General features: G+C 61.0%; 59 protein-coding genes and 3 pseudogenes. 27 read left to right on the forward strand and 35 right to left on the reverse strand.

Annotated features, from left to right (window positions below; translation table 11 throughout):
• Positions 1-74: 74 nt before the first annotated feature.
• On the reverse strand, positions 75-278 hold the full coding sequence (locus F3H96_RS31600; RefSeq protein WP_348530047.1) for a LysR family transcriptional regulator: 204 nt from the start codon (positions 276-278) through the stop codon (positions 75-77).
• A gap of 45 nt (positions 279-323) precedes the next feature.
• Here F3H96_RS31600 and F3H96_RS04060 point away from each other — a divergent pair, with 45 nt between their 5' ends.
• Positions 324-563 carry a helix-turn-helix transcriptional regulator gene (locus F3H96_RS04060; RefSeq protein ID WP_149790672.1) on the forward strand — a complete coding sequence of 80 codons (240 nt, stop codon included), beginning with the start codon at positions 324-326 and terminating at the stop codon, positions 561-563.
• 643 nt (positions 564-1,206) lie between these two features.
• Here F3H96_RS04060 and F3H96_RS04065 read toward each other — a convergent pair.
• On the reverse strand, positions 1,207-1,491 hold the full coding sequence (locus tag F3H96_RS04065; protein WP_149790673.1) for a hypothetical protein: 285 nt from the start codon (positions 1,489-1,491) through the stop codon (positions 1,207-1,209).
• A 232-nt stretch (positions 1,492-1,723) separates the two neighbouring features.
• On the opposite strand from F3H96_RS04065, the gene F3H96_RS04070 reads away from it, so the two are divergent.
• From F3H96_RS04070 to F3H96_RS04110, 9 genes and pseudogenes are all read left to right on the forward strand, one after another.
• A complete protein-coding gene (locus F3H96_RS04070; protein ID WP_149790674.1) occupies positions 1,724-2,860 on the forward strand; it encodes a helix-turn-helix domain-containing protein in 1,137 nt (378 codons plus the stop codon).
• 418 nt (positions 2,861-3,278) lie between these two features.
• The gene (locus F3H96_RS04075; protein ID WP_149790675.1) at positions 3,279-4,928 is read left to right on the forward strand and encodes an EAL domain-containing protein; all 1,650 of its coding nucleotides are present in this window, start codon (positions 3,279-3,281) and stop codon (positions 4,926-4,928) included.
• A 273-nt stretch (positions 4,929-5,201) separates the two neighbouring features.
• Positions 5,202-5,723: a ubiquinone biosynthesis methyltransferase UbiE gene (locus F3H96_RS04080; protein ID WP_149790676.1), complete on the forward strand. Its 522-nt coding sequence runs from the start codon at positions 5,202-5,204 to the stop codon at positions 5,721-5,723.
• Positions 5,720-6,898 carry a class I SAM-dependent methyltransferase gene (locus F3H96_RS04085; RefSeq protein WP_149790677.1) on the forward strand — a complete coding sequence of 393 codons (1,179 nt, stop codon included), beginning with the start codon at positions 5,720-5,722 and terminating at the stop codon, positions 6,896-6,898. Before F3H96_RS04080 ends, F3H96_RS04085 begins: the two co-directional genes overlap by 4 nt.
• Complete coding sequence (locus F3H96_RS04090) at positions 6,895-9,261, forward strand: SpoIIE family protein phosphatase (protein ID WP_149791148.1); 2,367 nt, start codon at positions 6,895-6,897, stop codon at positions 9,259-9,261. The genes F3H96_RS04085 and F3H96_RS04090 overlap by 4 nt, the downstream gene beginning before the upstream one ends.
• Positions 9,262-9,263: 2 nt before the next feature.
• Complete coding sequence (locus F3H96_RS04095) at positions 9,264-9,824, forward strand: ATP-binding protein (RefSeq protein ID WP_188131294.1); 561 nt, start codon at positions 9,264-9,266, stop codon at positions 9,822-9,824.
• Between the two features lie 18 nt (positions 9,825-9,842).
• Positions 9,843-10,181, forward strand: a complete 339-nt coding sequence (locus tag F3H96_RS04100) for a hypothetical protein (RefSeq protein ID WP_149790678.1) — start codon at positions 9,843-9,845, stop codon at positions 10,179-10,181.
• 290 nt (positions 10,182-10,471) lie between these two features.
• On the forward strand, positions 10,472-11,125 hold the full coding sequence (locus F3H96_RS04105; RefSeq protein ID WP_244619900.1) for an RNA ligase family protein: 654 nt from the start codon (positions 10,472-10,474) through the stop codon (positions 11,123-11,125).
• Between the two features lie 286 nt (positions 11,126-11,411).
• Positions 11,412-11,970, forward strand: a pseudogene (locus F3H96_RS04110) (transposase); the annotation flags it as partial.
• Positions 11,971-12,018: 48 nt separating this feature from the next.
• Here the strand turns inward: F3H96_RS04110 and F3H96_RS04115 are convergent.
• Positions 12,019-13,362, reverse strand: coding sequence for a mechanosensitive ion channel domain-containing protein (locus F3H96_RS04115; protein ID WP_244619901.1), 1,344 nt, complete (start codon positions 13,360-13,362; stop codon positions 12,019-12,021).
• Between the two features lie 1,161 nt (positions 13,363-14,523).
• On the opposite strand from F3H96_RS04115, the gene F3H96_RS04130 reads away from it, so the two are divergent.
• From F3H96_RS04130 to F3H96_RS31480, 5 genes and pseudogenes are all read left to right on the forward strand, one after another.
• Positions 14,524-14,727 carry a hypothetical protein gene (locus tag F3H96_RS04130; RefSeq protein WP_149790680.1) on the forward strand — a complete coding sequence of 68 codons (204 nt, stop codon included), beginning with the start codon at positions 14,524-14,526 and terminating at the stop codon, positions 14,725-14,727.
• 11 nt (positions 14,728-14,738) lie between these two features.
• Positions 14,739-14,942: a hypothetical protein gene (locus F3H96_RS04135; protein WP_149790681.1), complete on the forward strand. Its 204-nt coding sequence runs from the start codon at positions 14,739-14,741 to the stop codon at positions 14,940-14,942.
• A 373-nt stretch (positions 14,943-15,315) separates the two neighbouring features.
• On the forward strand, positions 15,316-16,164 hold the full coding sequence (locus tag F3H96_RS04140) for a class I SAM-dependent methyltransferase (RefSeq protein WP_149790682.1): 849 nt from the start codon (positions 15,316-15,318) through the stop codon (positions 16,162-16,164).
• Positions 16,165-16,245: 81 nt separating this feature from the next.
• Positions 16,246-16,464 (forward strand): hypothetical protein, encoded by a 219-nt coding sequence (locus F3H96_RS04145; protein ID WP_149790683.1) that lies wholly within the window; start codon positions 16,246-16,248, stop codon positions 16,462-16,464.
• Between the two features lie 505 nt (positions 16,465-16,969).
• Positions 16,970-17,163 (forward strand): annotated as a pseudogene (locus F3H96_RS31480) (MucR family transcriptional regulator); the annotation flags it as partial.
• Positions 17,164-17,695: 532 nt separating this feature from the next.
• Here the strand turns inward: F3H96_RS31480 and F3H96_RS04155 are convergent.
• Both F3H96_RS04155 and F3H96_RS04160 read right to left on the reverse strand, forming a co-directional pair.
• Positions 17,696-18,049 (reverse strand): hypothetical protein, encoded by a 354-nt coding sequence (locus F3H96_RS04155; RefSeq protein ID WP_149790684.1) that lies wholly within the window; start codon positions 18,047-18,049, stop codon positions 17,696-17,698.
• 150 nt (positions 18,050-18,199) lie between these two features.
• On the reverse strand, positions 18,200-19,168 hold the full coding sequence (locus F3H96_RS04160; RefSeq protein WP_149790685.1) for a LysR family transcriptional regulator: 969 nt from the start codon (positions 19,166-19,168) through the stop codon (positions 18,200-18,202).
• 181 nt (positions 19,169-19,349) lie between these two features.
• Here F3H96_RS04160 and F3H96_RS04165 point away from each other — a divergent pair, with 181 nt between their 5' ends.
• From F3H96_RS04165 to F3H96_RS04185, 5 genes are all read left to right on the forward strand, one after another.
• The gene (locus tag F3H96_RS04165; RefSeq protein WP_149790686.1) at positions 19,350-19,571 is read left to right on the forward strand and encodes a helix-turn-helix transcriptional regulator; all 222 of its coding nucleotides are present in this window, start codon (positions 19,350-19,352) and stop codon (positions 19,569-19,571) included.
• 350 nt (positions 19,572-19,921) lie between these two features.
• Positions 19,922-20,581: an ABC transporter permease subunit gene (locus F3H96_RS04170; protein WP_149790687.1), complete on the forward strand. Its 660-nt coding sequence runs from the start codon at positions 19,922-19,924 to the stop codon at positions 20,579-20,581.
• An 11-nt stretch (positions 20,582-20,592) separates the two neighbouring features.
• Entirely contained in the window at positions 20,593-21,342 is a 750-nt protein-coding gene (locus F3H96_RS04175; RefSeq protein WP_149790688.1) for an ABC transporter permease subunit, read from the forward strand.
• A 53-nt stretch (positions 21,343-21,395) separates the two neighbouring features.
• Complete coding sequence (locus tag F3H96_RS04180; RefSeq protein WP_149790689.1) at positions 21,396-22,244, forward strand: transporter substrate-binding domain-containing protein; 849 nt, start codon at positions 21,396-21,398, stop codon at positions 22,242-22,244.
• An 80-nt stretch (positions 22,245-22,324) separates the two neighbouring features.
• On the forward strand, positions 22,325-23,578 hold the full coding sequence (locus tag F3H96_RS04185; protein WP_149790690.1) for a CapA family protein: 1,254 nt from the start codon (positions 22,325-22,327) through the stop codon (positions 23,576-23,578).
• A gap of 74 nt (positions 23,579-23,652) precedes the next feature.
• Here the strand turns inward: F3H96_RS04185 and F3H96_RS04190 are convergent, their stop codons facing one another.
• Positions 23,653-24,126: a helix-turn-helix transcriptional regulator gene (locus tag F3H96_RS04190; RefSeq protein WP_149790691.1), complete on the reverse strand. Its 474-nt coding sequence runs from the start codon at positions 24,124-24,126 to the stop codon at positions 23,653-23,655.
• Positions 24,127-24,275: 149 nt separating this feature from the next.
• Between F3H96_RS04190 and F3H96_RS04195 the strand changes: the two genes are divergently transcribed.
• Positions 24,276-24,512 carry a helix-turn-helix domain-containing protein gene (locus tag F3H96_RS04195; RefSeq protein ID WP_149790692.1) on the forward strand — a complete coding sequence of 79 codons (237 nt, stop codon included), beginning with the start codon at positions 24,276-24,278 and terminating at the stop codon, positions 24,510-24,512.
• Positions 24,513-24,943: 431 nt separating this feature from the next.
• Here the strand turns inward: F3H96_RS04195 and F3H96_RS04200 are convergent.
• Positions 24,944-25,529: pseudogene (locus F3H96_RS04200) on the reverse strand (IS481 family transposase); the annotation flags it as partial.
• Positions 25,530-25,646: 117 nt separating this feature from the next.
• Between F3H96_RS04200 and F3H96_RS04205 the strand changes: the two are divergent.
• The 4 genes from F3H96_RS04205 to F3H96_RS04220 all read left to right on the forward strand — a co-directional run bounded on the left by F3H96_RS04205 (position 25,647) and on the right by F3H96_RS04220 (position 27,475).
• Entirely contained in the window at positions 25,647-25,907 is a 261-nt protein-coding gene (locus tag F3H96_RS04205) for a type II toxin-antitoxin system HicB family antitoxin (protein ID WP_149790693.1), read from the forward strand.
• Between the two features lie 184 nt (positions 25,908-26,091).
• Positions 26,092-26,409, forward strand: coding sequence for a YMGG-like glycine zipper-containing protein (locus F3H96_RS04210; RefSeq protein ID WP_149790694.1), 318 nt, complete (start codon positions 26,092-26,094; stop codon positions 26,407-26,409).
• 115 nt (positions 26,410-26,524) lie between these two features.
• Positions 26,525-27,136, forward strand: coding sequence for a methyltransferase domain-containing protein (locus F3H96_RS04215; protein WP_149790695.1), 612 nt, complete (start codon positions 26,525-26,527; stop codon positions 27,134-27,136).
• Positions 27,137-27,214: 78 nt separating this feature from the next.
• Positions 27,215-27,475, forward strand: coding sequence for a hypothetical protein (locus tag F3H96_RS04220; RefSeq protein ID WP_244619903.1), 261 nt, complete (start codon positions 27,215-27,217; stop codon positions 27,473-27,475).
• Between the two features lie 60 nt (positions 27,476-27,535).
• On the opposite strand, the gene F3H96_RS04225 is transcribed toward F3H96_RS04220, so the two are convergent.
• The 4 genes from F3H96_RS04225 to F3H96_RS04240 all read right to left on the reverse strand — a co-directional run bounded on the left by F3H96_RS04225 (position 27,536) and on the right by F3H96_RS04240 (position 31,867).
• Entirely contained in the window at positions 27,536-27,997 is a 462-nt protein-coding gene (locus F3H96_RS04225) for a MucR family transcriptional regulator (protein ID WP_149790697.1), read from the reverse strand.
• A 266-nt stretch (positions 27,998-28,263) separates the two neighbouring features.
• Positions 28,264-29,520, reverse strand: a complete 1,257-nt coding sequence (locus tag F3H96_RS04230; protein WP_149790698.1) for a hypothetical protein — start codon at positions 29,518-29,520, stop codon at positions 28,264-28,266.
• Positions 29,521-29,665: 145 nt separating this feature from the next.
• Positions 29,666-30,904: an MFS transporter gene (locus F3H96_RS04235; protein ID WP_149790699.1), complete on the reverse strand. Its 1,239-nt coding sequence runs from the start codon at positions 30,902-30,904 to the stop codon at positions 29,666-29,668.
• Positions 30,905-30,979: 75 nt separating this feature from the next.
• Positions 30,980-31,867 (reverse strand): AraC family transcriptional regulator, encoded by an 888-nt coding sequence (locus tag F3H96_RS04240; RefSeq protein WP_149791151.1) that lies wholly within the window; start codon positions 31,865-31,867, stop codon positions 30,980-30,982.
• A 281-nt stretch (positions 31,868-32,148) separates the two neighbouring features.
• On the opposite strand from F3H96_RS04240, the gene F3H96_RS04245 reads away from it, so the two are divergent.
• The gene (locus F3H96_RS04245; protein WP_149790700.1) at positions 32,149-33,141 is read left to right on the forward strand and encodes a class I SAM-dependent methyltransferase; all 993 of its coding nucleotides are present in this window, start codon (positions 32,149-32,151) and stop codon (positions 33,139-33,141) included.
• A gap of 135 nt (positions 33,142-33,276) precedes the next feature.
• Complete coding sequence (locus F3H96_RS04250) at positions 33,277-34,257, forward strand: LysR family transcriptional regulator (protein ID WP_149790701.1); 981 nt, start codon at positions 33,277-33,279, stop codon at positions 34,255-34,257.
• A gap of 51 nt (positions 34,258-34,308) precedes the next feature.
• Here F3H96_RS04250 and F3H96_RS04255 read toward each other — a convergent pair whose 3' ends face one another.
• From F3H96_RS04255 to F3H96_RS04365, 24 genes are all read right to left on the reverse strand, one after another.
• Positions 34,309-34,596, reverse strand: coding sequence for a DUF2274 domain-containing protein (locus F3H96_RS04255; protein ID WP_149790702.1), 288 nt, complete (start codon positions 34,594-34,596; stop codon positions 34,309-34,311).
• A gap of 136 nt (positions 34,597-34,732) precedes the next feature.
• The gene (locus tag F3H96_RS04260) at positions 34,733-35,887 is read right to left on the reverse strand and encodes a TrbI/VirB10 family protein (protein ID WP_149790703.1); all 1,155 of its coding nucleotides are present in this window, start codon (positions 35,885-35,887) and stop codon (positions 34,733-34,735) included.
• The gene (trbG, locus tag F3H96_RS04265; RefSeq protein WP_149790704.1) at positions 35,884-36,870 is read right to left on the reverse strand and encodes a P-type conjugative transfer protein TrbG; all 987 of its coding nucleotides are present in this window, start codon (positions 36,868-36,870) and stop codon (positions 35,884-35,886) included. The genes F3H96_RS04260 and trbG overlap by 4 nt, the downstream gene beginning before the upstream one ends.
• The gene (gene trbF, locus F3H96_RS04270) at positions 36,867-37,556 is read right to left on the reverse strand and encodes a conjugal transfer protein TrbF (protein WP_149790705.1); all 690 of its coding nucleotides are present in this window, start codon (positions 37,554-37,556) and stop codon (positions 36,867-36,869) included. Before trbF ends, trbG begins: the two co-directional genes overlap by 4 nt.
• A complete protein-coding gene (gene trbL / locus F3H96_RS04275) occupies positions 37,553-38,914 on the reverse strand; it encodes a P-type conjugative transfer protein TrbL (protein WP_149790706.1) in 1,362 nt (453 codons plus the stop codon). The genes trbF and trbL overlap by 4 nt, the downstream gene beginning before the upstream one ends.
• A 3-nt stretch (positions 38,915-38,917) precedes the next feature.
• The gene (gene trbK-alt / locus F3H96_RS04280; protein ID WP_149790707.1) at positions 38,918-39,199 is read right to left on the reverse strand and encodes a putative entry exclusion protein TrbK-alt; all 282 of its coding nucleotides are present in this window, start codon (positions 39,197-39,199) and stop codon (positions 38,918-38,920) included.
• 9 nt (positions 39,200-39,208) lie between these two features.
• The gene (gene trbJ / locus F3H96_RS04285; RefSeq protein ID WP_149790708.1) at positions 39,209-39,973 is read right to left on the reverse strand and encodes a P-type conjugative transfer protein TrbJ; all 765 of its coding nucleotides are present in this window, start codon (positions 39,971-39,973) and stop codon (positions 39,209-39,211) included.
• Entirely contained in the window at positions 39,970-42,426 is a 2,457-nt protein-coding gene (trbE, locus tag F3H96_RS04290; RefSeq protein WP_149790709.1) for a conjugal transfer protein TrbE, read from the reverse strand. Before trbE ends, trbJ begins: the two co-directional genes overlap by 4 nt.
• A 13-nt stretch (positions 42,427-42,439) precedes the next feature.
• A complete protein-coding gene (locus tag F3H96_RS04295) occupies positions 42,440-42,721 on the reverse strand; it encodes a VirB3 family type IV secretion system protein (protein ID WP_149790710.1) in 282 nt (93 codons plus the stop codon).
• Positions 42,721-43,053 (reverse strand): TrbC/VirB2 family protein, encoded by a 333-nt coding sequence (locus F3H96_RS04300; RefSeq protein ID WP_149790711.1) that lies wholly within the window; start codon positions 43,051-43,053, stop codon positions 42,721-42,723. Before F3H96_RS04300 ends, F3H96_RS04295 begins: the two co-directional genes overlap by 1 nt.
• Complete coding sequence (trbB, locus tag F3H96_RS04305; protein WP_149790712.1) at positions 43,050-44,033, reverse strand: P-type conjugative transfer ATPase TrbB; 984 nt, start codon at positions 44,031-44,033, stop codon at positions 43,050-43,052. The genes F3H96_RS04300 and trbB overlap by 4 nt, the downstream gene beginning before the upstream one ends.
• A gap of 366 nt (positions 44,034-44,399) precedes the next feature.
• Positions 44,400-44,837 carry a CopG family transcriptional regulator gene (locus F3H96_RS04310; protein WP_149790713.1) on the reverse strand — a complete coding sequence of 146 codons (438 nt, stop codon included), beginning with the start codon at positions 44,835-44,837 and terminating at the stop codon, positions 44,400-44,402.
• Positions 44,838-44,842: 5 nt separating this feature from the next.
• Positions 44,843-46,831, reverse strand: a complete 1,989-nt coding sequence (locus F3H96_RS04315; protein ID WP_149790714.1) for a conjugal transfer protein TraG — start codon at positions 46,829-46,831, stop codon at positions 44,843-44,845.
• 21 nt (positions 46,832-46,852) lie between these two features.
• A complete protein-coding gene (locus tag F3H96_RS04320; RefSeq protein ID WP_149790715.1) occupies positions 46,853-48,607 on the reverse strand; it encodes a VirD2 family relaxase/mobilization nuclease in 1,755 nt (584 codons plus the stop codon).
• A 244-nt stretch (positions 48,608-48,851) separates the two neighbouring features.
• Positions 48,852-49,613 carry a lytic transglycosylase domain-containing protein gene (locus F3H96_RS04325; protein WP_149791152.1) on the reverse strand — a complete coding sequence of 254 codons (762 nt, stop codon included), beginning with the start codon at positions 49,611-49,613 and terminating at the stop codon, positions 48,852-48,854.
• A 2-nt stretch (positions 49,614-49,615) separates the two neighbouring features.
• Complete coding sequence (locus F3H96_RS04330; protein ID WP_149790716.1) at positions 49,616-49,951, reverse strand: DUF736 domain-containing protein; 336 nt, start codon at positions 49,949-49,951, stop codon at positions 49,616-49,618.
• A gap of 67 nt (positions 49,952-50,018) precedes the next feature.
• Complete coding sequence (locus F3H96_RS04335) at positions 50,019-50,564, reverse strand: S26 family signal peptidase (protein ID WP_149790717.1); 546 nt, start codon at positions 50,562-50,564, stop codon at positions 50,019-50,021.
• On the reverse strand, positions 50,561-51,079 hold the full coding sequence (locus tag F3H96_RS04340) for a DUF2840 domain-containing protein (protein WP_149790718.1): 519 nt from the start codon (positions 51,077-51,079) through the stop codon (positions 50,561-50,563). Before F3H96_RS04340 ends, F3H96_RS04335 begins: the two co-directional genes overlap by 4 nt.
• Before the next feature lie 166 nt (positions 51,080-51,245).
• A complete protein-coding gene (locus tag F3H96_RS04345; protein WP_149790719.1) occupies positions 51,246-52,403 on the reverse strand; it encodes a replication initiator protein A in 1,158 nt (385 codons plus the stop codon).
• 10 nt (positions 52,404-52,413) lie between these two features.
• A complete protein-coding gene (locus F3H96_RS04350) occupies positions 52,414-52,695 on the reverse strand; it encodes a helix-turn-helix domain-containing protein (RefSeq protein WP_149790720.1) in 282 nt (93 codons plus the stop codon).
• A 140-nt stretch (positions 52,696-52,835) separates the two neighbouring features.
• Positions 52,836-53,300: a DUF2285 domain-containing protein gene (locus tag F3H96_RS04355; protein WP_244619904.1), complete on the reverse strand. Its 465-nt coding sequence runs from the start codon at positions 53,298-53,300 to the stop codon at positions 52,836-52,838.
• A complete protein-coding gene (locus tag F3H96_RS30950; RefSeq protein WP_348530048.1) occupies positions 53,188-53,706 on the reverse strand; it encodes a DUF6499 domain-containing protein in 519 nt (172 codons plus the stop codon). The genes F3H96_RS04355 and F3H96_RS30950 overlap by 113 nt, the downstream gene beginning before the upstream one ends.
• A gap of 22 nt (positions 53,707-53,728) precedes the next feature.
• Complete coding sequence (locus tag F3H96_RS04360) at positions 53,729-53,995, reverse strand: DUF2285 domain-containing protein (RefSeq protein ID WP_149790722.1); 267 nt, start codon at positions 53,993-53,995, stop codon at positions 53,729-53,731.
• Between the two features lie 210 nt (positions 53,996-54,205).
• Complete coding sequence (locus F3H96_RS04365; RefSeq protein WP_188131295.1) at positions 54,206-54,529, reverse strand: DUF736 domain-containing protein; 324 nt, start codon at positions 54,527-54,529, stop codon at positions 54,206-54,208.
• Between the last annotated feature and the right edge of the window lie 468 nt (positions 54,530-54,997).

Here is a 54,997-nt window from a genome sequence, read left to right on the forward strand (position 1 = left end):
CATCGTCAACCTCCATCGAGATGGATGTTGAATCAGCACAAAACGCAGCCGTCACATCACAATCGATTCATCGATCACAGGACGTGCTCTAGTTCCACGTTTCGCAGGAGTTCCCAGGCTTCCTGCAACGGAATGATGCGGTTGGCCGATCGTTTAAAAAGGGCGAAGCCGAGCACGGCCTCGAGCTGTTTTACATACTGACTGACAGCGGGTTGACTGCGCGGAGCACCGGGATCGGCTCCGAAGGGCAATCTCCGAATCCAGCATCGTATAGTCACTATAGTGATTGGTAAAGCTGAACGTTTGCTTATCGCTATGCGCGCATGCGACTGGCGGAGATTTTTGGAGCGAACGTTCGCAGGGTCCGCCTCAAGCGCGGAATGACCCTGGAATCTCTCGCTGCCGAAGCCGGCCTCGCCTACAGCTACATGGGTGGCATCGAGCGAGGGCAAAGAAACCCCAGCCTCGACGTCGCGGAGAGGATCGCAAGGAGGGCGGCTTCGCCGAGGCCGACGTCCAGGCCTTCGGCTGGGACAACAAAGCCTGCGAAAAAAGCTGCGTGACCGGTGGGTCGTTCATGCCAAGAGTGTGGCAAATTGAACGGCGCGCAATGATCGCGGCGCGCAAAAGGCCATTAAGGGGCCACGCGGATAGCTTCTGGCGTCCGAAAAGCGATGGCAGACTTTCAAGCAGGCGCTGGCACGACAGCTGGAATCAGGGCTGAGAGATCGGCGCTTTTTCGAATGCGCGTCGCGACTGAGTGCCTTGCTACGCGCTTTAGTTTGTTGCCTTCTACGCAAGTGATTGTAGCAAAACCGCTGCGCACGGTTGAGCGATATGCACTAATGGCCGGTTCGCGCGGCCCTTTGCCGATGAGACTTGACCGCCTCTAGCAGTTCGCACTCGCGGGTGTGAGCATTTCGAAAAATGGCCACAACCATCACCGCCAATATTTCGGCCTTCGGGTCCAAAGGATCGAGATCTTCATCCGCGCAGACCCGATCGAATACTCGTTGGCAAATAGTCAGATCGAGAGGACTTAGGCAGGTGCGATTGAAATACCGACGTGTCATCTGTGCTGACCTTTTATGCCCGTCCGCTTTGCTTGCGGCTGGCTTTTACCGATGAGCCACTGAAGCAATAGACTGCCAAGCCACAACATCGTCCAAGGAAATACCGATTCAGTTTGCTCGCTAAAGCTGATAGTTACTCTTTCAGTAGCCCCAAAATTAGTGCGCACTCGCGAGATCTATACTGCCCGGCGGTCATAAGCTGGCGGTAATCTTGCCATTTGTGTTCCGGGACATGAAATCCGCGACGAAACTCCGCCGCTTCTTTTGGGGTTCGAGTGCAGCCGAGTTTACTGGCGGTGACTTTCAAACTCGCCAGTGAGCATCCGATCTTTGCCGCAATTTCTTTCAACGGCTCATTGTTGCCGTATCCATCAAGAATTATCCGGCGACGAGCTTCGCTGTTGAGCTTCGCGTTCATTTCGGTGGTCTCCTCAACTGCTATTCTAAGATGCCAGATTCTATACGCACCAGGTTAAAGAGTGTCGTTATCTTCGCATCCAGAAACTTATCTCCGAATGCATTTCTTGCTGTAATCCAGCGTGATCGCCGTTTCACTCGACGGGAGTCAACCAGTCTTGCCAGATGCCTGAGATACACCACATGATTGAGGGGGGACATGGGCATACCCGATTCGGATATGGCACCACGCGATGGACGCAAAAAGGCAAGGCAAGACCCCCGCGAAGCAGGCGCCGGAGCGTGATCGACGTCGTTGGCCGCGCGAGGCTAACAACGAGGCTGCTCCGTTACTTGCGCCGGCGCTTGAACCTCTGCCCTTTTCAACGCTCGAACTGGCGCCTGAGGATCAATTCGCCGCCTGGCAAGCGTATATGGCGCCGCTTGTCGAGGTCAGGTTGCCGGATGGCCAATCGCTGGACGACGGCTTTCCCGCCGACCACACGGCTTGGAACCTCGGTGGCATGCTGATCGTCCAACAGCACGCTCCGGCGCATAGTTATATCCGCTCTGCCGCCAAGCTTCGGTCCAGTTCGATCGATCACTGGTATATCGTGTTGCCACGTACCGGCCGGTCGTGGACGGAGGTCGATCGCCGCGTTGCGGAAAACCAGCCGGGCAAATTTGAGATCAGGTCGCTTGGCTACCCGTTTCGCGGGAGAGTGACGGACTCGGAAAGTCTCTTTCTGTATCTGCCCCGTGATTTGTTCGCCGATGCGGCGTCAACCCTCGACGCAAAGAACAATTCAATTCTATCTGGCAATTTTGCCAACCTCTTGGTCGACTACGTCAACAGCATCGAAGCAAGACTGCGCAGTCTCACGGCCGAAGATCTGCCCCGCATCGTGCACGCAACACGCAGCATGATCATTGCCTGCCTCGCCCCTCCGGCGGAACATGCCGCGGCCGCCGAACAATTGGCGGGTGTCGCGCTGATGGAGCGAGCGCGTCGATACGTCCAAAACAATCTGGACGCGGCTCGTCTGACACCGGATTCAATGTGTCGGGCGCTCGGCGTATCGCGCTCTCGTCTCTATCAGTTGTTCGAACCGAGCGGTGGTGTTCTCCACTACATACAGAGTCGCCGTCTTCTGGCAGCCCATGTTGCGCTGAGCGATCCGGCGGACAGCCGGCGCATTGTTGAAATTGCCGAAGCCTTCGGGTTCAGTTCAGCGGCTAATTTCAGCCGGGCATTCAGCAAGGAATTCGGTTACAGTCCCCGCGAAGGCCGCATTTCTGTGGTATTGCCGCGCCCCGCCAACTCTGTTTCGCATGCTGGACACGAGAAGGCCTCTTCCTTTGAAGGTTGGCTCAAATCGCTCGGAAATTGAGTCAGGATCGGCGATGGCGAGATGGGGCGGGCTCAAGCCGGCTTGCCGGGGCGTGGAAGGCCACGCTGCCCCATGGACCACGATATTTCGTGTCGCGTCGGCCGCGCCATCAATCATACAGCCAATTCCCGCCAATTGCCGACTTATTAACGAACTGTGAATGTTGATCGTATCGATAATTTGTCGCCAGTCAAAGCGGAGCGTACATTGCAACTACGCAGCATGCGGAACTTGTTAAGAAGCGATTTGAAAGTTTGCCAAGCTTGGCAGTTATGCTATTTCTGGACTGGGGGACGCGAATAGGCACCGCCTATGGAGGTGGCTCTTGCACCCAGAGGAATCAGGCGTCGGCACGGAGAGTGAGGGCCCTTCCTCAAGCGATGTTCCACGTGCCGGCGAAGCGCTTCTCGCTGACCTTTTGGCAAACACGACCGAACTTTTGTCGTTTTATGACCGCAACTTCTGTCTGACGCACTACTCAGCCAGGCTCAAAGGCGTGCACGGAGGCGCGGTGGCGCGGGGTGCCGCCGTATGGGAGATCTACCCGAGCTTCCTCGATGCGAGGTATCGCGACGAATTTCTTCGTGTGTTCCACGGCGGCACTCCGGCAAGCATCGACTTGCCGCGGTCATCGGGCGACGCGCCCCGTTCCGTTTTCGTCTTCGCCACTGCGAATGGTGTGGGAATCATCGAGTCAAAGGGTCGCGGCGAGCGGAGCGCGGCGGAGGAGCAGGAGCATGTAGTTCTGCTCCATCAGGCGACGCACGACGTGCTGACCGGACTGCAGAACCGGCGACGATTCGGCGAGCGGCTGCAGCAGACGCTGGCGGCCATCAGCGGAGAAAAGCCGCAAGCCGCCCTGCTGCAAATCGACCTCGACGATTTCAAAGCGGTCAACGATACGCTCGGTCATGGAGCGGGCGACACGCTTCTTCAGCTCGCGGCGGGTCGAATCCGCGACGCGCTGCAGGACGGCGAATCCGCATACCGGTATGCCGGCGATGAGTTCGCCGTCATCCAATTGGGAAAGGATCAGCCTGCGGAAGCCGAGCGCCTCGCAGGATCGCTGGTCGACGCGTTCAAGGAGCCGTTCGTCATCAACGGCATTCCCGTCTTCGTCGGATCGAGTATCGGAATTGCTTTCGGGCCGGAGCACGGGACCGATGGCGAGCAGTTGATGAAAGCCGCGGACATTGCTCTTTATGCAGCCAAGACGGATGGACGCGGTTGCGCTCGAACGTTCAACCGTTCGATGCTGCTCTTGCTCCAGCAACGCGAGAATCTGAGGCGCAACCTTCGAACCGCGCTGGAGCGGGGCGAGCTTTATCTGGAGTATCAGCCGCTCGTTCGGTCTTCCGCGTCGGTGATCGGTTTCGAAGCGCTACTGCGGTGGCGGCACCCCGAGATCGGAATCATTCCACCCGGCGTATTCATACCGATCGCCGAGGCGGACGGTCTGATGGACGAGATTGGACGGTGGGTGCTCGAGGAAGCCTGTCGCCAGGCACTGACCTGGCCCTCCTCGCTGACGGTCGCAGTAAACCTGTCGCCGGCTCAGTTCCTTAGCGGTTCGCTGACGGACACCGTCGCCCAGGTCATCGACGCCGTTGGAATCCGGGCCGACCGACTTGAACTCGAGATAACCGAGACGGTTCTCCTCGAGAAGACGATCGACAATATCGACACGTTAAACACTTTGAACGTCTTGGGAATACGAATATCACTCGACGATTTTGGAACGTACTACTCATCGTTGAGCTACCTTAAGAACTTTCCCTTCGACACGTTGAAAATAGATCAGTACTTCATTGCGGACTTGGAGACCGACCTCAAAAGCCAGACCATCGTGCGATCGATCATAAATCTGGCCCACGGCCTGGGAATAAGCGTCACCGCCGAGGGGGTCGAGACGTCGGCACAGGCGCGGTGGCTGATCAAGGAGAATTGTGATTGCCTGCAAGGCAATTTCCTGGGGCGCCCGCTCGGAGCCGAGGCAACCAGCAATCTCATCAGACGGTCCCCGCTGAGGGTCGTGCGAGCGATGGAGGAATCAAATCGGGCAGTTTAGAGCGGTTCAGCTTGATAGAGCCGCCGACCCGCTCTAAGTATTTGTTTTTACGCAATTTCGGACGGAAAACGCTACCCACTTTTCCTGGAATTGCTCTGCACATTGCACCCTTTGTTAACGGTGAGGCGGAGATTTGTAGAAACGATCGAGGCAGATACCGCGCAATTCTTCGAGTCGGTGCAAGAGTGATACATCACCGCGCGCGGTGAAACCTTTCGTCGCGGAGGCCATCGCCCCACCAGGGCTCAACTGATGGAACAAGGGAGGATGCCGATGGGACCTGTTCATCATGAGCTGGCTGGCGAGCCGACTTTTGCGCCAATGATCCAGATCGACATGGAAATCAAAGCTTTCGTGTCGGCCTGGAGACACTGCGATTATGTCTCGACTTACCTGGCCCGGATGATCAGTCAAAACAGATCAGACTCGGTCCGGCATTCAACTCTCTTTTCCTCTGCCCTCAATGAATTGCTGGAAGTCGCCTTTCGTACGCGCCAAGCCGGTGGTGAACTGGCATGCAGGGTGTCCCGCCACGGCGCGACGGACAGGATCGAGCTGACATTCCCATGCGTGCCAGAGGAGCGCCAATTCTACGAAGAAGCCGTGTCACACGTCGCAGGAACAGAGGCCAGGGAGCGATACCTCAATTCGGTGTCTGGCGATCTCTCGCCCAGCCGGGAGGTCGTGCTCCTGGAACTGGCTGTCGACTACAACGCCACACTCAGGGTCGAGGAAGCCGATGGTGATGCAATCAAGCTTGTCGTGGATCTTCCGCTTGAGGGCCTGCAACATTGAACCTTTACGACCCCCTCCCACGCTTCAAGGCGCAATACGACGCCAACAACCAGGAGTTCTCCATATCCGGGGTGGTCCGGCCTCAGGCGATCGATGAGCTTGGGCCCAGCATAGCATTGCTCCGCGATGCGATCGGCCGCGTGCGCGGCGTTCTCTACGTCAATGTCAGACGACTGACGCAGATGAACAACGCCGCGTTTCACGCTTTTTCGAGGATCATCATCGACGCTTGCCGCGCTCGGCCCGATCTCAAATTCGTCGTCATCACGTCAAGCGTCGTCGGATGGACCTCGCGTAAATTCGGTCGTTTGAGCGGGATCGAGCCGAACATCACGGTCGAGGAGTATGACAGCGAATTCTATCCGGGACAGGGCTTCCTCGAGGAAGGCGGGTTCGTACCGATCCTGCGTTCACAGACGAAGATGACCTGGCGCCACGAGCGCGCAATCTTGCCGCGACACGGCATGAGGCAGGGGATCGTCATGGCCGACATCTGTTGCGGGATCGGCGATTTCGCCGTGCTCGTGCAGAAGGAGTTCCAGCCATCGCGGATTGTCGCCCTCGACCACTCCATATCGAGCCTGAACTATGCTCGACAGGTGATGCGGGAGTTCGATATACGGGGCATCGAATATACCTATGGCGATGCGTCGGAGATGCTGCTCGACGAGGCGCAGTTCGACCTGGTGACCTGCCGGCATTCCCTTCAGATCTTCAATCGGCCTGAACTCATCCTCAAGGAACTCTACCGCATATGCAAGCCGGGCGGGCGGGTCTACATCACCAACGAGAAGAATTCGCATTGCCTTGGCGAGCCGCGCGCCGAAAGCATCCGTTGGACTTACAACGAGGTGGCGAAGCTGTTCGGGCATTTCGAGATGGACGTCGAGCTTGGGCCCAAGAGCCGGCGATACCTGATGGAAGCCGGATTCGAAGATATCCGTGTAGAGACCTTCATGGTCACTAACCTGGACGGCGATCCGCAGGATTTCGCCGATGTCATTGCGGCCTGGGCGAATGTCTATGCGGGCGAGATGGCGACCAGACGCGGCGATGGACCGGAGTTCGTCGCACGGTTCCGGCAGGGCTTCGAGGACCACATTTTCGCTGCGCTCCACCCCAAGGGCTATGCGGGTTGGCCGATCTGGGCCGCATCGGGGCGACGGCCGCAATGAAAGCCGACAATGGGCCCACACCGCGCTTTGGCCTGCGCTCCTTTCGAGCGAAGTTCGTACTGGTCGTTGGCGGCGCCGTCCTGTTCGACCTCCTGCTGAGCGGTGGCCTGGCGCTTTGGAACGTTCAGAAGCTGTCGCGCGACGCCACATCGGAAGTCGGTGAGGGCCTGACGACCGCAAACCAGGAATACATTCGTTCCTATGCCGAATCGACGGCGTTGAGCGTCGATCTGCTGCTCGATCGGGTTCACGGCGACGTCAAGGCGCTGGCCGGCGTGCTGCAGGCCCAGATCAACGATCCGACGAGGCAGCAAGAGGTCGGAGCGACGCTTTCGCATGAAGCGCCCGGCTCCGTGAAGGTCGTCTACGACGCGCAGGGCGATTGGGCGCAGAACCTGCCGGGCGCGCCTTCCGTGGTCAGTGTCTGGGGCTACCTACTGGGCGCCGACCACACACCGCTGCCGGGCGTTCAGAAGGAGATAGAAGACAGTACCGTGATCGATCTCGTCGCGCCGACTCTCATGGCCAGCGGGTCGTCCAAACTGCAAATGTACTATATTGGTCCAAAAGAACGGCCGATCTTCAGGACGGTGCCGTATACGAACCAGGCACAGACCTTCGACAAGCTCTATCCGGGCCACAACAAGGCGGAGTTCTGGGAGTTCTTCTTTCCGGGGATCTATGGTTCATGGCAGCAATGGGCCAGGGATCCAGCTTCGCGTCCGGTCGCTGACGATATCACCCAGACAGCGCCTTACACCGATGCAATCACGGGAAAGCTGATCGTCAGCTTTTTCCACCCGCTGTGGACGCGCGATCGCACCGGTATCGCCGGTACGGCCGGGGCAGACATCACTCTCGATCAGCTCGCGGAAGTCGTCGAAAGGGTGAAGATCGCAGAAACCGGGTTCGGCTTCCTCACCATGTCGACTGGCAATGTGGTGGCGATCAATCCGTCGGGCCAGGCGATCATCGGCCTGACTTCATCAAGCGACGCGGGCACGCAGGGCGTCACCGGCCTGGAGCGGTCCTTGCGGGGAAGTACGCAGCCGGCTATCGCGTCGCTGCCCCTCGGCCAGAACAATGACGGTGTCATTCAGCATATCATGCTCGACAACAAGGGCGAACGCGTACCCTACATCGTTGTCCTCAAGCGACTGAAGCCGACCAATCTGTGGAGTTCGGGGCCGATCAAGTCCGAAACGATGTCGGTCGGGATCGTCGTTCCCGAGCGGGAGATCTATGCGTCCCTGTTCGCCGCGCAGCGGAGTATTTCACGCGCAACCAATCGTATCCTGCTCTTTCAGATCGGTGCGATCATCGTTTCGCTTCTCATTGTTTTTGCGGCCGTGCTCGGAATTTCGAAGCGGATCACCGCGGGCCTCAGGGCGCTTGCCAGCGCCGCGCAGCGGCTCCAGTCCAAGGACTATTCAGTCCGCGTCAGCATTCCGACGCGCGACGAGGTTGGAGCCGCTGGCATCGCTTTCAACCGCATGGCCGAGCAGATCAGCTTCCACACCGAAAACCTCGAGCAACTCGTCGACGAACGAACCAGGGAACTCGGCGACGCCAATCAGGAGATTTCCGCTCTCAACGAAAAGCTGCAGGACGAGAACGTCCGCCTGGGCGCCGAACTTGCGGTTGCCAGGCAGATCCAGTTGATGGTCCTGCCGAAACCATTCGAACTCGAAGCGATTCCGGGGCTGGAGATCGCAGCCTACATGCGGCCGGCCGACGAGGTCGGCGGTGACTATTACGACGTGCTGCGGAACGGATCACGGATCAAGATCGGCATAGGCGACGTGACCGGTCATGGTCTCGAGAGCGGCGTGCTGATGCTGATGGTCCAATCCGTTGCACGCGCGCTGCAGGAGACGGACGAAGCGGATCCGCACCAGTTTCTGGACCGGCTGAACAAAGCAATCTACAAGAACATCGAGCGGACGAACACCGGCAAGCATCTCTCGCTGGCCTTTCTTGACTTCGAGGATGAGCGGGTAACGCTATCCGGCCAGCATGAGGACATTCTCGTCGTGCGTGCGGACGGGGAAGTCGAACGCATCGATACGATTGACCTGGGTATGCCGGTTGGACTGGAGAATGACATCTCGAAGTTCATCGACACGCGTGACATCCTGTTCGAGAGTGGCGACGTGATCGTGCTGCACACCGACGGTGTGACCGAGGCGGAGGATCAGGACAAAAGGCTGTTCGGGTTCGAGCGCCTCTGCCAGAGCGCAAGAAAACGTCAAGGCGGCAGTGCCGAGGACATCAAGACCGGGATCATCGAGGATCTGATGGCCCATATCGGAGTCCAGAAGATCCATGACGACATCACCCTCGTGATCATAAGGCACACATAGCAATGTCAACGCTGTTCGGGACCCCTGACATTGCAATCGGGATGAAGGAGAGCGTCAGTCGCGTGCGGCTGTTCGACGGACCTCTCGACTTGAGTTGGCGTCATTGTGCCACGACCTCGGACTTCATCGCCGATCTTTTCGCGTTGCGCTTCCGGTCGTCCCGCAATGACTACATCGAAGTGCGGCACAGCATCGGATATCTGGTCAACGAGCTTATCGAGAACGCCGTCAAGTTTCGCGCACCGGGTGAGATCGTGATCGAGGCGTCGATGGATTCGGAGTGCTTCAAGCTCAAGGTTTCGAATGACGTCGACGGTGAAAACGCCTCTCGGTTCCAAAGTCTCCTGGCCGACATTACGGCTGGCGACCCCAGAGACCTGCTGATACAGCGAATTGAAGCGAATGCTGCCAGCCCCGACATGGCAGGTTCCAGACTCGGATTGCTGACATTGATGAGCGATTATGGCGCACGCCTGGCCTGGATATTCAGCGCCGCCGACGAAAGCGATCGGATTTGCCTTGAGACGTATGCCTCCATCGCGATCTCGCAAACTCGCAACTAGATGAAACGAAGCCACGCCATGGAAATCAAGACAGACGACTACCGCGTGTGGATTGAAGGAAGCGAAATTTTTTTCGACGGTGCAATGCGGCTTGCAAGTTCGGAGGCCGGTGCGCCCATCACGGCTCTGGCGACCAGTGTTCTTGCCTCGAATCCTTCTTCCATTACGCTCAATTTGAAGGACCTTCACTTTCTCAACTCTTCCGGCATCAACCTCCTGGCGAAATTTACCATTGAGGTGCGCAAACATCCCGATGTTCGACTCGTCGTGCGTGGGACGCCCGACATACCCTGGCAATCGAAATCGTTGCCGAATTTGAAGAAGCTGCATCCTGCTGTGGTCCTTTTGATGGACTGACCAGGTCGCCCGAAACGACCCAAGGTCTGCTTGGGCTGGCGACCATCCTGGGTGGCACAGGCCGGTCGGGGACGGTGCAAGCGCACCGCACCGAGAGATATGTACGCCAGGATAAGTATTAGGATGCGAAGGTAACGACAGCCCAGCTTCGTTCGTAGATAGATGTTCAGGATGGCTTTGCGGGGGCTCGGCCACAGTGGCTGAGCGGGGGCTCGGCACAGGCGGCAGACCTTCCAGTTGGGGGAACGTCAGGCTGCCTGTGCCGACCAGCCGCCGCTACGCGGTCAAAGGTGGCGTCATTGAGTAAGTGTGCCAAGGTCAACGGCGACCGGCTGGAGTTCATTCCGCCGCAGATCCCGACTCTGGTCGAGCAGCCGCCCGGAGATGAGGGATGGGTTCACGAGGTCAATCTCGACGGTTACCGTACGCAAATCATTGTCGATAAAGACGGCGTGCGTCTCTACAGCAAGAACGGCCGTGACTGGACCACGAAATACTGGCCCATCGCCTTGGCCGCCGAGCTGCCATGCCGGGCTGCCATTCTCGACGGTGAGGTTATTGTACCGGGCGAGAAGGGGGCTCCCGATTGCCCTGTGCTGGAGGCCGCGATCTGGAACGAGCCGAGCCAGCTGGTGTTCGTCGCGTTCGACATCCTCCATCTCGACGGTCGTAATCTAGCCTCCTTACCCCTTCTGCGGCGCAAGCAGGCGCTATGGCAGCTGGTTGAGCCAGGCCTCGGCAAGATCCGATACAGCGAGCATTTCGAGGGAAGTGCACTGGCGATCTTGAGCGCCATCGAGAAGATGGGGCTTGAGGGCATCATCTCGAAGCGAGCCGACAGCCGCTACAGGAGCGGACCGTCGAACACATGGCTGAAGGCCATTTCGAAGAAGCCGATATTTCTGAGCATCGACGACACGCTTCTGGCGCAGCCGCGACCTTAGCGCCGGCAGCCCACAATGTCCGCTGTTAGTGGGCGGTCAAGTCGGCCGGAATGAGCGACATAGAGGCGCGTTGCCGATCCGCGGACCAAGGAGGCGCAAGCTACCGGTCAGCTTTCAGGTCAGTGGGCGGAGCATCCTGGGTGTACACCGCCGGCTGGAGCATTTCGACCCTGGGCTCAAGCCGCCTTGGTAGTGTGCTGAGAGTTCTGCAAATTCGCTGAGAGGGGGGCGGTCATGGCAGGCTGGTGATGCTCAACGTCACCGATTCCCTGGAAGGAACGCCACCATGACCAAGACTGAAAGTAAGACCGCCAGCGCTGCCGTCAAAGACATTTTGCTTTCGGACCCGGCTGGGCTGCACGACGTGATCCGTGCGGTGATGCAGGAGGTGCTCGAGGCGCAGATGGACGAGGCGCTGGGCGCTTCGAAGGGCGAGCGCACGCCGGAGCGGCTGGGCTATCGCTCGGGCTATTACGGCCGCACGCTTGTCACGCGGGTCGGCAAGCTTGAGCTGCGGGTGCCGCAGGACCGGGCCGGCCGCTTTTCCACCGAACTGTTCGAGCGCTACCAGCGCTCCGAGCGGGCCTTGGTGGCCACGCTTGCGGAGATGTATGTGCAAGGGGTGTCGACCCGCAAGGTCAGGGCGATCACCGAAGAGCTTTGTGGCCATGCCTTCTCGGCCTCGTCGATCTCGGCCATCAACAAACGCCTGGACGAGAGCCTGAAGGCGTTTGCCGAGCGCCCGCTTCACGAGCCCTTCCCCTACCTCATCCTCGATGCGCGCTAGGCCGCACCTTTTTGCAGAACTTGACGCACACAACCTCCGCCTTCAGGCTTGGCTAAATTAGGACCTTAGCCGGCAACAACCAATCCTTCACCTAGAGACCGCCGTCTCAGATGGCTTTCTTTGTGTCGGGAAGTTCTTGGTCCGCCCGAGCCCAGCGCTCGCCCGATCCACCGACATTTCCCCTCATGATGATCTCGCGATGCGGATAGGGGATGCTTATGCCGTTTGCCTTGAATGTGTCCCACAGCGCCAGCAGTACCTTGCCGCGCACGTTGGTCAGGCCTTGCTGAGGGTCGCGGATCCAGAAGCGCAGAACGAAGTTCAGCGAGGAGTCGCCGAAGCCGGTGAGCCAGCACACCGGGCGCCGATCGGCCTCGACCCGGCCGACATTGATTGCAGCCTCTATCGCCAACTCGCTGACCTTGTGCGGGTCGGCGTCATAAGAGACGCCGAAATTCACGTCGAGGCGCACGAGGTTGTCGCTGAACGACCAATTGATGACCCTCTGGGTGATGAAGTCCTCGTTGGGGATCAGAAATTCGCGGCCGTCGCGCGTAACCACCGAGACGAAGCGCGCCCGCAATTCGCGTATCCAGCCGAACGTGCCTTCGAGCGAAATGGTGTCGCCGGGCTTGATCGACTTGTCGAGCAGGATGATCACGCCGGAGACGAAGTTCGACACGACTTTCTGCAGCCCAAAAGCGAGACCAACGCCGACGGCGCCGGAAAACACCGTCAGCGCCGTCAGATCGAGGCCGACGGCGGAAAGTGCCACGGCGCCGGCCACCAGCACCAGGCCGATCTTTGCGACCTTGCCGACCAGGACGCGGATCGACGGCGTCAGCTCCTCGGAGATGCGAACCCGCTCATCGATGTAATTGCCGGCGACCACCGCAAGCCAAACTGCGGCGATCAAGAGCAGCGCCGCCTTCAGCACCATGAGCGCCGAAAGGCGAACCGTCCCCAGAGGAATGGCGAGGCTGTCGAGGAAAGCGGCTGCCTCGTCACCGATGCCCAGAATGACAAGGGCCGCGTAGATCCAGGCCAACCAGCCGAGCGTGCGTGCAACAAGGCGGTTGCGGATGATGCGCGACAGCACAGCTGCAAACAGCCAAGCGAGCGAGAGCAAAAGCGCGACGAGGAGGAGATGGGTGCGGCTCGGCGATGTGATGGCACGCAGGAGGTTGAGCGCGGCAAACAGAAACATCGTGAACAGGATCCAGTCGGTGCGCCGCAACAGCGCGATGACGATCCTCAACAATCCGGGTTGGCCCTTGATCTGGCGCGCCTGGTTTTCCATGAGCGGCTCGACCCGCAGCGCCGCGAGCTTTGCCCCCAGGAAGAGCGAGGCGATAATGGCGGCTTGATAGACAAACCATGGCGTGGCGGCATAGTCGAACCATCCACCGGCCCAGGCCAGCGATCTATCGATGGCGTCGCGAAAATCCATTGCCACACGACCACCTGGCTTCGAATTGCGCGGTTCACAATGTCGTCGGCCCTGTAATTGGTCAAGCTGAGCTTCGGGTGCGGTCAATGAGTGGCAGCGGCTATGACGCCGGCGCCACAAGATAGCGATCGGCTCGGACCGGTCAGCGACTGCCTGACCTGCTACTGATAGTGATGGGACGTTCCGGCCTTCGATGGCAAAGAGCTCGAAAGCGGGAACCTTTCATCCGCGAGCCGCTTTGTGTGCATGTCCCAAACCGTTGCACCGCCCATATTGCCGAAGGGCAGCCCAGATCGGGACATCAACTGTGAAGTCGCCTTAGAAGCTGCATTCGCAGCGCTAGTGACTGCGTCAGAAGCGCAGGGGTGGACGCCGCGCGAGACGGCTGCAGCTCTGCTGAAAATCGCCACAGAGCATGCCCAGCCGTTCAATCTTGTGCCCGCTGAGCCGCCAAGGCGGCAAGCGCGAAGAGGTATGTTGATCGCGTGTGCCGCGCTTTTGTTTTTGCTGTGTGCCGCCATCGGCTGGTGGCTGCTTAGGTGAGCGAACCGGCTTGCTGCCAATATGCGGCGACCGGCGCGACGGCCAAGGAGATGAGTAGCTCAAACTAACCCGTGAGGCTGCGTCCGCCCCAATTCCCCATTATCTGCACGGCGTCTTCGTGGAGTTCCTGTCACCGTCGGCTCCGCCGAGGAGCACGAACACGATCATCTTCGTCATCTCGATCGCTTCCCGTGGCGCCGGTCGGGTAAGTGAAGGTCGCCGCCAGTTCGCCCTTGGCCACGGCCTCGATACCGCCGGCCGGGCCTTCGTTCGATCATAGCCACCCATTCGTAGACGTGTGTCAGTGCGCAAGCGGCAGCTTTCCGGCATCGCAACGAAGGATACCAGAAGTTCAAACTGCCTCGGTCGGTGCCGCCAGCCAGCTGCTCTTACCTTCGCAAAGTCCGTTGACCGCTACTGGGCAACTCGCTTCCGCGCGAAGAGAACGTTCACCCAGAAGTCCCATGACAATTCTTCACGAAATAGCGCCCTGATCGTGGCCAAAGAGTTGCCTCTCCCCTGGGACGGCCGCCAGGGTTTGTCGCATCCGCGGAACGAACTGGCTGACCGACGGTTGATTATTGGAAGGGACGGCAGACCGAACAGGATGCCACTAAGATGGTTGAACTGATCGCGTTGGAACAGGCAGTCGCAAGGCAACGGGTGAGGCGAGCAGAACTCTCTCTCAACCAGGCGAAATCGATGCTCGATGAGAGCTGCGGGCTCGCAATCAGCCTCGCTCTTTGCTGCCGCATCCGGGCCGGCGAGAGGCGCGCGAAAGAGGCAAGACGGCGCCTTGTGAAGATCCTGCCCACATATTGAAGGTTACCGCCATGACTATGCTGTTTGAACCGTTGAACTCGGACGGTCACAAGCGCAGCGTGCTTTACCACGCCGCGCGATTGTCGATGCTCCATGATCGAATGATGAAGCGCTTCGAGAAAGTCGACGTCGCGGCCGACAAGGTCGAAGCGGCGGCGGAGCTTTTTGCTGAAGCTGTTCGACCTGCGGTAAGAACTCAGACGCTCGGAATGTGATTCCGGCCTCGCGACGGCGAGGCAGGGTCATGGCAGCGCACCCAAGAGGATCGCCAAATGAAGGCGAAGCTGCAGATGGCGAGGGCGAGCGAGATCGAGTCGTGATCCTGCAGGTTTAGGAGCAAGGCTCGCTGTCACCCACGTCATCGGGCGGTGAGAACCTTACGAATTGGTAAGGATCGCATCCTTCGTTTGCATGGCGGGCGAGCGTTAATAAGGCTACAAATTAGGCAGCCGGTGCGCGGCTTCTAGTTCCAGCTACACCGGTTGGCCCGGCAGGCCTTCCTGAGCCGCTTGTCGAGCCGCTCCCACGGTAGGGGCATCGAGACCGAGTATCAAAACTGCGATAGAGCTGAGCTCACGGGTTGGCGTCATGCCCATATCGGACTATCGGTCGAGCCATGCTGCGCGGGGCTATGGCGCCAGGTACAATCAGACCTATCAATCCGGCTACTACGCCGCGCTATGGGAGAAAGTCGAAAGGCCAATCGTCGAGGAGCTCTTCAGGTCTGTCGGCGGCCCGGACCGCACATGCCTCGACTTTGCTTGCGGCACTGGCCGGATTACGAACGTGGCCGCTGGATTCTTTGGGAAGGTCGTCGGCGTCGATGTATCTGACTCGATGATCGCCTGCGCAATTCCGATCCGAAACGCCAAGCTTCTCCTTCAAGACATAACTAAAAACTCTTTGCGAGACACGTTTGACGTAGCGACAGCATTTCGCTTCTTTCTGAATGCGGAAGATAAACTAAGACGCGAAGCGTTGCTAACAATACGCAATCATCTTGCCGACCGCGGCCGGATCATTTGCAACATTCACGTCAATGCCAGCTCACCGGCTGGCCTCGCCTCCAGGCTCGTGAACAGGGTACTCCGACAGACGAGCCACAACACTTTAAGTGTGGATCGGATGGAAGAGTTGCTTGCTGATGCTGGTTTCGTGGTTGAGAACGTCATCGCATATGGCTTTCTGCCCAGGCCGGGTCGATTCGCCCCGAGCCTTTGCGAGATATTGATTGAGCCCGCTGAGAAGTTCTGCAAAGCCCTCGGAGTCCCTTCGCGATTTGCGCAGCACTTCATCATTGTGGCGACCAAGCGGCCGGGAAATTGCAGCTTCTTGCCCAAGGTATCTTCGATTCGTGGGGTTCCGCCGCACCGGCCTTTGCGGGCCAAGGAGTTCCCGCCTGCACGACATATAGGCACATTCCTCAAATTGGACTGAGTGCCCAATGGCGGGGGCTTAAGGCTCACGGCGGGAACAAACGCGCGCGACTGCTGTTGGAGTGCGAGGGAGTTCCAGGTCATGAAAACCTACAGGGTTGAGGAAATGGCTGGTGAGATGGCTGTGAGCCGGCACGTTGCCAATGCCGACACCCCCTGGGAGGCAGCCACGAACGCAACTGGCAAGGAAGTCAAAGGCCGGCGAGAGGAGAAGTTCTGGGTCCGCGTGACCGATGAGCAAGCCCGGGCGGTCTACAAATATGTGTTTAAATGGCCGTTTGTCAGTCGCCTCCAACGATAGCGCCTGTTGAAAACGCCGGATTTGCGAATTCGACTGCCCTGAATCATGACATAGATAGACCAGGGCCTCGCGCAACACAGTTTGCTGACTTCATGGCCTCTCGTCCTCCGGCGACCGTCGAACGCCCCCTCGTCCTTCTCTCGGCTTATAATGAAAAACCCGCTGGCCGGAGCCAGCGGGTGAGGTGGAGGGTCTTGAAATGACCAGGTGCCAACCTGGCGCCTTACAAACCGGGGAACGGGCGGAATGTTCCTTTGCAGGTTCTGGCCAGCCTTTCTCCTTGCTCCGAATTAGGACTATGTTCCGCGCCAATGTCTCGTAACACGGTCCTCATTGCAACGGTGATCATCATCGCAGTTTTGGCCTTTTTGCACCAAGGAATCATGGTTCCTAGACCGCATGTCATTGGGCCTGGCTCTGGCCTACCCCACCCGCGCCGGGCCGCCGGCCGTGCGTACAACCAGGGACAACGCTTCCACCTCGCTGCCATAGTTCTGGCCATTTGAAAAAGTTCAAATCGCTGAAGCGCCACATCGGCGTGCACTACCGCTTGACACCGGACGAGTACCGCGAGAAGTGGGGCCTAAAGCCGGACTATCCTATGGTGGCGCGGTCCAGCGATCGGCCTCGGCCAAGTCGAGCGGGCTCGGCCGGAAAACCGCGGCAAAGGGCAATGGCAAAAAGCGTGCTTCGCGATAACCCGGATCCTTGCCCGTTTTGCTCGTTTTCGGAGGTGATACCGTACGTGACGGCTGAGGCTCGCGTCGTGATGAGATGTGAAAACTGCGGGGCGTCTGGATCAGTCTGCATCGACAAATTGAATGCAGTCAGAAGTTGGAATCGCCGTCCCGCCACGCCCGACCAGGATTGGGACTGACGGCTTTCCAATAAGCTTTGGCAACCCGTCAAAACGTCATGCCCCCGTGGCGAAAGTGAGAACTTTCTATACTTTCTATAGTAGCATGGGCCGATGTCGCGCCATCAATTCGCGCAGGAAAGTACCGCAGACCACATCGCAGACGCCTCCTGAGCCGATTTGCAAAATGGACAAGCAATCGTGGAAGACCTCGGTCGAAATTATCGGGGAAAATTCAAAAGCAGGCATTACGTGCGGGTCATCGAAGATGGCGTTGTGAGCATAAAGGCATTCCATTCCCGAGCGAAAGGGCGCGGCTCGGAGCTGTGCCATTTCGTTGATACAGAAAGCCCGGCCACCGAAGATGCCGGGCGTTTAACTGTTAGGTCGCTTATAGAACCAGCGATCCCGGCCAGATCCACTAGCATCACTGAGGGTGAGGCCCAGCAGCAATCCCATCGCGGCGCCAAGAAAGAAGGCCGTTGAAACCGTTCCAGGATTCTGTTGGACGGCTCCCGAAACCGTCCGGAGCGCAGCAGTCCGGCCGGCGTTATCGGCAGCGCTTTCATACCAGCCTGCTGCTTCCTCTCCAACCTCTTGGGCTCGCTCGGCCAGCGTCCGATTGATCTTGTTGATCTCGTGCTTCAGCTGCGCAACTTGCTTCTCTAGCGCCTTTTGAGCTTCGCGCTGGTTTATGCTCGGCGTTGATTCGTCGTTTGTGTCGGGCATCGGCTTCCTCCCTTTACGTCGACTCTCAACGACCGATCTCGGAAGATAGTTCCGGCAAAGCCTGCCACCCTGAGAAGGCCGAGCGCTGATGCCAACCGGCGCGGGCTTCGTGCACATCCCAACAATAGTGCTCCCCGCGGCCCGCGTCGATCACTGGGCAGCAAACCGCCTGCGGCTAGCGGGCGGCCCACAATCAGCATGTCCGTCTTTCGGAACTCCGTCAGGGGTGAATGCAGATAGTATAGCCTCCAGCGAAACATTTAGGGCGTTCGAAAACGTCCTGCCCTTCTGCCAAACCGCGACGTAGTGATAGAGCGCGGAGGGCTCCACCGGCTTGGCCTCCAACTCGAAGGCCTTGTATTCACGCGCGACGATTTCATTGGTGATCGAAACGCCGAGGCCCGCCGATACGAATCCCGCCTCGTGGCCGTTCGAATCGTATTCGACGACTATGTCCGGCTCGATGCCGGCAAATCGCAGGGCATTGAAGTTCATTTGATGCGAAGCGAATTGAGGGTCGATATCGACGATCGTTTCTCCCGCAAGATCCTGCGCCTGAATGCATGTGTGTTTTGAGAAACGGTGTTTTGGATGGAAAATACATACGTTGCGCGCTGATCCCAGCGGCGCCCACTCAAACAGGCGAGAATCCAAAGGCAGCCTTGAGATTCCGAGATCCGCGCGGCCGGACAGGATGTGCTCGCCGATCTGGTCGTGGCTTCCCGAAATCGATCGGACGCTTGAGGCGATCTTGGAACGGATGATCGCTACGACCCTGGGCAGGGTCACGAAACCGAAGACAGCGGGCGCGGCAATCGATATGCGTTGCTTGTCGTCGTTCTTCATCGCGAAGATCGACCCCTCAAGCCGATCGAGCGACGTCAGGGCCAGTTCCACGTTCCGCAGGAGCTCCCAGGCTTCCTGGAGGGGAAGGATGCGGTTGGCCGATCTTTTGAAAAGCGCGAAGCCAAGCACGGCCTCGAGCTGTTTTACATACTGACTGACAGCGGGTTGGCTTATTCCGACCGCGGTCGCCGCGCGCCTGGTCGAGCCGGTCCGCAGCACCTCACGGAAAACCTGCAGCTGTCGGAGTTTCAGGCCGCCCTGCAGCAACTCCATTCCGTGCGATCCTTTTGCCGAAACGCTCTGGGTCATCAGGTGACTGACTTGGCAGATGACGCTGAGGACTGCGCCATATGCAGAACCCCGAGATCGGCCGTTGTGGGCAATATAGACTCCAGCATCGTATAGTCATTATAGTGACTGGTAAAGCTGAACGTTTGCTTATCGCTATGCGCGCATGCGACTGGCGGAGATTTTTGGAGCGAACGTTCGCAGGGTCCGCCTCAAGCGCGGAATGACCCTGGAATCTCTCGCTGCCGAAGCCGGCCTCGCCTACAGCTACATGGGTGGCATCGAGCGAGGGCAAAGAAACCCCAGCCTCGACGTCGCCGAGAGGATCGCAAGCGCGCTGGAGAGCGATCCGGTCACGCTGTTTTGCGCACAGCCGTCAGAAAAGTAGCTGCCGCTAATTTCGGATTTGGGGCTTTGAACCCAGGCCGCGCCGCCCCTGCCCCTCGAAATGCACCATGGACACCGCGTCGTGGGCAGGGCGAGTCACTATGGTACATGCGCCGCGTCCAACCATTCACGGCATCCGACGAGGATCGTCAAAAGTATATAACGCTAGATTATAGAGAAAGTTGTCAAAATTATAGATTGATAACGGTTCTCTTGACGATAATATAAGAACAATTCGCAAATTAACTGCAAATTATTACTCGAACAATTCACAACCTTAGGTAAGCCATCTGAGTCCAAGCGGCAAGGATCGACATGCGTTGCCGAATTGTGCGGTGAGGAAAGCGGGCCATGAGCGGTTTTGCTAGCCAGTTTGTTGTCGCATTCATGGTCACTGTGGGCCTTGCTCTTGTGGCCGGCTCGCTCGGTACTGCGTTTGGGCTCTTTCTGGCGATTTCGAAGGGCGGGGCCGCGCCCCGATTCATGAGTGTCGTGACGGCTTACACGACGGTGGTCCGTGGCGTTCCAGAACTTCTCATTATCCTGCTCATCTACTTCGGCGGAACCACTTTGGCCAGCAAGGTCGCCGGCAGGTATGTGGAGGTCAACGCTTTCACGGCCGGAGTCATCGCGCTGTCGGTCGTATTCAGCGGTTACGCGACCGAAGTGTTTCGCGGTGCGATTGCGGCTGTGCCAGCCGGTCAAACCGAAGCGGCGAAGTCGCTTGGGCTGAATGCCTGGCAGCGTTGGATGTTCATCATCGGTCCGCAGATGCTGCGGCTGGCATTGCCTGCCTATGGCAATCTCTGGATTTCGCTGTTCAAGGATACCGCGCTGGTTTCGATCGTCGGCCTGACCGACATCATGCGCGTTGCCTATGTCGGCGCCGGATCCATGCGCGCGCCATTGAGCTTCTATCTCGCGGCATCGGCTCTCTATCTGTCGCTGACGACTGTCACGCTGCTGTCCATCCGGCTGGCTGAGCGGCGCTACCCCGCATTTGGTCGATAGGAGCGCGTCCCGTGAACTTCGGCTTGATGCTTGACGCAATTGTGGTCCTTCCTTCGGGCATTGGGCTCACCTTGACCCTGACAGTTCTGTCGCTGATGGCGGGATTTCTTCTTTCGGTGCCTCTGGCGTTCATCCGCGCATTCGCACGCCCCGGCCTATCGCTCGCGGTTCTGGCCTATACGTACGTCTTCCGCGGCACGCCCATGCTCGTTCAGCTCTTCCTGCTCTATTACGGTCTGGGCCAGATCGAGGCGGTTCGGGCGAGCGTTTTCTGGATGATCCTGCGAGATCCTTTCTGGTGCGCGCTGCTGACGTTTTCATTGAACAGCGCAGCCCACACGACCGAGATCCTGTGCCGCGGTCTGCAATCGGTGCCGAAAGGCCTCATTGAGGCCGCTGCCGCGCTCGGTCTGAAACGCCTCCAGATCGCTCGCCTGGTCACCTTTCCGATCGCCTTCAGGATCTCCCTTCCCGCTTACGGGAACGAGGTCGTGGGCATGATCAAGGGTTCGTCCTTGGCAAGCACTGTAACGCTGCTCGAGATAACCGGCATGGCGAGGCAGATGGTATCGGCAACGTTCGCGCCTTACGAGATCTTCATCGTCGCCGGCGCGATCTATCTGGCGTTGACCTCGATCGCCGTGAAAGCCACCCAATTCCTCGAGCGACGGCTTTCGACCGACCGAAATCCAGCGCCGCGCCGGCGGGCGCGATTTCGGCCAGCCCTGCCCCACCAAGAGATCACGCCACCCGTCCCGTGACCCCGCCCTAGCGGGCCGACTTCCCCACCAACTCCAACGAAAGAGGTGCCTTCATGCGCATACCCTTGTCTATTGCTATTTCCCTCGCGGCCTTGATGTCGTCAGCCCCGGTCCAAGCCTCGGGCGAACGAGCGATATCGATCGCCACCGAAGGCGCGTCGCCGCCCTGGGATGGCACCGACGCCAATGGCGAGCTCTACGGTTACGATGTCGATGTCGGCCGCGAGTTGTGCAACCGCATGAAGCTCAAATGCAGCTTCGTCGCGCAGGACTGGGACGGGATCATTCCAGCGCTTCTCGTTGGCAAGTACGATGTGATCATGTCCGGGATGGCGATCACCGAGAAACGCAAGCAGCAGATCGCCTTCTCAATTCCCTATGCTGCCGGCTTCAACCAGTTCGTGGTGCGCAAGGAACTTGGACTCGATGCTGGTGACACCAAGCAGAAGGTGAACCTCTCGACCATAGGGGACAAGGAAAAGGCCGCTATCGAGCGCGTCAGATCGACCCTCAGCGGCAAAGCCATCGGAGTCCTGCGCTCGTCAAACTCGGAGGCTGTTGTGAAGGCGCTCCTGGGCGACGTCGTCACGATCCGCAGCTATGACAGCCTGGACAATCTGAAACTCGATCTCGGCGCAGGGCGGGTCGACGGCGGCCTCGCCGACTATTTCACGTGGCGGGACTTCCTGGAGACGCCCGCCGGTTCGATTGCGGTGTTTCTCGGGCCGGAGCTGAACGGCGGCCTGTGGGGGCCGGGTGTCGGCGCCGGCATGCGCAAGGACGACGCCGAGTTGCTTGCCAAGTTCAACACGGCCATCGATGCGGCCACCAAGGATGGGACGATCAAGGCACTCAGCCTGAAATGGTTCAAGACCGACATTTCGCCGGGCCAGCCGAAATAGGCTGACACAACCAGCTTCGATATCGATTTGGCGTTGGCTGAGCCGCCAGCGTCGCCTCTTACAATCCCAGGGCGAGCTCCATGCAATATCCCTTCTGCGCCGTCGTGACCGGTCAATCACTGATCACGCACGACATCCATCACATTCAGAATGAGCGCTTCAGCCAGGTTGAACTCTTCCTGCAGCAGGGTGACGTCGTCTTCACCAATTTCGAATCGACCATCCTCGGCAAACACGGTGGCTGGCCGACCAAGGAAAAGTACTTCGGCTATTCCACCGCCGAGGTGCTGGATGCGTTGCGGGACATTGGCTTCAACGCGCTTGCGCTTGCCAACAACCACGCGTTCGATCTCGGCCCTCACGGCATCCTCTCGACGCTAGAGGAAGTGGCAGCGCGCGGCTTCTTGCATGCCGGCATTGGGACGGACGAGACCGATGCGGCGAGACCGGGCCGTCGCCAACTGGGTTCCCGTGAGGTCTCGTTGCTCGCGTTCTACGCGGGCCCTGGCCCGGCCAACATGTATGCCGAGAATGGCACAGCTTCCCGGCCGGCCCGCCCCGGCGTCAACCGACTGAAGACGGTTCGGAAAATCGGAGTTCCGGACGGACATCTCCGAAGGCTGGCGCGGCTTGGAAGCCAGTTGCAAAGCTCGCATTTCGAACTGGCCAACTATGCGCAACCGGAGGACCCGCCGGAGGTGGTGAGCGGCAAGGAGATCAATTTCTACGGCACCGTGTTCGCTCAAGCCGCCGACTTTGGTCGCCTGATCGAGGTCGATCCGCAAAGTGCGGGCAGCCATCTATCCGCTATCCGGCAGGCGGCGGCGCGGGGCGATTTCGTCATCGCCTATCTGCACCACCACCATTGGGAACCTGGTTGGCAGGACGTGCCGTGCTGGGTGCAGGCCTTTGCCCGGATGTGCGTCGATGCCGGCGCCGACCTCTTCGTCAGCCATGGCGCTCCGGTGCTTCAGGCTATGGAGATCTACCAAGGGTCGCCGATCTTCTACGGCCTCGGCAATTTCCTCTTCCACGTGCATCCCGACGAGAACGAATGGGACCCACCGGAAGTCTGGCAGAGCATCGTCGCTGCATGCCGCTATAGTGCGAGCGGGTGCCTGGAAGGCATAGACCTTCTCCCCGTCGTGATCGGTGGCGACGAACAGACTGCCGAATCGAAAACGAGAAGATTGGTTCCGATCGGCGCCACCGAAAACGTGGCGCGAGATATTCTTGAAGGCTTCGCCAGTCGCTCGCGGAGCTTCGGCACGGAGATCGCGATATCGGGAAATTCCGGTCGTATCGCTGTACCCGCGGCGCGCAAGTTTGGCTGACAAGATCCAATTAAGTCGTCAAGCAGTCTTGCGTTGGGCTGGCGCAGGTCCGCCGGCCGTCTCGCAGTCCGCATTCATTCGAGGGAAGCCATCTCCTCGCCCAAAGCGGCGATCAAGCCCGACACGCGATTGCGCACACGCGGATGAAGCTGCATCAGCCCCTCAATCAGGCGCCGGCCTTCGGCGCTTGCAATAAAATCGATGCGCTCGTCGACCGGCAAAGGACAAGTTTCACCGCCGGTCACGTCGTTGCCCGGCAAGCCCTCGAAAAAGCGGCTGACAGGAACGCCCAGCGACGTAGCAATTTCGTAGAGCATTGACGCGCTCACGCGGTTCTTCGCGTTCTCGTATTTCTGGAGCTGTTGGAAACTGATGCCTATGGATCGGGCAAGCTGGGCTTGCGACACATCCGACTGGAGGCGGACGGTCGCGATCTGCCTACCGACGTGCTGATCGGCGGGATGAGCGTCACTCTCCGCATTCGGCTTCGGTCCCATCCGAAAGGGGTTGGGGCGTTGCGGTTTCAATAATGCCTGTCGATACTCCATCGATCGCTCCCCGAACTAGTGAGTTTGTCGCGGTACGCCCTGGCCTTCATGTCGAGTTATCTGGTCCGAAATCGCCATTTAATATACCTTATAAGGTATAAAAAAACCCTATATGTGGCGAAGAGCACTGGCCTGCCGATTGTGGACTCATGGTCAGTCCACGACAGATTCGAGCCGCACGGGCTTTGCTTGGTTGGTCGCAGCAGGAACTCGCCGACAAGGCAATTGTGTCGCTGAATGCGCTAGCCAGGCTGGAAAATGGCAAAGTAGATTCCCGGATCAGTACTTTGCAGGCGATCGAGACGGCCCTGACAAAAGCTGGCGTTGAATTCTTGTCCGCTGGTCATAAGGGCGAGGGTGTGCGGCTCTTGGATCCCCAGGCCTAAATGCTCAATTTAGCGAGAAGAAACGTTCCGTCAGATGAACGAGCTAGACGATTCGAACGCTTTTTCCTGTGCAGCAAGCATTGGATTGCCCTGCCATGACGCAGGGCGAACCGGCAAGTGTGTCACGTGAGGCGCGGCTTCGGAACTAGCGACCTTGAACTCTCTGGCCAACCGAGGCGAACGCGATCGCTCACTTCGGGTACGCCATGTCGATCAGTTAGGTGAGAAACTGCTCGCCGTTTGCCTGGGTTAGCTGCCGAATCTCTCGCAACATCGCCTGCGCGTACCGCAAGTCTTCTAACTTGGTGGGCTGCTCGCCGCCTGACTTTGGTCCTTCTCATACGAGATAACATGTGCGAAATACCGATCCTGCATAGTCAGTTGGCACGATATATCGCCGGACAGCCCTCCTACGTCGTAGGACCTGTGATCTAGTTGTGGAGCCTCAACAGGTTGTCCTTGATCAAGCCGCCGCGGCTGATAGGTGGTTTTGATTTTAAGCTGCCGTGAGGTCTGTGCCAATTGTAGCGGTGAAGCCATCGTGGCAGTTCGGCGGTGCGTTCATGAGAAGTTTTGTAGGCTCGGGCGTAAGCCCATTCGCGCAGGGTCGTCTGGATGAAGCGCTCAGCCTTGCCGTTGGTCTTGGGCGTGTAAGGTCTGGTGAAGATCTGGCGCAGGCCGAGACACTTGCAGGCTGCCCGGAACGCTTTTTGGCCGATAGCACGAGCCGTTGTCGGTCATCACGCGCAGCACCTTGATGCCCAGGCTGGCGTGATAAGCGATGGCAGCTTCGAGTAAGGCACAGCGCTCTCCTTGCGCTGGTCGGGCATGACCTGGACGAAAGCGACGCGCGAGGCATCGTCGATGCAGACGTGGACGAACTCCCAGCCGATACCGAGATGGCGGTTGACCGCGCCAGGATTATCGCCCGGTGATGCGGCGTCCCAAAGAGCCGATCCGGCCGAGCTTCTTGATATCGAGATGGATGAGCTCACCGGGATGCTCGCGCTCATACCGGAACCCTCGTCCTTTCTTGAGGAGGGTTGTGGGCCGTTGCAAATTTGTCCATCGACTTGCACCGTCGTGCTGGCGCTTTAAACCAGCGGTCGATGCCCGTGCGGCAAGCGGAATGGAATGCGCCAGTACGTCGGACTGATCCACAAAGAGGACGGCAGCCATTTCGGCGTGTCTTTTCCCGACTTTCCCGGCGTAGTCACTGCCGGCGCAACTGTTGACGAGGCTCGCGAGCTTGCCGAGGAGGCCCTGGCCTTCCACGTCGAGGGGATGATCGAAGACGGCAAAACGGTTCCGCCCCCTACGCCGCTCGAGCACATCGAGGCAGATCCGGACCGTCGCGACGGGGCTGCTATTTTTGTGCGGTTGAAGATCGGCTGAACGCGCGCCTGTTTACTCTCGCCAGGCCAACTTACCCGTTTGGCAACCATGGCGTTCAACCGCCGGGAAACCGTGATTCACTTCGTGAGCGGGTCCCGCCGCCGTTCCGCCGCAATGCGACCCCACTCGGGGCTTTGTTCGCCCCAGCATGTAAGTCCCCCGGGGCTTCAGAGGAGTTCGTGTGATGTTTATCAAGAAGGCCATTCTCGCAGTGTTGATGACCGCAGCACTTGCCGGCTGTGAGACCCAGACCGAGGGCCAGCAGCGGGCCACCACCGGCGCACTGCTGGGCGGCGCCGGCGGCGCGCTGGTCGGCCAGGCGATCGGCGGCAACACCAAGAGCACGGTGATCGGTGCTGCGAGCGGCGCGCTGCTCGGCGCTGTCGTCGGCTCAGCCACCACACCGCAGCGCCGCGGCGACCAGCTCTGCCGCTACCAGGACCGCTACGGCCGCATCTACACCGCGCCCTGCGACGATCGGTACTATAACGGCAACTATTGATCGAAGTCTGATGGGCTGGAGACCGGTGCCGTCGGCGCCGGTCCTTTGTCATTGTCATTCTTTTGCACGGTTTGCAGGATAAGGAAATTTTACGGCGGGCAGGAGGAGGTCGAGAATGACAAGCCTTGCCGGTGCCCTGAATAATCGAGGCAAGCAGGCGGTGAAGCGGCTGATCGGCTACGACAGCCGCAACTGGCTGCGCATCCGCCAGATCGAAGCTTTCACCACGTTCCTCGAGGCGGCCAACCGCAAGTCGCGCGACGTGATCGAGATCTCGCCGGGCTGGAACCGCTATTGGCGCGCGATGTGCCCCAATTACCGCTCGGTCGACTTCCCCGACTTCGACATCTGCAAGGATCGCACCGAGGAGCAATATTCGATCGTCATCGCCGACCAGGTGCTGGAGCATGTCCAGCGCCCGATGGCGGCCGCCGCCAACATCCACGCCATGGTGAGGCCTGGCGGCTGGGCGATGGTGGCGACGCCCTTCCTGTTTCGGGTGCATGCGCGGCCGCACGACTACAACCGCTGGACGCCCGCCGGCCTGAAGCAGTTGATGGTCGAGGGTGGCTTCGCCGAGGACGACGTTCAGGCCTTCGGCTGGGGCAACAAGGCCTGCGCCCGCGCCCACATTGGCGGGCCAGTCCGCGCATATGGCGTGTGGCGCGATCTGAGCAATGACGAGGAATATCCAGTAATGGTGTGGGCGTTCGCCAAGCGGTCCTAGGTCGGTTGTGCCGAGCTCCTCCTGCAATCCCAATAAGCGGACTTTCCATTAGCGCTTGTTAAAATATTGCGAGATCCATTGGAACCGCGAGCATTCGGGAACCGCTTTGCCACGGCTGGCTCCTCCACCGGGATATCCGCGCTTGATGATCCGGCCAAGATGTCGCCGTTCTTCACCGATGCCGGCATGAAGACATTGAGATCGGAAGCGGAATTCAAAACCGCATGGATGGCGATGAAACCCGATGAACGTACAGCAATGCTGAAAGACTGCGGCGATGCTACGCTCAATAAGGCGCATGCAGATTTCTGCGCAATGGCCAAGAAGATGGGTGGCTGACTAAGCCTTCTTACAAAGATCGCCGGATACCGAGTGCCTGGCCGGCGATCTTCTACGTGCTTAAGTTTTCGACTTCCGTTTTGCTACCGGCTTGTTGACAGGTGCCTTTGCAACCGCCTTGCGGCCGAGGCCTACCAACTTGGCAAGAGCAGACCGCTGAGCGGCGTAGTTTGGTGCCACCATCGGATAATCACTCGCCAATTTCCATTTGGACCGGTACTCCTCCGGTGTCATCCCGTAGTGGACATTGAGGTGCCGTCTAAGAGTTTTGAATTTCCTACCGTCCTCCAGGCAGACGATGTAGTCGGGAAATACTGATCTTTTGGGCTTGACCGCGGGGACGAGTTCAGGCTCAGCCGCCTTTGCGGGCGTGCCAACACCCGACAATGCCGAATTGACGCTTGCGATCAAATCGGGGAGGCCGCTCACGGGCACCGCGTTCTTTTGCACATAAGCCGCGACGATATCCGCGGTGAGTTCCAAAAGATTTGCATTGGTCGCTGCGTCACTTTCATTTGCCATTGTCTGATTATCCCTCGTGGTTTCCATTGTCCTAGTCAGGAAACGGCCAGCGCGCAACTTAAACTGAGCGCTCATGAAGTGCTGGTATTGGTGGTGAGGTCGACCGAAAGCCAGTGCGTAGGGCTGGCCGATAGTCTGCTGATAGTGGAAATGGCCACTGGGAACCAGATCGATTGGACATTCTCACGCTCGAGATATGAAGCTAGAGCGCCGCAAAGCTGCATTCTGGCACGACAGCCAGGGAATTTGGTGGAGCGCGATTCAACTCAGGAAAAAGCCCACTCCCGGTCTGTCGGAGCGATTACGCGATCCCGCAGCCGCCTGTTTAGATCCAGCCACGACGGGTCGCTCGCGAAGCTACTCATACTTCCACATGCCTTAGCGAAGGGAATATCGCCGAAGCGGTCGATAAGATCGCTGATCCCGCGCCTGCCGCCATTGCCGTAGAGCTCTAATGGATCCTCGTCGCACTCGATTATCCGGTGCCCCCAAGCTCCTGGCGCATCGTCGGTAGAGAGCGCATGTCGAAGATCCGAATCCACGCCCGCAGCCTCCAGCGCACGGCAGACGACATAACGCATCAAGGGATAGTAGACCGGCTGATGACTGCCTCCGAGCGCGCGCACTCCGGGAAGGATCGACAAAACCAGAAAGACCAGAAGAAGATTCGGAATGAGGGTACGGTTTGCCAACCGCTCGAGGATGTCGGGGGCAGCGAAGCGGGCCACCTTCCTACTGGTTGCCGGATGGACGAGTTCTCCTGCCAGCAGCCGCAGCGGTAGACGCTTGCCGTTTTCATAGAACCAGAAGAAATCGGTACCGCGCGCCAGCCAGCCACTCCAGGGCCCGGCGGACAGCCTGTCGATCTCGGCAAGGATGGTCGAAGCGAGCGTCGCGTTTGTCAGCAGCCGTGTCCGCAGCCAGGAATTTTGGTCCGAGAGATGGTCAGCCACAAGGTCGGCAACATTCTCGTCGTCGATCTGGAGAAAAGCAAAATGTTCCCCGAAAACCTTTGGCCACAGAAGGAGATTGGCTTCCTTTATGGCATGCGCCGGCCGTTCGAATTGCGTCTTCGGCAGCAGGCTGCGGAGTTGCATGAGCGCGTCGCCCTCAGCGTTCGGCTCCGTAGGCATTAGCTCGAACCGATAGGACCCCGGTCCAGCCAGAAGGCTCTGTCCGACCATTCGGGTTCGGCTGAGGCCGAAGACGCTGATCAGCTTGCCGTCGACGGTGAGCCACCCTGGCCCCTTGCGTGGCTTTTCAACGAGGCTCACTGTCGAAACGGCGTAGGATACATAGGTCGAGCAGCCATGAGCCGAGAGGCCGAGGAGGCTGAAGATATGCGTATTGTATGCCTCTGGCTCGATCAGCAGAAGCAGGTGAGGCCCTGTCTGCAGCACGCGATGTTTTTCGAAGTCCGAGCAGAGTTTAGCGACGGCTTCCGTCGATAGGCCATTTCGTGTCGCTGCCTTCCTGATGAGGTCGAGTAGCTTGGTGAAGGCCTGAAGCCGGATTTCTGGCATGGGCCTCGGAGCTGGCGTCTCGAACAGCCGGAACGCATACTCACGAAGCGGACGGGAGTAAAAGGGCCGCGTCCAAGGATAGAGGGCGGCAAGCGACCCGAGGACGGCCTGCTTCGCGTCTGCCCCTGCTGCTAGTTGTTCCACCTCACGATTTACCCTTCTCTTCCAATTGAACGACACCGGCGCTCAATGCAGGAATACTGATGAGAACCACCACTCCGAAGCTGAAGAAGATGGTCGAGGGAAATGTTCGATCTCCTACAAGGGCGACGATGCCGAAGACGAACAATGCGAGCAGGACGGCCACACTGTGCATCACGCCTTTTGCTCGGCCCAACAGACTAGCTGATACACGCGACTGCAATGTGACTTCAACGCTGACCCGCCCAAGATTGTAGAGAAATCCGAGCGCGGCAAAAACGATCACCGTCCAGTGCCCGGACAGACTTGTCAGCGTCATGAGTGCCAGCGCCGTCAAACCTAAAAGCACGAGATGCAGTGCATGAGCGCTTATCGCTTGTTCAATACGGAAGAGCGAAGCCGCGCCGATCAGCGAGCCCACCGACCAGGCTGCCTCAAGGTGGCCGAAATCCACGGCGGTGCCCCTCATCTCTTGAAAGACGAAACTCGATCCCATGACGCTGATGAGCACGGCGCTCGCATAGAGAAGCGCGTAGACGGCGCTGAGTCGAAACAGGCGCCTGCCGATTTGGGTTCCGGAGAACTTGGCAACCCGAACATCGGGTGAAACCGGATCCAGCCGCACCAAAGCCAGGAAACCTGCTGAAACAAGAAAGCAGGCAGCAAGAACAACAAATGGCAGGGCTGCCGAGCGGTCACGCAGCAACGGGCCTGCAACCAGCGCTGCTCCGAGATTGCCGAACTGCATGACAAAGAAGACCAAGGAATTTGAGACCACAAGATCGCGGCCACGCGCCATCCCTGGGATCATTGATTGGGAGGTTGTAAGCGCGACACGGTCGCAGGACGAAAACAGGGCCGCCGACAGGCAGATCGTCACGAACACGTCCAAATAGAGGAGCGCGCGAGCGGTAGCCAGCATGAGCACGCATCGAGCGAGGTCTGCCGCGATGTTCAATCGTCGCCGGTCAAACAGATCCGCCGCAAGACCCACCAGAGGGCTAGCGACGAATTCGACGACGCTGACGATGGCGAGCAAAATCGCAACGCTGGCGCTTCCGTAGCCCCGCTCGACGAGTATCCAGGCGGATGCGATGTAGTAGCCGTTTCGCGCAAGAGCCGCCGACAGCGTGCTGGCGAGGAATCCGACCAAAGGATTCAACGGGTCAGACCGCCCCAACGGACGACGTATTCGATCCACGTTTGACATGAAGACCCATCCCGGCTGATCGCCGATGGTCATACCGTCTTCCGCGCGGCATGCTTTACAGCAACGCAGGCGTTTTCGAATACTTGCTGGGAAACACCCGCCCTCGGTCTAGATCCTGCATCGGCGGCGAAATTCGGTGGGGGTCGTACCGAAAGCCCGCCTGAAGGCGTTCGCGAAATGGCTCGAGCCTCCAAAACCGCATTCCAGCGCGATTTCCGTCGCCGACAAGCGGGTCGAGCGCAGCATAGCCGCGGATCGTTCCAACCGGCGCCGTGCGATGAATGCGTGCGGCGTCATGCCTGTCGATTGCTTGAAGGCCCTCCAGAAATGGAAACGGCTAACCCCAATCTCTTTTGCCAAATCGCTCAGCGTAGGTTTCGCATCTGACAATGATTCGATCATTGCGACGGCGCGCTTGAGGTCGAAGGACGACAGACCGCCTTTTGCAGGCTCATGCGGGATGCCGTTCGACCGGATCATCTTCACGAAAAGTTGCGTAGCCTGGCTTTCCACCATCGTCGCGCTGATTGGATCGGGCTGCTTGAGCTCAATGGCGATCTTCTGCAGCGCCATCTCTATGGTGCTGTCTCGAAATCCGATCGACGGCGGCAGTTCCGTCCTGCGACCGCTCGGCATTCCGTCGAACATCTGATCAGCGAATTCACGCTCAATCGAAACAAGCAGGTATGACGCAGTCGCGTCGCCCTCGTCCCATCCCGTCCAATCGCTATGTGCGGGAATGTAGATTATCGAGCCGGGCTGACGCGGCGCGAAGCGAATCCGGCGCCCGTCGACGAAGTCTTCGCCACGGCGCGCCGCCCCTTTCAGGTTCATCAAGAACATATGCCGCCCGTGCGAGATCCTTGTTTCCTGGCGCTCCAGGCCCGTCCTTTTAATCAAATCTGCCCGCACGTTTCCCCAACTGTCATGCTGGTGGGTCAGCGTCTGGTGCTGCGAGGGACGAATCTCGTTGGGGTCGAGGCAAAAAGTCTCCACCAAACGAAGCGGACTCCTTACTAGCGAATAGCTTGCATTCGCCCTTGTGCATAACCATGGGTTGCCGGACAAGTCACAAATAACTCAGAGTTGGTAGAAGATGTGACTTTAGTAAAAAAAACGCAATCGAAGGAAAGCGGCCCGCGTCATGCCGACTTACCAGTCACCTCAGCCAATACTTAAGACAGTCTGAATATTAGATTACTCTTATGTTAGTGAGAGTTTCCCCTGTCGAGGTCTTGGCGTCTCACCAGCTGGATGGTGTGGGAGGCTTTACTGCGATGCGGGACCTCGACGATTTCCTGGCCGAGTGCGATCGTGCTCCACGGATCAACGAAATGACCGGCTTTTTCGCGGCGACCGCCGCCGGCAAGAGCGGCATGCCGATCCGCAGACCCGTGGCCGATGCCCGCCTACTGCCGAGCGATGACCTCCTTCGCGATCTGGTTGGCCTGCATGCGAACCGGCAAGGCTTTTTCGACCAGCACTATCACGGCAGCATTCCCTACAGGCTGGAAGAGGAGTGCCGCATGGCCCACGCCGTGCTGAACTACGCCCGACAGCGCGGCGCTCCGCTGTCGCTGTACAGCCTGGGAACGGCGGAAGGAACCATGGCGAGAACATTGTCCGAATTCTCCGGCGGACAAATTCTCTCCCTGTCATGCAGTCCGAACCCTGAGAACTACAAGTGTTTCATGGCATATGGTGAGCCACCCCACGCCGAGTTTTTCATCGGTCCGTTCCACTGGTTGACCAAGGACGCCCTGGGATCCGATCGCCGGCTGGCAAAGTTCGCTCCCGGGTTCGATCTTATCCTGGAGGACACGACCTTCCAGATGTATTCGCCGAACAGATCGAAGCAGATCGAGTTCGTGGCGCAGCACCTCAAGGACGGGGGTATTTTTGTCTTCGTCGAAAAATTCCGGGCGGCAGATGAAAATGACTACATGCGCCGCGAACAACAGAAGGATTATGGGTTCAAGTCGCGGTACTTCCCGCAAGACGAAATCGAGAGAAAGAAGACCGCTGTCCTCAACACGATGTTCAACAATGAGGTGACGCTGGAAGAGATGTCCCGTGCAGTGAGCGCGCATTTCAGGCATTGCGAGATGACTTGGAACAGCGGAAATTTCTGCAGCCTTGCGGCAAGCAACAGCAAGGAAAATCTCAGCCTGTACCTCTCGCAGATGGCGGCCCCTGCCATTCCGCACGAATATGTCTACGAAATCAGCCTGGATCGCAAGCTTTCAGACGGAATCGCGGCCAGGATATGAAATTGTGGAATGCACGCCGCCGCAGGGCCGATGGTTTTTGCGCATTCTGACTGCAAGGTGTCCGGAGAACAGCCCGATCGCTATGGGGCTGACATGGAAGTGACCCGGAGACGATATCCGCAAGGCGCGTAAGCCGTGACACGGACCAACCACGCATTCCGCCGTTTGAATTATGTGTTTGCGGCGATAGACCACGGCAGCCTCAGGCAGGCAGCACGGGCCCTCAGGGTGCGGGAATCCAGCGTGAGCCGCAATATCGTCGCTCTTGAGCAATTCCTGGACACGCAGCTTTTTGATCGCGACGTGCATGGTGTCCGGCTGACCGAAGCGGGCCGGGCCTGGATCGATGTCGTTCGGGCACATTATGAAGGCCTGCAAGATGCCCTTGGCGAGTATGGGCGTGGCCACCAGGATGCGAAGACGCTCAGGATCGGATTGTGCGCCCTTATGGGGCGAGCTTTCCTGGCGCGCCTTGTCGATCGGTTCAGCCATTTGCATCCTGACGTCAACGTGGCCATCCAGGACATCCCCCGCGAACAGTGCCTCGCGGCCATCCGTCGTCGGCGTTTCGACATTATCTTCACCCAAGATCTCGAGGCCGGCATGCTTTGCCGCAGCGAGACGTTTGGGCATGAGCGCCTATTCGTTCTTCTGCCGGCCACCAACCCACTCGCCGAGAAGCCGGCTGTCGCATGGACAGACCTTGCAGACATGTCTCTACTCGTCTCCGTCGCTTCGGAAGGATCGCCTCAGGATCTGCTTCTTCTCGAACACATCGTCGCTGCTGGCGGCCCGACCATTCAAATGTGCCACGCCAGTGAAGCGACGGTCTTCCTCATGGTGCAACTCGGTCAAGGCGCGACCCTGGCAGGAGAAAGCTTCGCGAGGGCCGTGACCATCGCCTCCACAGTGTGGAAACCCATTCAGGGGCTAAACAGCGTCAGTTCGATCACTGCAATCTGGCTGGAATCAAATCCAAAGCGCGCTCTGCTTCGGCTGGTTGGGGCGGCAAGAAACCTTGTAGGTGCAACTTCAGCTCATCAAGTTCCGGGTGACGCCGGCAGAGCGGAGGCCGTCGTGGTTTCGCCTGCGGCCCTCCCCTCCACTGGACGATAGAGGCATCTGTCGAGAGGTTCTTCCCGGATGTATCTCCGACGACTCGGGGGCTCAGGCGGAGCCTTCACCCTCGATATCGCTCCGCCTCGCCCCCCGGACCAGAGACGCCTCGCGCTGGCGGCCAGAACTGGCTTTCGCCTTACGGCTGCGCCAGCCGCGATCGGAGCGGACGAAGGCCTCCAGCATGTGGGGGATCAGCGCCGCGGTATCAACGGGCTCATAAAGCCGGCTGTGCTCGGCCGCATATTGGTCCAGCTCATCCATCAGGGGCTCAGGCAGAATGACCGTCACGCGCACCACGCCGACTTTCGGCAGCCGACCGAGCCTCAGTTCCGACATGCTTCGGCTCCTTCTTGCGAGACCAAGATTTGTTGACTCTCCAGATGACCTGCATCGCCGCGCGCCGCCATGTCCAAAACGGCTCTTAAAGCTTTGTCGTCTGTGATCAGGCCGGGTTCCAAATTGCTCATTCTTGTTAACCTCGGTAGGGCTCGAGCACGAGATCGCGCGTGACGATGACCCTGACCGGGAAGCCCGGTCGAATGGTCAGGGTGGGCGCGACATTGAGCTGGCGTCGGATGACCTGCTGTCCGGCGTCATTGATGGTGTCCTGGCCGCCATTGCGGATGGCGCGCAGAAGCCGGTCTTCATCGTCGACCGCGAGCTCGGCACTGACGGAAAGGAGCGTCGACAGGCCCGCGGCTTTCGCCAATTCCCACCAATGGTAATCGACGCCATCCTCAAGCCCGGCATAGCCGTGCATGTCAGCCCCCGGCTGGCGCTCGAGGACAATGGAGCGCCCATTGGGAAAGATGAGCCTGTTCCACACCAGGAGCACCCGGCGCTGCCCGAACTGCTCGTTGTTGTCGTACTGGCCGATGATGCGCGTACCTTGTGGCACGAGCAGAATCCGGCCGGTGGGACTGTCATAGATATTCTCCGTCACTTGCGCAGTGATCTGCCCAGGCAGGTCGGATCGGATGCCAGTGATCAGCGCGGCTGGGATCACGCCGCCGGCCTGAAGCACATAGGGTGAGGCTGGTGGGGCCACCCGATCGGGGGCCATGGTGCGTCGATCGACGGAGGCGTTGAGGAAGGCAAGTTGCCGATCCTGCGCGGTCGGCTGGCCGGGTTGGCCGCTGAGATCGAGGCCGGCGAGATTCGGGGCGCTCGTTCCGCCAGACGTTCCGGCCGTTGTCGTGGCGGCCGGCGCTGTCTGGAAGAAAACACGACTGGTGCGTGCTGCCTCTTCCTCGGCCCGCTTGCGCTGTTCGGCTTCATCGACGGAGGGCGTTGCTATGGCCGTTGGAACAACAGGCTGCCCCTTGTTTTGTGCGTCCAGCATGGGTCGGCCAAGATCGCCGGGCAAAGGCGGGCCAAGGATCGGGCCGGTATAGTCGCGCGGCAGACCGGAGAGACCATCGGCGGTTTGCCGGTTGGCGGTCGAGTAGAGTTCCTTGCCGTCATCGCCCGTGGCACGCGTCTGAAGGGCATAGATCAGCGCGCCACCCACTCCCAGCGCAGTGGCGAAACCGACGCCGGCGAGCACCTTGCGCGAGAGCCGCGTGACGCGCGGCGGTTCCGGGCGAAGCCGCATCGGGGCACCGGGATTCGTTTTATTCTCGCTCATGAGGATGGCCTTCCATCGGTACGAGCGATCATGACGGTTTGCTGGTGCTTGCCGCCGCCGAGGCGCAGCTCGGCCGCGCCGAACAGGCGGTCCACGATCAGGATGTGCTGGTAGATTCGGCTGTTGGCGATCTGCGCCTCGCCGTCGGGCCCGATGATGAAGATCGGTGGCATCTCGCCCTGCTCGATGCCGCGCGGAAACTCGACGTAGACCCGTCTGCCGTCGTCGTAGACGGAAATCGGCTTCCATGGCGGGTTGTCGCCACTTAGGCGATAGCGATAGTTGCGCGCGGCGGCGGCAGGGATGATCGGTGTCGTCGGAACGCTTTGCCGCTGCCCGGCGGGCTGCGATGGATACGTCCAGGCGACAGCGGGCATGTAAGGCTTCTGGCCGGAGCGGAACTCGATCATGTAGGTGCGGCGATCGGTCGTGATGACCAGATTTGTGGTGATGTCGGCCCGCGTCGGCTTGACCAGCACATGAACCCGCCGAGTCACACCCGATCCGCTCTCGGTGTCGCCGATGATCCAGCGGGCGGTATCGCCCGCCGCGATCGGGCCGGTCCCGGTCAGGCTCTCACCGGGCTCAAGCGCGATGTCAGTGATCTGCCCAGGCGCTGCATAGACTTGGTAGAGCGCGCCTTCCGACCAGGGATAGATTTGGATGGCATTGTAGTAACCCTCACGGCGCGGTTGGACCCGGGCGGCGGCGTTGGCATTCTCGACGCGCGCGATCGGCTCCGTGGCCGCATTCCCGCCGCGCGCGGGAATCCAGGCCGGCGGGATGTGCAGCGGCCGCGGCCGGTCTTCGGCAATGGCGGCAGGCAGCGCGGGCAGTGGCGGCACGCTGGCATCGTAGCTGATCTGCGGCGGCCTATGCGGCGTGGCGCAACCGGCAAGGGTCGCGCCGGAAAGCACGATCGCCGAAATTGCCAATTTGCCGAGAGAAGGAGTTCCGCCTTTGCGGATCGTCGGCCGGTTCATTGGCTCATCTCCCGCGACCAGTTGATGGCGTTGATGTAGATGCCCAGCGGATTGGCCTTGAGCCGGTCGGCATCATGCGGCGGCTGCACCACTATGGTCAGGATCGCGGTCCAGCGCTCGGTGGTGGAGAGCTGGCCGTTCTCGTAACGCCTCTCTGTCCAGGCTACCCTGAAGGAATCCGGCGAGGCGCGGATCACGCTGGAGACTTCGACCGCGACCTGGCTCTTGCCGATCCGTGCGAACGGATCGCTGGCGCGAGCGTAGTCGTTAAGAGCCGCCGCACCTTGATCGGTCGTCCACTCGTAGGCGCGCAGCCAGTTCTGCCGAACGATGACGGGGTCGGCGGAAATCGCGCGAACCTGCTCGATGAAGCGAGCCAGATGCCACGCCACCTGCGGATCGGTGGGCCGGTAATCGGCCGTCGCAGGCCCGACCGTCTGCGCCTGGCCAAGTTTGTCAACTTGCACGACCCAGGGCACGACGGTCCCTCGCCCGGACTGCCAGATCAGGGCTATGGCGAAGCCCCCCGTGAGCACCAGGGATCCGAAGGCCATCATCCGCCAGTTCCTGGCCTGGACGCGGACCGAGCCTATCCGCTCGTCCCAGACCTGTGCGGCCTTTTGGTAGGGCGTCTCTGGCTGAGGGGTCTTGCCGTAGTGCGCGGCAGGTCGCTTGAAAGGGGTCATGAACGGTCACCTTCGGAGAGATTGACGGATGCGCCGGAGCCGTGGCCGTCGCCGGATCGGACCGCGTGCGCGGCAGCGCTGACGCCATGGCCTAAATGCCGGCCGCGCTGCATGCGCTGCGCCCAGGCGGGCGGGCTATCGGCCGCGGACATCTGACGCGGCGATGAGGCGTTGGCATCGTGGCCCAACGTTCCCAGGGTCCAGGAGCCACCGGTCGCGGCGAACACCGCCTTGGCGCCATCGGACGAAGCGGAGCTTGCGCCTTCGGAAGTACGCCGTGCAGCGCGTTTGAGCGGCGAGACGGCGGCCGCGCCGGCCGCGCGCGCCACTCCGCCCAAGCCTGACGCGACGCCGGCGGCGCCGGATTGCCCGAGCGAGCCGAGGCTATAAGCAGTCGACGTGGCACCAACCACGACCGCTCCGCCCCGCATGGCGCCCGCGCCTCCCGAAACGGCTGAGGCACCTCCCCTCCCCGCCAGCGTCGCGACGCCGCCGGCCGCAAGGGCTGCACCGCCAACCGCGAGGCCGGTACCGATCGCAGCGCCGGCACCGAGCTGCGGCCCGCCGGAAACAAGACCAGAGGCAATGCCGGGTCCGAAAATGCCGAGACCCAGAAGCGACAGGGCGGCGAGCACCACTGTCATGGCGTCGTCGATGGATGGCGTCCGATCGCCGAAACCTTGCGTGAATTGGCCGAAAAGCGTCGAGCCGATGCCGATGACGACGGCAAGCACCAGCACCTTGACACCGCTTGAGATGACGTTGCCAAGCACGCGTTCGGCCATGAAGGCGGTCTTGCCGAACAGTCCGAACGGGATCAGCACGAACCCTGCGAGCGTCGTCAGCTTGAACTCTATCAAGGTGACGAAGAGCTGGATCGCCAGGATGAAGAAGGCGAGGATGACCAGCGCCCAGGCGAATAGCAGGCAGGCGATCTGGATGAAATTCTCGAAGAAGGCGACCCAGCCCATCAGGTCGGAGATGGATTCCAGCAGCGGCCGTGCGGCGTCAAGCCCGGTCTGCGCCACGTTGCCGGGGCGCATGAGGTCCGTGGCCGAGAAGCCGGTGCCGCTCGCCTTCAGGCCGAGGCCGGCAAAGCTCTCGAAGACGATTTTCGCGAGATTGTTCCAGTTGGAGATCAGATAGGCGAAGGCGCCGACGAACAATGTCTTCTTGACGAGCCGGGCGAGGATATCGTCATCCGCGCCCCAGCTCCAGAACAAGGCGGCGAGCGTGACGTCGATGACGATCAGCGTCGTGGCGATGAAGCCCACCTCGCCGCCGAGCAGGCCGAAACCCGAGTCTATGTAGCGGGTGAAGACCCCAAGGAAATTGTCGATGACGCCCGAACCGCCCATGCGTCACCGCCCTTCGGCAGAGCGCGAAGTGTCGGGCGCCCGGCCGAGGAAGCGATCGCGGGTCTCGGCCCAGACGCGCAGGCACTTGGAATCCTCGGCCGCCTTCAAGCCAAGCTGCTGGCACCAGCGCTGGCCTTCCCGCAGCGGATCGCGGTAAGGCTGACGGAGGGATCCCGATGGCAAGGGGGATGGCTCGTCCTTGCGGCTCAGCTCAATCACCGTCACCGTAATGGCAACGGCGACGAAGGCGATGGCGCCCAACCGGGCCAGCATCCTGACATCCATCAGCCCACCTCAATTGCCGCTGCTGAACATCTGCGCGTTGCCGGGCTGATACGCGCTTCCCGGCGCCAGGAAGCGGCGGCGCTGCTCGCGCCCCTGAGCGGCTGCGGCCGCGCGTTCGGCATCGGAGAGTGCAGCCGCACGGCCATTGGCCGAAATGAGCGCGATCAGGTCAGAGAACTGCTGCGACTGGAGTGCCAGGATCTGATTGCCGGCCTGTGTTGCCTGAAGCGCGCCGGTCGCGCCCTGACTCTGGCTGACCAGCGTCGACATCTGAGTGCGGGTGGTGTCGATGTTGCCGACCACACCAGCCTGCACCCGCATGGCGTCCTGCAGTCCGCCGACCGTGTTCTGCCAGCGGGTGCGCGCGTCCGCGACGAGTTGCTGATCCGTCGCTGACATCGACACACTGGCGTATTGGCTGCTGAATGCCTGATCGATCTGCTGGACGTTGAAGGCGATGTTCTGTGCTTCACCCAACAGCTGCTGAGTACGCTGGACATTCTGCTGGATCTGCTGGAGCGCGGAATAAGGCAGGCTTGCGAGGTTGCGGGCCTGGTTGATGAGCATCTGCGCCTGATTTTGCAGGCTGGTGATCTGGTTGTTGATCTGCTCCAGCGCGCGGGCGGCCTGCAAAACGTTCTGCGCATAGTTCGTGGGATCAAAGACGATGAGCGCGTGCGCAGGCGTCATCAGCATCGGCGACAGCGTGAGCGGCGGCGCGAATAGAGTGGCTGCCAAGACGATGGCGTGCAAACGGGAACGGCGGGGGGTCATGGTTGGGTCTCCTTTTCGGTCTGAGGCATGCGCGTCGGGACGTTGGGAAGAAGATCGGCGGCCCAGCTGACATTGCGGGCCCGAAGCCAGGCTGCCAGGAATTGATCGCGACCAAGTTCGGCCATGAGGCTGGCGATCAGCGTTTGGTCTGACTTGGAGTTCGCGGCGCAGAGCGCGAGGGCGACCTCCGACAGGCCGAGTTCAAATAGCCGATTGCCGGGCCGGGACTGGCAGTAGTAGTCGCGCTTGGGCGTTGCGCGCGCGAGGAGTTCGATCTGCCGGTCGTTGAGCCCGAAGCGGCGGTAAATCGCAGTGATCTGCGGCTCGATGGCGCGCTCGTTTGGCAGCAATAGCCGCGTCGGGCAGCTTTCGATGATGGCGGGCGCGATGGCAGAGTTGTCGATGTCGCTGAGCGACTGGGTGGCGAAGACGACGGAAGCGTTCTTCTTGCGCAGCGTCTTCAGCCATTCACGCAGTTGTGCCGCGAAACCCTCGTCGTCGAGGGCGAGCCACCCCTCGTCGATGATCAGCAGCGTCGGTCGCCCGTCGAGCCGGTCGCCGATGCGGTGAAACAGGTAGGCCAGCACGGCCGGCGCCGCGCCCGTACCTACAAGGCCCTCGATCTCGAACGCCTGCACGTCGGCCGAGCCCAGATGTTCGGACTCTGCATCGAGCAACCGACCGTAGGGACCGCCAACGCAGAACGGGCGCAAGCCCTGCTTGAGCTCGTTCGATTGGATGAGCACGCTGAGGCCGGTGATGGTGCGCTCCTGGACCGGAGCGGAAGCAAGCGAGGTCAGCGCCGTCCAGATGTACTCCTTTGACTCCGGCGTGATTTCGACGCGTTCGCGCCTGAGGATGGCGACGATCCAGTCCGCCGCCCAGGCGCGTTCATAGGTGTCGTGAATCCCTGCAAGCGGTTGAAGGGAAACCGAGTTGTCCGAGCCTTCGGTCAAACCGCCGCCGAGATCGTGCCAGTCGCCGCCCATGGCGAGCGCGGCCGCACGGATCGAGCCACCAAAGTCGAAGGCGAAGACCTGGGAGCCCTGGTAGCGCCGAAACTGCAGCGCCATGAGCGCCAGCAGCACGGACTTGCCGGCGCCGGTCGGACCGACGACGAGCGTGTGGCCGACATCACCGACATGCAAAGAAAACCGGAACGGGGTCGAGCCTTCGGTTCTGCCATAAAGCAGGGGGGGCGCCTCGAAGTGCTCGTCCCGCTCCGGCCCCGCCCACACGGCACTCAGGGGGATCATGTGGGCGAGATTCAAAGTGCTGATCGGAGGCTGACGGACATTGGCGTAGGCATGTCCAGGCAGCGAGCCGAGCCAGGCGTCGAGAGCGTTGACCGTCTCGACCATGGCCGTGAAGTCGCGGCCCTGGATGACCTTTTCGGCCAGGCGGAGCTTCTCGTCGGCGACGCGGGGATCGGCGTCCCAGACGGTGATCGTGGCCGTGACATAGGCCATGCCGGCGACGTCGGCCCCGAGCTCCTGCAAGGCCACATCTGCGTCGGCGGCCTTGTTCGCCGCATCGGTATCCACAAGCACCGACGCCTCATTCGTCATGACCTCTTTCAGGATCGCGGCGATCGACTTGCGCTTGGCAAACCATTGCCGGCGAATGCGTGTGAGCATTTTCGTCGCGTCGGTCTTGTCGAGCAGGATCGCGCGCGTGCTCCAACGATAGGCAAAGGCCAGCCGGTTCAGGTCATCGAGCAGGCCGGGCGTGGTCGCGGTCGGGAATCCGACGATCGTGAGGATGCGCAGATGCTGGTCGCCAAGGCGCGGCTCGAGGCCGCCGGTAAGCGGCTGGTCGGCCAGCAGCGCGTCGAGATAGATCGGCGTCTCGGGAACGCGAACGGGGTGCCGCCTGGTGGAGATCGCCGAGTGGAGGTAGGTCAGGGACTCGCTGTCATCGAGCCAATCGCATTCCGGCATGAAGCCGTCGAGCAACGCGAGCACGCGATCTGTGCGATCGATGAAGCTGCGCAGGATTTCGTGAGGATCGACGCCGGATCGTTCGCGGCCCTCGTAGAGCCAGGCTTCTGTGCGTGCGGCTTCCTCGGCCGGCGGCAGATAGACGAAAGTCAGGAAGTAGCGTGACACGAAATGCGCGCCGGCCTCCTCGAAGTCGGCCTTGCGCTCGGCATCGACCAGCGCTGAGGCAGGATCGGGAAAGGTGCTGTCCGGATAGGTAGCAGCTTCGGTGCGTTGTGCCTCGACGAAGATACTCCAGCCCGATCCGAGGCGGCGCAAGGCGTTGTTTATACGCGAGGCAACGGCAACCAGCTCGGCCGCGACTGCAGAATCGAGATCGGGACCGCGAAAGCGCGCGCTGCGCTGAAAGCTGCCGTCCTTGTTGAGCACCACGCCCTGGCCTACGAGCGCGGCCCAGGGCAGATAGTCGGCAAGGCGGCTGGCGGTGCGGCGATATTCGGCAAGGTTCATCATTGGCACGTCTCCCTCAAACCGACAGATGACCGGGAATGCGCAGATGCCTGCGGCCCACCTCGACGAAGAGCGGATCACGCCTGGCCGCCCAGACCGCTGCGAAATGGCCGATGGCCCAGATGGCGAGCCCGACCAGCCAAAGGCGCAGGCCGAGGCCGACCGCGCCGGCAAGTGTGCCGTTAAGAATGGCGATCGAGCGTGGGGCGCCGCCAAGCAGGATGTGCTCGGTCAGTGATCGATGGACCGGGATCGAAAATCCCGGCACCAGATCGAGCTGTTCGAATGCGGTCGCCATCAGATCAGCGCCCCGCCGCCGAACGAAAAGAACGACAGGAAGAAGCTCGATGCCGCGAATGCAATGCTGAGGCCGAACACGATCTGGATCAGCCGGCGGAAACCGCCCGATGTGTCGCCGAAGGCGAGCGTCAGCCCGGTGACGATGATTATGATGACGGCGATGATCTTGGAGACCGGTCCTTCGATCGATTGGAGGATCTTTTCGAGCGGCTGTTCCCAGGGCATCGATGAGCCAGAGGCATGGGCGGCGGGCGCCATGAGCAGGCTGACGGTCATCAAAGCGGCGGCCGCCGCGAGATCGCGACGAAAGCGAAGGGCGCGTTGGATCATTCGGGTTCTCCTTGCAAGCTGGTTACGGCTGGTATGATGCGATAGTCGCCACCCGGCCCGAGCCCTTCGACGCTGGCGAGTTCGACGAGCCGTCGCGCGGAGCCACGACCGGCAAGGACCGCAACGAGGTCGATGGTCTCGGCGATCAGGGCGCGCGGAACCGTGACGACGGCTTCCTGGATGAGTTGCTCAAGGCGGCGCAGCGCCCCGATGCCGGAGCCGGCGTGGATGGTTCCTATGCCGCCCGGATGTCCGGTTCCCCATGCCTTCAGCAAGTCGAGGGCTTCGGCCCCCCGGACTTCGCCGATGGGAATGCGATCCGGGCGCAGGCGCAGCGAGGACCGAACCAGATCGGAGAGCGTGGCGACGCCGTCCTTCGTGCGCATGGCAACGAGGTTCGGCGCGGCACACTGCAGCTCGCGCGTGTCTTCGATGATCACGACCCGATCGGCACTCTTCGCCACCTCGGCGAGCAGCGCGTTGGTCAGCGTCGTCTTGCCGGTCGAAGTGCCGCCCGCAACGAGGATGTTGGCGCGGGACGCTACGGCTGTACGAAGGATTGCTGCCTGGTCGGCGGTCATGATGTCGGAGGCGACGTAGTCGTCGAGCTTGAACACCGCGACGGCGGGTTTCCTGATCGCGAACGCGGGCGCCGCGACGACAGGCGGCAGCAGCCCTTCAAAACGCTCGCCGCTCTCCGGCAATTCGGCAGAAACGCGGGGCGAGCGCGAATGCACCTCGGCGCCGACATGATGAGCGACAAGCCGCACGATGCGCTCGCCATCGGCGGCCGACATCGTCTCGCCCGTTTCCACTAGCCCTTCCGACAGCCGGTCAACCCAGATCCGGCCGTCCGGGTTCAGCATCACCTCGACAACACCGGGGTCCTCCAGATATCGACCGATGGCGGGCCCGAGCGCCGTCCTCAGCATGCGGGCGCCGCGCTGGATCGCTTCTGCTCGATGGTGGTGAGTAGTCATGCCGTCCCCGATGCTGAAGGGGACGCGACGAACTGCTCCCCGGTTGGGGATGACTAAGAAAGCCGCAAATCAGGCCGGTTCAACAAGTTTCGGTCGTAGTAGAAGTGTAGCGCGTAAATACAGGAAATCGGCGATGGCGTTTCATCTTAGCGCCGATACATCCCACGATGGCCCTATTGACCGGAACATACGGGCGGCCGCGCAACGCACCTGACCAATCCTTCAATGCGCATCGGAGCCACGTCGGTGCCATGGTTTACAACTATACAAATCTGCGGCGATCATCGCCGCAAATCTTGAAAATCGTAAACCGACTGAACAAAAACCGAGAACATATGGCTCGCTGCCAGTCCGGCGTGAACCAGCCTAGATCCCTCCGGCTTCCTTCGGATCGATATCCTCCGATATCTCCTGGCGCAGCTTCGGCCCCTTGGCCAGGCGCCTTCCGAGGGCCGTGACGAAGGCCTCGTAGCGCTCGGCTGCCTTGGCGCGCGCGGCCTGCGCCGCGGGCTCTGGCAGGGCAGGCGTGGTCGCGAGCCAGAAGCGGACGAACACCGCCAGGGTCTCGACCGCGATGCCGACATCGCGCTCCTGCCGGGCAAGGCGCCGATCGACCTGGTCGAGGCGCTTGGCGATCGCTGCCTCACGACGTTCGTCCGCATCCGGCGACAGGAACGAAGCGATGGCGGCCTCCGCGATCATGGATTGGGATTGATCGCGCCGGGCCGCATAGTCGGCAAGCATCCTCATGATCGGCTGATCAAGATAGACAGAGATTTGCGCTTTCTTTTTGCGGGTGGTCATGGCGTCTACAGCTCCATGCCGTCATCGGGATCGAGAGAAACCTGCCGCGCCACACCCTGCATGAGACGTGCCAGGCGTCGATTGCGAATGGCGTCATCGTCGTCGCCATCGTCGGCGGGGTCGATCTCGAACTCGTTTTCCATCGGAGGCGTTTTGTCGACTGGCCGCGCACGATCGAGTTCCGGCTGCAGACGCCGCTCCGATCCAGCCGGACCTGCGGCGTCTCGAAGAGGTGTGCCTGGATCTTCTGTGCCTTCAGGGCTAGGCAGGAACGGCAGCAGGCTCCAGTCGTCAGCATGGGCCTCTTCTGATCGCGTCAGTTCGGGCGGCGGCAGTACGCGCTCCCGCAAACGGACATCCTCGTAGTAGCGCGCCTTCTTGGCCCTGATCGGCGGCGTGCCTGCCACCATCACGATCTCGTCGGTCGGCGGAAGCTGCATGATCTCGCCTGGGGTCAGCAACTGGCGTGCGGTCTCCTGCCGCGACACCATGAGATGTCCGAGCCAGGGCGACAGACGGTGACCGGCATAGTTCTTCATCGCCCGCATCTCGGTTGCCGTGCCGAGCGCGTCTGAGACGCGTTTGGCGGTCCTTTCATCGTTGGTGGCGAAGCTCACGCGCACATGGCAATTGTCGAGGATCGAGTTGTTGGGACCGTAGGCCTTCTCGATCTGGTTCAGCGACTGCGCGATGAGAAAGGCTTTCAGCCCATAGCCGGCCATGAATGCCAAGGCGGATTCGAAGAAGTCGAGCCGGCCAAGTGCCGGGAACTCGTCCAGCATGAGCAACAGCCGATGCCGATCTGCCTTGGATTGCAGGTCCTCCGTCAGGCGGCGGCCGATCTGGTTCAGGATCAGCCGGATCAGTGGCTTCGTCCGATTGATATCGGACGGCGGCACGACGAGATAAAGCGTTGCCGGTCGCTTGCCGCCGACGATGTCGGCAATCCTCCAGTCGCAGCGCCGGGTCACCTCGGCGACGACGGGATCGCGATAGAGACCAAGGAAGGACATTGCGGTCGAAAGCACGCCCGAGCGTTCATTGTCGGACTTGTTGAGCAGTTCACGCGCGGCACTTGCGATAACGGGATGCGGGCCGCTCGCCCCGAGATGCGCCGTCTTCATCATCGCGGCCAGCGTCGACTCGATCGGCCGCCTGGGATCGGACAGGAAGGCCGCCACGCCGGCCAGCGTCTTATCCTCCTCGGCATAGAGGACGTGCAGGATCGCGCCGACCAGCAGAGCGTGGCTGGTCTTTTCCCAATGGTTGCGCTTCTCCAGGCTCCCTTCGGGGTCGACCAGAATGTCGGCGATGTTCTGGACGTCGCGGACCTCCCATTCGCCGCGGCGGACTTCCAGCAGGGGATTGTATGCCGACGATTTGAAATTGGTCGGGTCAAAGAGAAGAACGCGGCCGTGCCGAGCCCGAAAACCGGCGGTGAGTTGCCAGTTCTCGCCTTTGATGTCGTGGACGATCGCTGAGCCAGGCCAGGTCAGCAGCGAGGGCACCACCAGGCCCACACCCTTGCCGGATCGGGTCGGTGCGAAGCACAGCACATGCTCAGGCCCGTCATGGCGCAGATAGTAGCGATCGTAGCGCCCGAGCACGACGCCGTCGGCGCCGAGCAGACCGGCACTCTCCACCTCCCTCCTGCCGGCCCATCGCGCCGAACCATAGGTGTAGACATTCTTGCTTTCGCGCGCTCGCCACACCGACATGCCTATCGCGACAATGATCGAGAGGAAGCCGCCGGATACTGCGATCAAGCCGCCTTCCACAAAGACGGTAGGAGCGTAGGCGTCGTAGAAATACCACCACCAGAAAAGAGCGGGCGGATGGTATATGGGCAAACCCGCGAGCTCGAACCAGGGCGGGCCGAGCTGGGGCTGGAAGCCTAGCTTCCATGCGATCCATTGCGTGGCCGTCCACGTCGTCAACAGGACGATCAGGAAGACGGTAAGGATCTGGCCCCAGAGGATTTTCGTGGCGGACATGGCAAGGTCCTCTTATTGTCGTCAGAGACCGAGACCGCGCTTGCGGCCAAAATTCCAATCGATGCCTCCACCATCGCGGGCGACGCCGGAGACGTGCCGGCCGAGTTGCCTTTCGAGCGAGGGCGACCAGGGGACGAGCTGGAAGCCAAGGCCCCTATCCCCACTGATGACTTCGAGCATGGCGAAGCGACCGGAGGTGAGCGCGAAGCGCTGGCGATATGTGCCCGCGACATAATCTCCGCTGGCGGTTCGTTTGAATTGCAGCCCGGTATCGGCCGCAAGCTTCTTGCCAAGCGTCTCGATCTCGCGACGGCGCAGGGTCTCAAGCAGGTCACGCGTGAAGACGAGCCGCTGTCCGCGCCGCTCAGCGAGCCCTTGATCGACCAGATATTGCGCCCGCCGCTCCATCGCATCGCGGACCTCGGCGCCGAAGCCACTTGCGGCCAGAGCGACAGGTTCTCGGGCAAGGTTCTGTCGATCGAGCCAGGTCGACCCGGAGGCCGTAACCTGCCTTTCCACATCGAAATCGGAGCGGACGGCGAGCGCGACCCGACGCTGGCCGCGCGCATCATCGAACTTGCGCAGCTCGACGATCGAGCCCGACGCGCTGTCGCCGGCTGCATCCAGATCGGCGAGCCTGATGTGATGCGTGCGTCCGTCGACGCCATCGACGACGGCATACGCGGTGCCGCTCAGTTCGTCGTCGAGGCCGCGGTCGACCAGTCGACCGATAATGGACGTATCAAGACTTTCCGCCGCGAGCACATAACTGGCTGAGGCGCGCTCGATGCCTCGCTCGGCAAGCGCCCTGTGCATGCGCTTGATGATATCGCTGCGCAAACCGAGCTCTCGAAGCGTCGCCTCGGCCCTGTCATCGATCGTCCACTGGCCGGGCCCGATCTGATCGGCGAGACCGAGGGTCTCGAGCTTGCGCAGGCGCCCGACCTTGAGCGCATGATATTCATCAGGCTGCGTGTGGGAGTCAGGAGCCAGGTCAATGATCCCGGTGTTGCCGGCATCGCGCAGGAGCTGGCGGTCGAGTTGCGTCCAACGCTCGATATGGACCTGGATCTCAAGGGCACGCCGGATGTCCAGGTCAGTACGCGGTCCAAGTTCCTGGGTGATCAGATCGCGCGCCCGATCGCGCATGCCTTCCTTGATGTAATCGCGAGAGATGACCAGGTCCTGGCCGTCGTCGCGAATACCACGCACGATCAGATGAATGTGCGGGTGTTCGGTATTCCAGTGATCGACCGCCACCCAGTCGAGCCGCGTGCCGAGGTCTTTTTCCATCCGCATAACCAGGTCGCGCGCAAAGGACTTTAGGTCCACCATCTCCAGGGCCTCGTCGGGCGAGACGATGAAGCGGAAGTGATGCCGGTCGCCTTCAAGGCGCGCGGCAAAGGCGTCGCCGTCGACGTCTTCCATATCCGGTCCGAACAGCCGCGCCTTGTCCCCGTCCCGGGTCACGCCTTCCCGGCGCAAATAACTCAGGTGCGTTCCAAGCGGGGCAGTGCGGCCGGCGTGCCGGACGACACGCGCCTTGACGACTGCGCCGCGCGAACGCGAGGTAATGAGGCGGTTGGCCTGGATGCTCGCGCGCTGGCCGTGACCGAAACGAGAGCGATTGCCGGCCACAATCCGGCCCGAGCGCGAGATGCCGCCCCCGGCTTTTTTCGCGGCGGCTAACGCTTGGGCGATAAAAGGCCGTGCCTGCTGAGTGCGGGTCGAGCGAATGCGGCCGGGTCGAATGCGAAACTCGCGCTCATCCGTCATGGCATTGTCCCGCAATGTGGAAAAGAAGGTGCGGATACAAGGCTTTGGACGGTCGGCGCACATTGGGCCGGGTAACTGCAATGTGCGATGCGATGCCCGATTGCCAGGTAAGCCCCGCCACACGCCCGCCGCGCAATGTGCGCGCTTTTATCCTGCCCTCGTCCGGTTGCGGTTCCCGCCCCTCCCCTCGCGCGCTCCATGATGCGCCAGACCCCCGATAAAGCGCGAACTAAGCGCCTGGCGATCATGGCTGCCCTCCCACGGCCGTGCGCGACACGAAAAGGCCTTTCGACTGTACGCCAGTAAGGGTTTCGGATGGCGCCGGAACGGGAAAGCGAGGACCGTCCGCTGGGCCGGGGGGCTGCAGGAGGTCGGCGCGGGCCGCGCTGCGATCGCGCGCAGCAAAGACGCCAACGCCGCGCCAGTCACACGGCCGGACAACGGCAGACGAGCCCTTCGTTGGACGTACGGTACCTAGCGCCGGCACAAGCTTGGCGACATAGGCGCGCGTCTCAGCCGGCAGCGGACGGCCCGTTGCGCGATGCTCATCGTAGCGCGTCGGGCCGGCATTGTAGGCGGCGAGCATGGCGGCAAGATTGCCGTAGCGGTCCCACAGCTCGCGCAGATACGCGGTGCCGGCGAGGATGTTGTCGTGCGGATCGTAAGGATCGCGACCGAGACTATGACGCACACGAAGCTCCGCCCAGGTGCCGGGCATCACCTGCATCAGTCCCATTGCGCCCGCAGACGAGACGGCGCGCACGTCGCCCGCGCTCTCTGCCTGGAGCATGGCGACAATCCAGCGCCGCGGAATGCCGAAGCGCTGCGATGCCTCAGCAATATGACTGGCGATGGGACGCGCCGGCGCGCTTGCAGTCGACTGCGCGAGCGCCGTGACAGCCAGATCCGGCGCGCCACCGAAAGCCAGGCCGGCAAGAAGAAAGAGCGGGATGCGGCGACAAACGCCGCACCGCTTTGGCGCACGACAGATGCAGGAATTGGTCATGCTCAATCCTGCTCGTCACGCTTCTTCTGGCGCGTCCAGTGAAGGCCCCAATCACGACCGCTTTCGTCCGACTGGAATAAACGCGCGCGAACAGGCTGTGGAAGAACAGGATCGTCGAGCACAACGGAAATGAACGCGCCGGCGCGCTCGCCCGTGTGCTTCCAGCCCGCGCCGATCTCAGGTCCGTCTTCCTCACCAAGATGGATGCGGTAGGCAGGCGCGTTTTCGACGTCGGCGTTCTCGGCCGGAACAAAGGTCAGTTCGAGGTCGAGCGAGAGGGTGCGAACGCGTCCGGTGTAGCCGGATGGAGTGCGCGAGAAGTGACCGATCTGTGCCATGGACGGCTCCTTTGTGATGCGGTGGAGATGAAGCGCGCCGAGCGAACGACGCGCGGCGAGCGCGCGGTCACCGCGTCGGCGCGCGCCATTGGAAGTGGCCGTATCCCTCCTCGTCGGTCCACAATGGGACGGCGCGGCCGATGATGCTGTTGGTGGAAGTCAGGCCGAAATAGCGACCGTCGAGGCTGTCGCGGACCTGCCAATTCATGAGGAAGAGCTCGCCGGTCGACACGCGCTGGCAGCCCTGCCAGATAGGCAGATCGCGGCCGGCGCGATCGCGTTCGAGCGCCGCGCCAACGTCGATCGCGCCGACAGTGATCTTCAGGCCGGTTCGACAGACGGTCTGACCAGGGACGGCGAGGACGCGTTTAACCAGCGGCACGCCTTTTGGCAGGTAACCGCGCTCGGCCAGGAACACAGCCAGCGTTTCGGGAGCGCTGACGACGACAAGATCGCCGACTTCGAAGGAGCCGTTGAAGTCGACCGTATAGAAACCGATTGGTGCGCTCGCCGATGCGTTCCAGACCAGCTTGACTGGCATGCGAGCAATCGCCGGATAGCCGACGCCGATGGTCCCGAGTGCGGTGCAGAGGATGAGACCGGATCGCGTCATGGCAGTGTCCTTCGACGCATCAGCCAAGCTTCATGCCGCGACGGCGTGTAGGTGGACGGCGTCTCACCGGCTCGCAGCCGGTTGTGGACATGGCGCCAGTGATCCGGATCGGCGTCGGCTGGATCGATACCAGCTGCCTCGATCGCATCGATGTGTTGAAGCACGCGCTCGACCACCGGCCAGGTTTCGGCCTTGACCAGGATCTCGCCTCCGGGGCGCACGAACGGCAGCGTCTGGAACGGCTCCCCACGGCAAACCGCGCGAACGATGTCGATGCGCGAGATGATCGTTCCGTGCTCGTTTGCAGCCCAGCGGACGAAGGCGAAGATGCTGTTCGCAGCAAAGCCGACGACGCTGCGGTGGCGATCGAGAATCTGTTCGTGGCTCTTGCGGCCGAACCTGATCCAGTGCTCGATCTGTTTCCGTCGCCAGATGAGATCCACGAGCGCGGTGAAGGGCGCTGGTCCGTCTGGCAGCGATCGGCCGCGCATGCGTTGTGCCGCATCACCGGTCATGCGCGATCTCCTTCCGGGCTTCGTTGATGCGAGGGATCGAACGTGGAGGTCAGGGGCCCTGCATCGATGAGCATCAGCCGCTCCCCTGCTCCGATAAATCGGGCGGGGAGATGCAGGGCGCGCGTCGTTTGGGCGACTTCGCTTCTCTGATTGGGGAGCGCCACGATCATCGGGCGCCTCCCGATTTGTCATCGAGCGGGTGTCGCGGTGGCGGGACGTCGTGCTGAGAATTGCCCTGGTGTTTCTGGATCGGCAGGGGTGTGTTCTTGGCCGAGGTTAACTCGAAGCCGCTATGCACGCTGCTAACATGCTTTTGCACATCGCCCGCGCGCGCTTCAAAGTTAGCTTCTCGGTTAGAATCTAAGTTAAGGGGGCGATTCCGTTTTTGAATCGACAGGCTTAGGCTCTGTTTCGGTTCCCGATAGCACGTGCCTCCGGTTCCCGATGGCACGATAGTTCGGGTTCCCGATAGCACGAGCCGATCCACAGCCTGTGCGCCGCCCGCCATCGGTTCGAAGGCGAGGAGGACGCGTCCGCCGCTTTCGATCTCCAGTGACAGGACGTAGCCGGGAAGCGGCTGGCGCCTGACGATATCGCGCAGATCGAAGGCAAAGCGCTTGAAAGGGGAGAGGCTGCCGGACTTCAGATGGAGATGGCGGAAGTCGAAGCGCCAGCCATCGCGTTGGCGCCCACCATGCTTGCGTACGAGCCGATAGAGCCAGCGCTCTATCCCGCCGGTCAGATCGAAATAGGCCCGATCGATGGTCAGGATGAGCGCGTCGTCCATGACGGCGCGGTAAAACCAGTCCGGGACGATGAGCTCGATCCCGGCAGGGTTGCCTTGCCGATCGGTCCGCTCCTGCCATTCGTTGATCCAGGAGAAGCGGTGACGACGCCCTTCCGCTGCTTGGCGAATGGAAGTGCTTACGGTCGTCGACTGAAGGCGGTCCAGTGCGGCCTTGAGGCGCTGATAGTCGCGCAGCGAGGTGCCGCGACCGACGAAAGTGAGAATTTCATAAGGGGTCGCCGCCATGAGGCGCGAGGTGCGAAGCCCCGCGTCGCGCGCTTCGACAATCTGGCTTGCCGCCCAAATGAGGATGTCGGCATCCCAGATGGTCGCCATGCCGTGATCCGCCACGGGCTCGACACGGATCGAGACGTTGCCGGCAGCAAAGTCGATCGGTGTGACGCGGTGGGATTTCGAGAGGGAAAAGAACGGGTAGGCCATGAGGTCCTGCGCGTCTCGTGGCGCGAAATCGCCGGGCAGCGCCTTGAAAAGGGCCAGTTGCCCGCGCTCCGAGATTGTCTGGTGTCGCGTCGTCATCGGGGAAGGGTCAGCGCGAAAATCGTCCAGCGTGCGCCGACGGCATCGGCGAATGGCGCTTGGCCGGCAGGACGGAGCCGCGTGGGTCGGAAGTTGAGGTTACGGCGCCACGCTCGGCCCATGCTTGAAGATCATCGACTGCATAGACCACGCGGCCGCCCAGCTTGCGGTAAGCGGGACCAGTTCCGTAGGTTCTGTGTTTCTCGAGCGTGCGGGCAGACAGGCTGAGGAACTCAGCGGCTTCCTTGGTGCGCAGGAAGCGCGGCGGCAAAACGGCGAGATCGGGTCTCATGGATCGGGCCTCCGTGGGTTTGCGGGCGGCCGCTGCGTTTCAGCGGCGGACTGCAACCAGGGTGGCGGAGAGAAAGCGTCGCGGGGGATGGGGAAGATAGGGAGGCTGAAATTCCCACCCCCCGCGCAATGCCGGAACAACTATGATCGACGGCGATGACGCAGGAGCTGCAGATAGCCGCCGCCAATCATGGCGGTTGCGCCTTTGACGAGGCCGACGACCATGTCGCGCAATGGAGAGGTCTTCCATGGATCGGCGGCGACCCGCGCGTGCCCGTAGAGTGCTGTGGCGATTTCGCGGTAGCTCGCGCCGCTGTCATGGCCATCGGCCGCCTGCATCATGAGACGCAGACGGCGCCGCCGCTGCCCGGTCATGCGTGTGTCCGAAGGCACTGGCCGGCTTTGCCAGGCACGCCAGAAACGAACAAGGGCTTCGATCCGCCCGAGCGTTTCAGTGTCCAGAGGAATCAAGGCCGCAAGAAGCCGGCTCGGTTCACTGCCGGGAAGAAGGACAAGTTGAGAGTTGATCGCGCCGTCGTGGACGGTGTGACGTCCTTCCGGACCGTCGCGATGCGCGCCGAGTCCAGTGAGCGGCGCGGACACCATGGATGACAGGAAATCCGGCGCCGGCATTAGGGTCAACACGGCCGGGTCGACGCAAGGCGACCATAGGACTTCCTGCGACAGGGCGGACAGGTCCGGTCTGGCCGGGAAATCGCAACCCCCAAAGCAGCTCGGCCTCTGGCCGGTAAGGCGCTGTCTCGGTCCCGGCGCTCGCAAGTGCCTCCCAGTGCTGCTGATAGGCTTCAGAACGGCGGAGGCATTCCCAGGCGAGACCTTCGGTAGGCAAGGCATCGAAGAAGTCGTAACTGTGACTGTCTCGCCAACGCGACGTGTCAGGCTTCATGCAACAACTCCTTGCAATAACGCGCAAGTTGAGCCGGTGACAATTCGCGGTTGCGGCAGTCGGCGGAAGACCTTCTTGAGGCATCGCGTGATGCTCTTTGGGCATCACCCGCGGAACAGAAATACGTTCACTGCGGGTTATCGGTTTGACGCAAGAGACGGCGGTAACCCGTCCGTGTCATCCAGCGGGCTCGCGCAAGGTGGCTTTTGTGGACGCTTTTGGCACGCTGCGGTTCGCGCGATGGATCGATCCCGAAGAGAACCTTGACCACCTCGCGCCAGTCCGCGCCGTCGGCGTCAGCGTCGAACAGGCGCATGTAGAGCTTGACGTGTGTTCGATCGTATTCGGTGAGTTCGTCACCGGTCGGAGCGTCGTCGTCAAACGGCTCGATCATGGCGTGCTCCCGTCGTCAGCAGAATGGAGGGAAGCCTCGCACTTTACAGGAGGTCTTTTCTTGGCAGAGAGCCGTTGCAGGCATCACGCGATGCGGCCTCGGCATCACTCGTCGTCCCCATGCGCTTTGCCATCGCGGCTGAAAAGTTGGTTTGTTGCCAACCATTATATGAGCCCCGCCCGGATCGACCGGGCGGGGCTCATTGGGGCTTTACTCGCCGTTGCGGCGGCTCGGGCGGGACCAGATCAGGCTGTAGCCTTCGCCGTCCTCGTCGTCGAAGAGGTTGGCGAAGATCGGGGCGTTGAAGCTCGGATCGTCGAGCTTGAGGCCCAGATACTCGCGGCCTTCGTTGGAGCGCTTGGCCCAGGCGGCGCCGATCTCGGCTCGACCGACGAAGACCCGGTGGCTCGGAGCGTTCTCGCCGGTGGCGCGGGTTTCAGGAGTGATGCGAACGTTCTTGGCCTGGACGCTGAGGGTCACGATTTCGCCGGTGAACTCGTTGCCGCACTTCTTGAAGGTGCCGATGGTAGCCATGGTGGTTCTCCTTGATCCTGTGTGTTTTCGAGCCCGCACCATTGCGGTCTCGATGGTGATCGACAGGCCGGAGGCGATTGCCGGCGCACCTCGGGCCGGAGCGAAGCGAAGGATGGCGCGAGAGCGACTTTGTTGTTTCGCGAGGAATGCCGGCGCAGCCGGCAGGGGAAGAAAGTCGTGACGCGCCGTTGCGTTCAAGGCGATCGAGGCTTTCAGCCGACCGTCGGCCAGATACACCCATCGATGAGACCGCTTCGGTGTGCTCGCAGTGACCACCCAGGATCAGGGCGACCTGCAATCGCGACCCGGGCAACCTGGCTGCCAACCGGCAACAGGCTCACCGCCGATCGTCCTGCGCTCGGCGTGCAGGTCCCTTGCGCACGCGTTGCTGAACCAGGCTGCGCCAACCTGTGACGCGCCCGGGTCGTATGACGATGTCTGGCAGCCGCGTTAGGCCACCGCCCGGGT

The sequence above is a fragment of the Mesorhizobium sp. NFR06 genome, from assembly GCF_900115245.1.
Classification (GTDB): Bacteria; Pseudomonadota; Alphaproteobacteria; order Rhizobiales; family Rhizobiaceae; genus Mesorhizobium.

What these genes read in the sequence shown, in the direction of transcription:
- F3H96_RS04185 (WP_149790690.1), top strand. Translation starts at nt 22,325, where the DNA reads ATGCAATATCCCTTCTGCGCCGTCGTGACCGGTCAATCACTGATCACG.
- trbE (WP_149790709.1), bottom strand. Translation starts at nt 42,426, where the DNA reads ATGATGAACCTTGCCGAATATCGCCGCACCGCCAGCCGCCTTGCCGAC.
- F3H96_RS04335 (WP_149790717.1), bottom strand. Translation starts at nt 50,564, where the DNA reads ATGACGCGATCCGGTCTCATCCTCTGCACCGCACTCGGGACCATCGGC.
- F3H96_RS04205 (WP_149790693.1), top strand. Translation starts at nt 25,647, where the DNA reads ATGCGCCAGTACGTCGGACTGATCCACAAAGAGGACGGCAGCCATTTC.
- F3H96_RS04350 (WP_149790720.1), bottom strand. Translation starts at nt 52,695, where the DNA reads ATGAGACCCGATCTCGCCGTTTTGCCGCCGCGCTTCCTGCGCACCAAG.
- F3H96_RS04360 (WP_149790722.1), bottom strand. Translation starts at nt 53,995, where the DNA reads ATGATCGAGCCGTTTGACGACGACGCTCCGACCGGTGACGAACTCACC.
- F3H96_RS04330 (WP_149790716.1), bottom strand. Translation starts at nt 49,951, where the DNA reads ATGGCACAGATCGGTCACTTCTCGCGCACTCCATCCGGCTACACCGGA.
- F3H96_RS04225 (WP_149790697.1), bottom strand. Translation starts at nt 27,997, where the DNA reads ATGGCAAATGAAAGTGACGCAGCGACCAATGCAAATCTTTTGGAACTC.
- F3H96_RS30950 (WP_348530048.1), bottom strand. Translation starts at nt 53,706, where the DNA reads ATGCCCAAAGAGCATCACGCGATGCCTCAAGAAGGTCTTCCGCCGACT.
- F3H96_RS04295 (WP_149790710.1), bottom strand. Translation starts at nt 42,721, where the DNA reads ATGGCGACCGCATTCGAACAGCTCGATCTGGTGCCGGGATTTTCGATC.
- F3H96_RS04320 (WP_149790715.1), bottom strand. Translation starts at nt 48,607, where the DNA reads ATGACGGATGAGCGCGAGTTTCGCATTCGACCCGGCCGCATTCGCTCG.
- F3H96_RS04210 (WP_149790694.1), top strand. Translation starts at nt 26,092, where the DNA reads ATGTTTATCAAGAAGGCCATTCTCGCAGTGTTGATGACCGCAGCACTT.
- F3H96_RS04345 (WP_149790719.1), bottom strand. Translation starts at nt 52,403, where the DNA reads ATGACGACGCGACACCAGACAATCTCGGAGCGCGGGCAACTGGCCCTT.
- F3H96_RS04230 (WP_149790698.1), bottom strand. Translation starts at nt 29,520, where the DNA reads ATGCCAGAAATCCGGCTTCAGGCCTTCACCAAGCTACTCGACCTCATC.
- trbF (WP_149790705.1), bottom strand. Translation starts at nt 37,556, where the DNA reads ATGACCCCTTTCAAGCGACCTGCCGCGCACTACGGCAAGACCCCTCAG.
- F3H96_RS04115 (WP_244619901.1), bottom strand. Translation starts at nt 13,362, where the DNA reads ATGGATTTTCGCGACGCCATCGATAGATCGCTGGCCTGGGCCGGTGGA.
- F3H96_RS04160 (WP_149790685.1), bottom strand. Translation starts at nt 19,168, where the DNA reads ATGGAGTTGCTGCAGGGCGGCCTGAAACTCCGACAGCTGCAGGTTTTC.
- F3H96_RS04165 (WP_149790686.1), top strand. Translation starts at nt 19,350, where the DNA reads ATGCGACTGGCGGAGATTTTTGGAGCGAACGTTCGCAGGGTCCGCCTC.
- F3H96_RS04130 (WP_149790680.1), top strand. Translation starts at nt 14,524, where the DNA reads ATGGTTGAACTGATCGCGTTGGAACAGGCAGTCGCAAGGCAACGGGTG.
- F3H96_RS04070 (WP_149790674.1), top strand. Translation starts at nt 1,724, where the DNA reads ATGGACGCAAAAAGGCAAGGCAAGACCCCCGCGAAGCAGGCGCCGGAG.
- F3H96_RS04090 (WP_149791148.1), top strand. Translation starts at nt 6,895, where the DNA reads ATGAAAGCCGACAATGGGCCCACACCGCGCTTTGGCCTGCGCTCCTTT.
- F3H96_RS04100 (WP_149790678.1), top strand. Translation starts at nt 9,843, where the DNA reads ATGGAAATCAAGACAGACGACTACCGCGTGTGGATTGAAGGAAGCGAA.
- F3H96_RS04260 (WP_149790703.1), bottom strand. Translation starts at nt 35,887, where the DNA reads ATGAGCGAGAATAAAACGAATCCCGGTGCCCCGATGCGGCTTCGCCCG.
- F3H96_RS04140 (WP_149790682.1), top strand. Translation starts at nt 15,316, where the DNA reads ATGCCCATATCGGACTATCGGTCGAGCCATGCTGCGCGGGGCTATGGC.
- F3H96_RS04310 (WP_149790713.1), bottom strand. Translation starts at nt 44,837, where the DNA reads ATGACCACCCGCAAAAAGAAAGCGCAAATCTCTGTCTATCTTGATCAG.
- F3H96_RS04325 (WP_149791152.1), bottom strand. Translation starts at nt 49,613, where the DNA reads ATGACCAATTCCTGCATCTGTCGTGCGCCAAAGCGGTGCGGCGTTTGT.
- F3H96_RS04145 (WP_149790683.1), top strand. Translation starts at nt 16,246, where the DNA reads ATGAAAACCTACAGGGTTGAGGAAATGGCTGGTGAGATGGCTGTGAGC.
- trbG (WP_149790704.1), bottom strand. Translation starts at nt 36,870, where the DNA reads ATGAACCGGCCGACGATCCGCAAAGGCGGAACTCCTTCTCTCGGCAAA.
- F3H96_RS04190 (WP_149790691.1), bottom strand. Translation starts at nt 24,126, where the DNA reads ATGGAGTATCGACAGGCATTATTGAAACCGCAACGCCCCAACCCCTTT.
- F3H96_RS04195 (WP_149790692.1), top strand. Translation starts at nt 24,276, where the DNA reads ATGGTCAGTCCACGACAGATTCGAGCCGCACGGGCTTTGCTTGGTTGG.
- trbJ (WP_149790708.1), bottom strand. Translation starts at nt 39,973, where the DNA reads ATGACCCCCCGCCGTTCCCGTTTGCACGCCATCGTCTTGGCAGCCACT.
- F3H96_RS04315 (WP_149790714.1), bottom strand. Translation starts at nt 46,831, where the DNA reads ATGTCCGCCACGAAAATCCTCTGGGGCCAGATCCTTACCGTCTTCCTG.
- F3H96_RS04170 (WP_149790687.1), top strand. Translation starts at nt 19,922, where the DNA reads ATGAGCGGTTTTGCTAGCCAGTTTGTTGTCGCATTCATGGTCACTGTG.
- trbB (WP_149790712.1), bottom strand. Translation starts at nt 44,033, where the DNA reads ATGACTACTCACCACCATCGAGCAGAAGCGATCCAGCGCGGCGCCCGC.
- F3H96_RS04135 (WP_149790681.1), top strand. Translation starts at nt 14,739, where the DNA reads ATGACTATGCTGTTTGAACCGTTGAACTCGGACGGTCACAAGCGCAGC.
- trbL (WP_149790706.1), bottom strand. Translation starts at nt 38,914, where the DNA reads ATGGGCGGTTCGGGCGTCATCGACAATTTCCTTGGGGTCTTCACCCGC.
- trbK-alt (WP_149790707.1), bottom strand. Translation starts at nt 39,199, where the DNA reads ATGGATGTCAGGATGCTGGCCCGGTTGGGCGCCATCGCCTTCGTCGCC.
- F3H96_RS04235 (WP_149790699.1), bottom strand. Translation starts at nt 30,904, where the DNA reads ATGACCATCGGCGATCAGCCGGGATGGGTCTTCATGTCAAACGTGGAT.
- F3H96_RS04065 (WP_149790673.1), bottom strand. Translation starts at nt 1,491, where the DNA reads ATGAACGCGAAGCTCAACAGCGAAGCTCGTCGCCGGATAATTCTTGAT.
- F3H96_RS04355 (WP_244619904.1), bottom strand. Translation starts at nt 53,300, where the DNA reads ATGGTGTCCGCGCCGCTCACTGGACTCGGCGCGCATCGCGACGGTCCG.
- F3H96_RS04060 (WP_149790672.1), top strand. Translation starts at nt 324, where the DNA reads ATGCGACTGGCGGAGATTTTTGGAGCGAACGTTCGCAGGGTCCGCCTC.
- F3H96_RS04300 (WP_149790711.1), bottom strand. Translation starts at nt 43,053, where the DNA reads ATGATCCAACGCGCCCTTCGCTTTCGTCGCGATCTCGCGGCGGCCGCC.
- F3H96_RS04155 (WP_149790684.1), bottom strand. Translation starts at nt 18,049, where the DNA reads ATGCCCGACACAAACGACGAATCAACGCCGAGCATAAACCAGCGCGAA.
- F3H96_RS04245 (WP_149790700.1), top strand. Translation starts at nt 32,149, where the DNA reads ATGCGGGACCTCGACGATTTCCTGGCCGAGTGCGATCGTGCTCCACGG.
- F3H96_RS04255 (WP_149790702.1), bottom strand. Translation starts at nt 34,596, where the DNA reads ATGTCGGAACTGAGGCTCGGTCGGCTGCCGAAAGTCGGCGTGGTGCGC.
- F3H96_RS04180 (WP_149790689.1), top strand. Translation starts at nt 21,396, where the DNA reads ATGCGCATACCCTTGTCTATTGCTATTTCCCTCGCGGCCTTGATGTCG.
- F3H96_RS04365 (WP_188131295.1), bottom strand. Translation starts at nt 54,529, where the DNA reads ATGGCTACCATCGGCACCTTCAAGAAGTGCGGCAACGAGTTCACCGGC.
- F3H96_RS04215 (WP_149790695.1), top strand. Translation starts at nt 26,525, where the DNA reads ATGACAAGCCTTGCCGGTGCCCTGAATAATCGAGGCAAGCAGGCGGTG.
- F3H96_RS04095 (WP_188131294.1), top strand. Translation starts at nt 9,264, where the DNA reads ATGTCAACGCTGTTCGGGACCCCTGACATTGCAATCGGGATGAAGGAG.
- F3H96_RS04340 (WP_149790718.1), bottom strand. Translation starts at nt 51,079, where the DNA reads ATGACCGGTGATGCGGCACAACGCATGCGCGGCCGATCGCTGCCAGAC.
- F3H96_RS04080 (WP_149790676.1), top strand. Translation starts at nt 5,202, where the DNA reads ATGGGACCTGTTCATCATGAGCTGGCTGGCGAGCCGACTTTTGCGCCA.